Source organism: Rhodospirillaceae bacterium (assembly GCA_018660465.1).
Classification (GTDB): domain Bacteria; phylum Pseudomonadota; class Alphaproteobacteria; order Rhodospirillales; family JABJKH01; genus JABJKH01.
In genome coordinates, this window is record JABJKH010000079.1 from 1 (window position 1) to 51,617 (window position 51,617).

General features: G+C 50.0%; 57 protein-coding genes and 1 tRNA gene. 37 read left to right on the forward strand and 21 right to left on the reverse strand.

Going from position 1 to position 51,617, the window contains the following annotated elements; translation table 11 throughout:
- Positions 1–1,546 (reverse strand): hypothetical protein (locus tag HOM51_12310; GenBank protein ID MBT5035291.1); only part of this gene is annotated, 1,546 nt, incomplete at its 3' end.
- Between the two features lie 161 nt (positions 1,547–1,707).
- On the opposite strand from HOM51_12310, the gene HOM51_12315 reads away from it, so the two are divergent.
- Positions 1,708–2,583, forward strand: a complete 876-nt coding sequence (locus HOM51_12315) for a 4-hydroxy-tetrahydrodipicolinate synthase (protein ID MBT5035292.1) — start codon at positions 1,708–1,710, stop codon at positions 2,581–2,583.
- 20 nt (positions 2,584–2,603) lie between these two features.
- Positions 2,604–3,080 carry an SsrA-binding protein SmpB gene (smpB, locus tag HOM51_12320; GenBank protein ID MBT5035293.1) on the forward strand — a complete coding sequence of 159 codons (477 nt, stop codon included), beginning with the start codon at positions 2,604–2,606 and terminating at the stop codon, positions 3,078–3,080.
- A 27-nt stretch (positions 3,081–3,107) separates the two neighbouring features.
- On the opposite strand, the gene HOM51_12325 is transcribed toward smpB, so the two are convergent.
- Together HOM51_12325 and HOM51_12330 are read right to left on the reverse strand one after the other, a co-directional pair.
- Positions 3,108–4,070: a lactonase family protein gene (locus HOM51_12325; protein MBT5035294.1), complete on the reverse strand. Its 963-nt coding sequence runs from the start codon at positions 4,068–4,070 to the stop codon at positions 3,108–3,110.
- Positions 4,071–4,133: 63 nt separating this feature from the next.
- The gene (locus HOM51_12330; protein ID MBT5035295.1) at positions 4,134–5,333 is read right to left on the reverse strand and encodes an alpha-hydroxy-acid oxidizing protein; all 1,200 of its coding nucleotides are present in this window, start codon (positions 5,331–5,333) and stop codon (positions 4,134–4,136) included.
- Between the two features lie 185 nt (positions 5,334–5,518).
- Here HOM51_12330 and HOM51_12335 point away from each other — a divergent pair, with 185 nt between their 5' ends.
- Genes HOM51_12335 through HOM51_12345 form a run of 3 tightly spaced genes read left to right on the forward strand, consistent with a single transcriptional unit; the run spans position 5,519 to position 7,360 of the window.
- On the forward strand, positions 5,519–5,896 hold the full coding sequence (locus tag HOM51_12335) for a hypothetical protein (protein ID MBT5035296.1): 378 nt from the start codon (positions 5,519–5,521) through the stop codon (positions 5,894–5,896).
- A gap of 39 nt (positions 5,897–5,935) precedes the next feature.
- Positions 5,936–6,901, forward strand: coding sequence for an SPFH/Band 7/PHB domain protein (locus tag HOM51_12340; protein ID MBT5035297.1), 966 nt, complete (start codon positions 5,936–5,938; stop codon positions 6,899–6,901).
- A gap of 12 nt (positions 6,902–6,913) precedes the next feature.
- On the forward strand, positions 6,914–7,360 hold the full coding sequence (locus tag HOM51_12345; protein ID MBT5035298.1) for an NfeD family protein: 447 nt from the start codon (positions 6,914–6,916) through the stop codon (positions 7,358–7,360).
- On the opposite strand, the gene HOM51_12350 is transcribed toward HOM51_12345, so the two are convergent.
- From HOM51_12350 to HOM51_12365, 4 genes are all read right to left on the reverse strand, one after another.
- Positions 7,357–8,265: a C-terminal binding protein gene (locus tag HOM51_12350; GenBank protein MBT5035299.1), complete on the reverse strand. Its 909-nt coding sequence runs from the start codon at positions 8,263–8,265 to the stop codon at positions 7,357–7,359. The genes HOM51_12345 and HOM51_12350 overlap by 4 nt on opposite strands.
- A 76-nt stretch (positions 8,266–8,341) precedes the next feature.
- Complete coding sequence (locus tag HOM51_12355; GenBank protein MBT5035300.1) at positions 8,342–9,121, reverse strand: SDR family oxidoreductase; 780 nt, start codon at positions 9,119–9,121, stop codon at positions 8,342–8,344.
- 9 nt (positions 9,122–9,130) lie between these two features.
- Positions 9,131–10,345 (reverse strand): MFS transporter, encoded by a 1,215-nt coding sequence (locus HOM51_12360; protein MBT5035301.1) that lies wholly within the window; start codon positions 10,343–10,345, stop codon positions 9,131–9,133.
- 33 nt (positions 10,346–10,378) lie between these two features.
- On the reverse strand, positions 10,379–11,074 hold the full coding sequence (locus HOM51_12365; protein ID MBT5035302.1) for a glutathione S-transferase family protein: 696 nt from the start codon (positions 11,072–11,074) through the stop codon (positions 10,379–10,381).
- Positions 11,075–11,161: 87 nt separating this feature from the next.
- Here HOM51_12365 and HOM51_12370 point away from each other — a divergent pair, with 87 nt between their 5' ends.
- Positions 11,162–11,398, forward strand: a complete 237-nt coding sequence (locus tag HOM51_12370) for a DUF4170 domain-containing protein (GenBank protein ID MBT5035303.1) — start codon at positions 11,162–11,164, stop codon at positions 11,396–11,398.
- A gap of 4 nt (positions 11,399–11,402) precedes the next feature.
- Here HOM51_12370 and sthA read toward each other — a convergent pair whose 3' ends face one another.
- Together sthA and HOM51_12380 are read right to left on the reverse strand one after the other, a co-directional pair.
- Positions 11,403–12,803, reverse strand: a complete 1,401-nt coding sequence (gene sthA / locus HOM51_12375; GenBank protein MBT5035304.1) for a Si-specific NAD(P)(+) transhydrogenase — start codon at positions 12,801–12,803, stop codon at positions 11,403–11,405.
- 116 nt (positions 12,804–12,919) lie between these two features.
- On the reverse strand, positions 12,920–13,324 hold the full coding sequence (locus tag HOM51_12380) for a hypothetical protein (GenBank protein MBT5035305.1): 405 nt from the start codon (positions 13,322–13,324) through the stop codon (positions 12,920–12,922).
- 302 nt (positions 13,325–13,626) lie between these two features.
- Here HOM51_12380 and HOM51_12385 point away from each other — a divergent pair, with 302 nt between their 5' ends.
- Complete coding sequence (locus HOM51_12385) at positions 13,627–14,103, forward strand: glycine zipper 2TM domain-containing protein (protein MBT5035306.1); 477 nt, start codon at positions 13,627–13,629, stop codon at positions 14,101–14,103.
- Here HOM51_12385 and HOM51_12390 read toward each other — a convergent pair.
- The 4 genes from HOM51_12390 to HOM51_12405 all read right to left on the reverse strand — a co-directional run bounded on the left by HOM51_12390 (position 14,100) and on the right by HOM51_12405 (position 16,334).
- Entirely contained in the window at positions 14,100–14,294 is a 195-nt protein-coding gene (locus HOM51_12390) for a DUF4169 family protein (protein MBT5035307.1), read from the reverse strand. The two genes, HOM51_12385 and HOM51_12390, sit on opposite strands and share 4 nt — an antisense overlap.
- Positions 14,295–14,298: 4 nt before the next feature.
- The gene (gene thrH / locus HOM51_12395) at positions 14,299–14,916 is read right to left on the reverse strand and encodes a bifunctional phosphoserine phosphatase/homoserine phosphotransferase ThrH (protein MBT5035308.1); all 618 of its coding nucleotides are present in this window, start codon (positions 14,914–14,916) and stop codon (positions 14,299–14,301) included.
- 82 nt (positions 14,917–14,998) lie between these two features.
- Complete coding sequence (locus HOM51_12400) at positions 14,999–15,652, reverse strand: uracil-DNA glycosylase (GenBank protein MBT5035309.1); 654 nt, start codon at positions 15,650–15,652, stop codon at positions 14,999–15,001.
- A 28-nt stretch (positions 15,653–15,680) separates the two neighbouring features.
- Positions 15,681–16,334: an NYN domain-containing protein gene (locus HOM51_12405; GenBank protein MBT5035310.1), complete on the reverse strand. Its 654-nt coding sequence runs from the start codon at positions 16,332–16,334 to the stop codon at positions 15,681–15,683.
- 178 nt (positions 16,335–16,512) lie between these two features.
- Here HOM51_12405 and folK point away from each other — a divergent pair, with 178 nt between their 5' ends.
- From folK to parC, 11 genes are all read left to right on the forward strand, one after another.
- A complete protein-coding gene (gene folK / locus HOM51_12410; GenBank protein MBT5035311.1) occupies positions 16,513–17,049 on the forward strand; it encodes a 2-amino-4-hydroxy-6-hydroxymethyldihydropteridine diphosphokinase in 537 nt (178 codons plus the stop codon).
- 145 nt (positions 17,050–17,194) lie between these two features.
- Positions 17,195–17,617: a DNA-directed RNA polymerase subunit omega gene (locus tag HOM51_12415; GenBank protein MBT5035312.1), complete on the forward strand. Its 423-nt coding sequence runs from the start codon at positions 17,195–17,197 to the stop codon at positions 17,615–17,617.
- A 76-nt stretch (positions 17,618–17,693) separates the two neighbouring features.
- Positions 17,694–19,838 (forward strand): bifunctional (p)ppGpp synthetase/guanosine-3',5'-bis(diphosphate) 3'-pyrophosphohydrolase, encoded by a 2,145-nt coding sequence (locus tag HOM51_12420; protein MBT5035313.1) that lies wholly within the window; start codon positions 17,694–17,696, stop codon positions 19,836–19,838.
- A 49-nt stretch (positions 19,839–19,887) separates the two neighbouring features.
- Positions 19,888–20,481, forward strand: coding sequence for a DUF2062 domain-containing protein (locus tag HOM51_12425; protein ID MBT5035314.1), 594 nt, complete (start codon positions 19,888–19,890; stop codon positions 20,479–20,481).
- A complete protein-coding gene (locus HOM51_12430; GenBank protein MBT5035315.1) occupies positions 20,478–21,218 on the forward strand; it encodes a pyridoxine 5'-phosphate synthase in 741 nt (246 codons plus the stop codon). The genes HOM51_12425 and HOM51_12430 overlap by 4 nt, the downstream gene beginning before the upstream one ends.
- Positions 21,219–21,240: 22 nt before the next feature.
- A complete protein-coding gene (locus HOM51_12435) occupies positions 21,241–21,639 on the forward strand; it encodes a holo-ACP synthase (GenBank protein ID MBT5035316.1) in 399 nt (132 codons plus the stop codon).
- Positions 21,640–21,709: 70 nt separating this feature from the next.
- The gene (gene lepB, locus HOM51_12440; GenBank protein ID MBT5035317.1) at positions 21,710–22,438 is read left to right on the forward strand and encodes a signal peptidase I; all 729 of its coding nucleotides are present in this window, start codon (positions 21,710–21,712) and stop codon (positions 22,436–22,438) included.
- A gap of 43 nt (positions 22,439–22,481) precedes the next feature.
- Positions 22,482–23,168, forward strand: a complete 687-nt coding sequence (gene rnc, locus HOM51_12445; protein ID MBT5035318.1) for a ribonuclease III — start codon at positions 22,482–22,484, stop codon at positions 23,166–23,168.
- Positions 23,158–24,069: a GTPase Era gene (era, locus tag HOM51_12450; GenBank protein MBT5035319.1), complete on the forward strand. Its 912-nt coding sequence runs from the start codon at positions 23,158–23,160 to the stop codon at positions 24,067–24,069. The genes rnc and era overlap by 11 nt, the downstream gene beginning before the upstream one ends.
- A gap of 85 nt (positions 24,070–24,154) precedes the next feature.
- Entirely contained in the window at positions 24,155–24,880 is a 726-nt protein-coding gene (gene recO / locus HOM51_12455) for a DNA repair protein RecO (protein MBT5035320.1), read from the forward strand.
- Between the two features lie 77 nt (positions 24,881–24,957).
- The gene (parC, locus tag HOM51_12460; protein MBT5035321.1) at positions 24,958–27,192 is read left to right on the forward strand and encodes a DNA topoisomerase IV subunit A; all 2,235 of its coding nucleotides are present in this window, start codon (positions 24,958–24,960) and stop codon (positions 27,190–27,192) included.
- Between the two features lie 39 nt (positions 27,193–27,231).
- Here parC and HOM51_12465 read toward each other — a convergent pair whose 3' ends face one another.
- The 3 genes from HOM51_12465 to motA form a co-directional block, all read right to left on the reverse strand.
- Positions 27,232–27,963, reverse strand: coding sequence for an arginyltransferase (locus HOM51_12465; GenBank protein MBT5035322.1), 732 nt, complete (start codon positions 27,961–27,963; stop codon positions 27,232–27,234).
- Positions 27,964–28,036: 73 nt separating this feature from the next.
- Positions 28,037–28,990 carry a flagellar motor protein MotB gene (gene motB, locus HOM51_12470; GenBank protein ID MBT5035323.1) on the reverse strand — a complete coding sequence of 318 codons (954 nt, stop codon included), beginning with the start codon at positions 28,988–28,990 and terminating at the stop codon, positions 28,037–28,039.
- 27 nt (positions 28,991–29,017) lie between these two features.
- Positions 29,018–29,887, reverse strand: coding sequence for a flagellar motor stator protein MotA (gene motA, locus HOM51_12475; protein MBT5035324.1), 870 nt, complete (start codon positions 29,885–29,887; stop codon positions 29,018–29,020).
- A gap of 315 nt (positions 29,888–30,202) precedes the next feature.
- Here motA and HOM51_12480 point away from each other — a divergent pair, with 315 nt between their 5' ends.
- Complete coding sequence (locus HOM51_12480; protein MBT5035325.1) at positions 30,203–31,000, forward strand: class I SAM-dependent methyltransferase; 798 nt, start codon at positions 30,203–30,205, stop codon at positions 30,998–31,000.
- Here the strand turns inward: HOM51_12480 and HOM51_12485 are convergent.
- From HOM51_12485 to HOM51_12500, 4 genes are all read right to left on the reverse strand, one after another.
- Positions 30,997–32,223 carry a threonine ammonia-lyase gene (locus HOM51_12485; protein MBT5035326.1) on the reverse strand — a complete coding sequence of 409 codons (1,227 nt, stop codon included), beginning with the start codon at positions 32,221–32,223 and terminating at the stop codon, positions 30,997–30,999. The two genes, HOM51_12480 and HOM51_12485, sit on opposite strands and share 4 nt — an antisense overlap.
- Positions 32,220–34,526 carry a penicillin acylase family protein gene (locus tag HOM51_12490; GenBank protein ID MBT5035327.1) on the reverse strand — a complete coding sequence of 769 codons (2,307 nt, stop codon included), beginning with the start codon at positions 34,524–34,526 and terminating at the stop codon, positions 32,220–32,222. Before HOM51_12490 ends, HOM51_12485 begins: the two co-directional genes overlap by 4 nt.
- 75 nt (positions 34,527–34,601) lie before the next feature.
- Positions 34,602–35,567 (reverse strand): porphobilinogen synthase, encoded by a 966-nt coding sequence (gene hemB, locus HOM51_12495; protein MBT5035328.1) that lies wholly within the window; start codon positions 35,565–35,567, stop codon positions 34,602–34,604.
- 379 nt (positions 35,568–35,946) lie between these two features.
- A complete protein-coding gene (locus tag HOM51_12500) occupies positions 35,947–36,366 on the reverse strand; it encodes a MucR family transcriptional regulator (protein ID MBT5035329.1) in 420 nt (139 codons plus the stop codon).
- 353 nt (positions 36,367–36,719) lie between these two features.
- On the opposite strand from HOM51_12500, the gene rpiB reads away from it, so the two are divergent.
- The 10 genes from rpiB (at position 36,720) to HOM51_12550 (ending at position 45,578) form a co-directional block, all read left to right on the forward strand.
- Positions 36,720–37,163: a ribose 5-phosphate isomerase B gene (rpiB, locus tag HOM51_12505; GenBank protein ID MBT5035330.1), complete on the forward strand. Its 444-nt coding sequence runs from the start codon at positions 36,720–36,722 to the stop codon at positions 37,161–37,163.
- A 19-nt stretch (positions 37,164–37,182) separates the two neighbouring features.
- A complete protein-coding gene (locus HOM51_12510) occupies positions 37,183–38,493 on the forward strand; it encodes a serine hydroxymethyltransferase (protein MBT5035331.1) in 1,311 nt (436 codons plus the stop codon).
- 42 nt (positions 38,494–38,535) lie between these two features.
- On the forward strand, positions 38,536–38,994 hold the full coding sequence (gene nrdR, locus HOM51_12515) for a transcriptional repressor NrdR (protein MBT5035332.1): 459 nt from the start codon (positions 38,536–38,538) through the stop codon (positions 38,992–38,994).
- Between the two features lie 24 nt (positions 38,995–39,018).
- A complete protein-coding gene (locus tag HOM51_12520; GenBank protein ID MBT5035333.1) occupies positions 39,019–39,603 on the forward strand; it encodes a riboflavin synthase in 585 nt (194 codons plus the stop codon).
- 16 nt (positions 39,604–39,619) lie between these two features.
- Complete coding sequence (ribB, locus tag HOM51_12525) at positions 39,620–40,741, forward strand: 3,4-dihydroxy-2-butanone-4-phosphate synthase (GenBank protein MBT5035334.1); 1,122 nt, start codon at positions 39,620–39,622, stop codon at positions 40,739–40,741.
- Between the two features lies 1 nt (position 40,742).
- The gene (locus HOM51_12530; protein MBT5035335.1) at positions 40,743–41,180 is read left to right on the forward strand and encodes a 6,7-dimethyl-8-ribityllumazine synthase; all 438 of its coding nucleotides are present in this window, start codon (positions 40,743–40,745) and stop codon (positions 41,178–41,180) included.
- A gap of 5 nt (positions 41,181–41,185) precedes the next feature.
- On the forward strand, positions 41,186–41,686 hold the full coding sequence (nusB, locus tag HOM51_12535; protein MBT5035336.1) for a transcription antitermination factor NusB: 501 nt from the start codon (positions 41,186–41,188) through the stop codon (positions 41,684–41,686).
- Positions 41,673–42,668 carry a thiamine-phosphate kinase gene (thiL, locus tag HOM51_12540; protein ID MBT5035337.1) on the forward strand — a complete coding sequence of 332 codons (996 nt, stop codon included), beginning with the start codon at positions 41,673–41,675 and terminating at the stop codon, positions 42,666–42,668. The genes nusB and thiL overlap by 14 nt, the downstream gene beginning before the upstream one ends.
- A gap of 77 nt (positions 42,669–42,745) precedes the next feature.
- Positions 42,746–43,204: a hypothetical protein gene (locus HOM51_12545; GenBank protein MBT5035338.1), complete on the forward strand. Its 459-nt coding sequence runs from the start codon at positions 42,746–42,748 to the stop codon at positions 43,202–43,204.
- A gap of 274 nt (positions 43,205–43,478) precedes the next feature.
- A complete protein-coding gene (locus tag HOM51_12550) occupies positions 43,479–45,578 on the forward strand; it encodes a sodium-translocating pyrophosphatase (protein ID MBT5035339.1) in 2,100 nt (699 codons plus the stop codon).
- Positions 45,579–45,667: 89 nt separating this feature from the next.
- Here HOM51_12550 and HOM51_12555 read toward each other — a convergent pair whose 3' ends face one another.
- The gene (locus tag HOM51_12555; protein ID MBT5035340.1) at positions 45,668–46,141 is read right to left on the reverse strand and encodes an outer membrane protein assembly factor BamE; all 474 of its coding nucleotides are present in this window, start codon (positions 46,139–46,141) and stop codon (positions 45,668–45,670) included.
- Positions 46,142–46,321: 180 nt separating this feature from the next.
- On the opposite strand from HOM51_12555, the gene HOM51_12560 reads away from it, so the two are divergent.
- From HOM51_12560 to HOM51_12595, 8 genes are all read left to right on the forward strand, one after another.
- Positions 46,322–46,879 carry a hypothetical protein gene (locus HOM51_12560; protein ID MBT5035341.1) on the forward strand — a complete coding sequence of 186 codons (558 nt, stop codon included), beginning with the start codon at positions 46,322–46,324 and terminating at the stop codon, positions 46,877–46,879.
- Positions 46,872–47,432: a DUF177 domain-containing protein gene (locus tag HOM51_12565; protein MBT5035342.1), complete on the forward strand. Its 561-nt coding sequence runs from the start codon at positions 46,872–46,874 to the stop codon at positions 47,430–47,432. Before HOM51_12560 ends, HOM51_12565 begins: the two co-directional genes overlap by 8 nt.
- Positions 47,433–47,553: 121 nt before the next feature.
- The gene (rpmF, locus tag HOM51_12570; protein ID MBT5035343.1) at positions 47,554–47,739 is read left to right on the forward strand and encodes a 50S ribosomal protein L32; all 186 of its coding nucleotides are present in this window, start codon (positions 47,554–47,556) and stop codon (positions 47,737–47,739) included.
- A gap of 49 nt (positions 47,740–47,788) precedes the next feature.
- Complete coding sequence (plsX, locus tag HOM51_12575; protein MBT5035344.1) at positions 47,789–48,838, forward strand: phosphate acyltransferase PlsX; 1,050 nt, start codon at positions 47,789–47,791, stop codon at positions 48,836–48,838.
- Complete coding sequence (locus HOM51_12580; GenBank protein ID MBT5035345.1) at positions 48,838–49,833, forward strand: ketoacyl-ACP synthase III; 996 nt, start codon at positions 48,838–48,840, stop codon at positions 49,831–49,833. The genes plsX and HOM51_12580 overlap by 1 nt, the downstream gene beginning before the upstream one ends.
- A gap of 193 nt (positions 49,834–50,026) precedes the next feature.
- On the forward strand, positions 50,027–50,335 hold the full coding sequence (locus tag HOM51_12585) for an integration host factor subunit alpha (protein MBT5035346.1): 309 nt from the start codon (positions 50,027–50,029) through the stop codon (positions 50,333–50,335).
- Positions 50,336–50,337: 2 nt separating this feature from the next.
- On the forward strand, positions 50,338–50,787 hold the full coding sequence (locus HOM51_12590) for a MerR family transcriptional regulator (GenBank protein MBT5035347.1): 450 nt from the start codon (positions 50,338–50,340) through the stop codon (positions 50,785–50,787).
- An 83-nt stretch (positions 50,788–50,870) separates the two neighbouring features.
- Positions 50,871–50,947 (forward strand) — tRNA-Pro (locus tag HOM51_12595).
- Positions 50,948–51,617 lie beyond the last annotated feature (670 nt).

The following is a 51,617-nucleotide window of genomic DNA, read 5'->3' on the forward strand; positions in this document are numbered from 1 at the left end:
CGGCAAGACGCCCCTGTCGGTTAATGGATGTCTTTGGCAGTCGGATAATCGGATAGCCGATGTCTGGCAAAAGGATGCCCTTCTGCCGTGCTTTCTTAGCGATGCTAATGGTTTGATCCAACCGACCAAGTTGACGAGAGAGATTGCCCGTCAGAACCTGCCATTCAGGGGCCGGGTCAAGGGCAGCCAAGCGACGAACAAAGGGTTTTAGTCGTTTGCGTTCACCAATTTCATCCAATATCCGTATCGCACGGGTCAGGTCGTGTTTCTTGAAATTAGCGAGGATTTTCTTCGATATTTTTGGTTGGGGTGGCAATTCAAGCCCTTGAACTGACGAAAGCCGCGCAATGGCGAGCTGTCCATAGTATGTTGTGGGAAACCCAGACGCCGTTTTATACCAAGCCTCGGCGTTTGATTTATTCTTCAGGGCATCATACGCACGGCCAACCCAATAAGCGCCTCTGGCACGGCTAACTGGGTATTTCACTTTCTTATACAGGTTTGTAAAATGTCGCCTTGCCACATTTTTATCTTTTAAAAATCTCAGCGAAATCCACCCAGACATCCATTCCGCATCAGCGAAGGCAGCACCCTTGGCAGCACCATGATTTTTTGTGATCCGATAGGCTTCTGAAACATGGCCCTTCTGAAGTTCCTTCCGGGCCAGATAAGCGAACTCTTTCCACCAGCGTTCCGCATGGGGGAGGGTCGGTGGCAGTCCCTTTAGGAGTTCCAGGGCCCCATCAATCTTACCCTTACGACGCCGCCAGCGTAGGCGTTCGTAAACGAGCCCCAAGTCCTTTTTAAGGTGCGCTGGCACCTGAGCGATACTCTTATCGACATTGCCACGGCGGTGGCGAAGTAGAAGTCGGGCAACAGCGAGGGCTCTGTACCCCTTCTTCACTTTCCATAGCATACGTCGTACGGGCCAGTAGCGCCCCAACCACAATAGACGATCAAGCCGTGCCCGATGGTCGGCTCGGCTCAGATGACGGCGATAGCGCCGATAAAATCCACGTTCCTGGTGCTTGCCAAAATTGCCATTGATCCAAGTATCACGAATGAGCGGGATCGCTTGCTTTTTGCGCCCTGTATCCATGAGCGCCCTTATATACTTAACTTTTCCAGTGGTGCTGACGGGGGGACGCTTTTTAAATAACTTTACGACATTCGCGGGATCAACGCCTCTTGGAAGGGATTCTTCGGCAGAGAGTTGAAGCTTCTTCTGCTGCGGCCAGTCAGGTTCACGTGCAATAAAGCTCAAGACCTCGGTAAACGGTCTCTTGAAGGCAGGGTTCTTGTACACATGCCAAGCGATGACCTTAGCCGCAACGGGATTGCTCAGTCGGGCCGCCAGATTGAGGGCTCGTTTCGGACGTTTGGCCTCAATTGCTTTGAATGCGGCCTTTGCGATCCGTGCGTCTGCCTTAGAGAGGATATCGGCGCTGGTCGGTGTTGAGATTGGTACAGCAAGAACCAGCGCGACCAGCACAGAGACACTGCCGCCAGATCGAATTACACCCCAAAACCGGTCCCGAAAAATCATTATCAGCCGCCTTTGATGTTGAATCTACGCTGCCTTGATAGGCGTCTCAACCCCGATACTTTGCGAAGGTGGCTAGATAGGCGCATTGCAGCGCTTGCCGTTGCCCTCATTAAAGGAGTATGTTCCCGGCTCTTAATGAGCCTAAACCTAAGGAGGAAGCCATGTTTGAAGGATCCATTACCGCCTTGATTACGCCGTTCAAGAACGGTGAGTTGGATAAACCGGCTTTCCAGTCTTTTGTCGAATGGCAGATCGCGGAAGGCACAAATGCGCTGGTTCCGTGCGGAACAACGGGCGAATCGCCGACGTTGAGCCACGATGAACATCGCGAAGTGGTCGAAACCTGCATCGATGTTGCAGATGGCAGAGTGCCTGTTATCGCGGGCACGGGGTCAAACTCGACCCGTGAGGCGGTAGAACTGACCCATCATGCCAAGCAGGCCGGTGCAACGGCAGCCCTGGTGGTGACGCCTTATTATAATAAGCCGACTCAAGCAGGATTGATTGCGCACTACACGACGATCCATGACGAATGCGACCTGCCAATCATTATCTACAATATTCCAGGGCGCAGCATTGTTGATATGTCTGTCGATACCATGGCAAAGTTGGCTGAATTGCCTAATATCGTCGGTGTTAAGGACGCGACGTCTGATTTGGCGCGACCCTTGGAGACTCGGATCGCTTGTGGTCCTGATTTCTGCCAACTTTCCGGCGAAGATGGTACTGCCGTGCCATTCTTAGCTGCTGGTGGTGTGGGGTGTATATCGGTGACTGCAAACATCGCCCCAAAGATGTGTTCTGACATGCATTCTGCATGGCGGGGCGGGGATTTGGATACGGTGATGTCGCTTCAGGACAAGTTGATGCCCATTCACATGGCGATGTTTGGCGAGACCAGCCCAGGGCCGGTGAAGCATGCGGCCAGTCTTTTGGGTAAATGTTCGGCTGAGACACGCCTGCCACTTGTTGAAATCGCTGAGTCCAACAAAGAAGCGGTGCGAAGCGCGCTAGTGGGGGCGGGGCTGCTTAACTAGCAGCCCGCCGGGGCACTCTCATGGCCAAGAAAAAGAAAGCGGCTCCCAGCAACATTGCTGCGCAAAACCGCAAGGCACGCCATAACTACAGCATCGAAGAAAATTTTGAAGCCGGTATCCAATTGTTCGGGACCGAGGTGAAATCGCTTCGCCTCGGCCGAGGGACAATTACTGAAGCCTTCGCCGGTGAGAAAGACGGTGCGCTGTACCTGTTCAATGCATTTATCCCGCCGTATGAATCCGCCGGACATTTCAGTCATGAGCCGAAGCGCCCGCGGAAACTTCTAATGCATAAACGCGAAATTTTTAAGTTAATTTCTGCGGTGAATAGGGAAGGGATGACCCTGGTCCCACTGTCAATTTATTGGAACCCGCGCGGGCTTGCAAAGGTTGATCTTGCCCTCGGTAAAGGCAAACAGAAAGCTGACAAAAGAGCCTCCATTAAAGAGCGTGATTGGAAGCGACAAAAGGCGCGTGTGCTGCGGGATAAGGGGTAGGGTATTTGGTCGGTTGTATATAGTTAATTACTGACTATTAAGTATCATGACCCACATTGGCTCTTCGCCAACATCATAGACTTCTATTTTCTTCAATCGACCATTTTTTGCAATTCTAAATACACCTACTTTCCCATCATATAGACCTGCTGATAGAATAAACTTTCCTTTCGGATCAATATCAAATACTCGGGGGAACTCTTGTGACGGAGTGTGGCCGAGGGGGGTGAGTAAACCGGAAGCAGGGTCTACTTCATATTCTGCGATTGTGTCGTTTCCTCGGTTCGGAGCGTATAAATACCGACCATTCGGTATAATACGAATTTGTGAGCATTTACTGAAAGTTGTCCATCCCAATGGCAAGTTATTGACGGTCTGTTTGTGACTTAATAGCCCTGATCGTCTATCAAAGCTATAGGCACTAACGCTGCTTCCTTGCTCATTTGAAAAATACAAAATATCCAATGATGGGTGAAAACAGAAATGTCTCGGCCCCACACTTTTATCTTGCGGAACGCGAGCGGGGGAATTGGATTCAAGCTTCCCAGTTACCTCATCAAATTTGAATTGAAATATTGCATTCGCCCCGCCTCGATTATCAATATGGGGGATAAACGCAAAATTATTTGTCGGATCCGTTTGAAAACAATGTGAGCCAATTGAGGTGTGAAAATCCTCTGCCGGTTCGGTTTCCAAAGCGCCTCCATAACCGACTCGATGGACCATCGCTCGGGCTCCCATATAGTGCGCGGATAACAGGAATTTCCCGGTCCGATCCATTGCCATATGACAGGGATCTGTGGGGATGGAAATACTGCCAGTTTCAGTCAGATCGCCGTCAGAAGAATTGATTCGATAACTATTAATTCGGAGATCATCACGACGCGCCACATACATGAATTTTTGTTGCGGATCGACGGCAATTGGAGCCGGGCGTCCGGGTGCCGATATGTCGCCTTGATGGATTAATGCGCCGGTCTCTTCATCCATCGAGTAGCGGGCAATTCTGCCTTCTTTAGAAATCGTAATATAGACGTGATAGGCGATCTTTGATCACTCCGCTGCAGCCGCAGTATGAAGTTGGGGAGGGGCCTCTGGTTGCCAGAGACATTCACGGGTGATTTCATCGACGGAGTGCAGACCCATCTGGGCCATGTTCCGATCAATTTCTTCACGAAAAATTTCAAGAGCACGATATGCGCCAGGTTCGCCAGCGGCACCGATGCCATAGAGCGTCGGCCGACCCGCCATAACGAAGTCGGCACCTAAGGCCAAGGCCTTAATCACATCACTGCCACGCCGGACGCCACTGTCGACGATTACCGCAATTCTACCACCAACACGTTTGGCGACTTCGGGTAGAATCTGGATGGGGGCGACAGAGGCATCCAGATAGCGTCCGCCATGATTTGATATAATCACACCATCGGCACCACTATCCGCCGCACTGATGGCATCGTCAGGGTGTACAAGGCCTTTCACGATTAGCTTGCCAGGCCACATATCGCGCAGGCGTTTCACATCATCCCAATCCAGCGAGTCACTCTTCAGGATCGAGCGCTTGAAAGTTTTAGACGTAACCTTATCCATCAACTCCGGCGGATAATTCTCAAACTTCGGCGTGCCGCGCCGGATATACTGTTGCAGCAAGCAACTCGCCAGCCAGCTTGGCTTGGCCAATAACTGGGCTAGTAGTTTGGGGGTGTACTTGATCGGCATGCTGAAGCCGTTCTTCTTATTATATTCGCGATTGGGTCCGACGGGGCCATCAACAGTCACGATCAGGGTGCCGAAGCCAGCGGCCTTGACCCGTTCCACCAGTTTTTTGCTAAGTTCTTTGTCGGACCAGATATAAAGCTGGTACCAAAGTTCACCCCCCGCCTTCTCCAATATCTCTTCCATCGCGGTCTGGGCGTTGGTGCCGACGGAGCAGGGGATTCCGGCCCGTGCAGCCGCCTTGGCGACACCAATCTCCCCACCGTAGGCCAACAGCCCCGCGGTTCCCGTGGGCGAAATGCCATAGGGCATTTTGAATGTCTTGCCGAACAGCTTCGTTTCCAGGCTGCGGGTTGATACGTTCTGCAGGACACGGGCTTTAAGTTTGATGTCTTCATAGGCTTGGCGATTGTTGCGGAGCGCGACTTCATCCTCAGCCCCGCGATCAAGCCATTCAAATACAAAACGTGGCAGACGGCGTTGCGCCATTTCACGTAGATCAGCAATGTTAAGAGCCTCAGATGAAATATCGGACATGACGTACCCCCGTTGATTAAGACAGGTATGTTAGCGACGATTTCCGTTGATTGAAAAGTTAAATTCGGGCGATCAAAGAGGAACTGTAGAGATATGGCCTCGTTGCAGGTTTCCTGTTATCTTACGGATAAGAGACTGCCGTTGTTTGGTAGTCTGGATTGAAACCATAGGAAACTGAGGCGAAAATGTCGGTACTCTCCCTTGAACACTACAATCTATCCCCGAGCGATTTGGATAAGACGGTTGATTTCTACACCAACATTGTTGGCTTTGAGCAAGGTTTTCGACCAGATTTTGATCTTCCAGGGGTTTGGCTCTATGCCGGGAAAGTCCCTGTAATCCACGTAACGGTACGGGAATGCGAGGATGTAGGGTCTGCGCGCGTTCATCATGTAGCGTTTCGGGTAAGTGATATGGATGGCCACGTTGAACGGCTGGACAAGGCTGGAATTCCTTACCGCGGGCAAAAGGTTCCGGGTATGCCGATGAGCCAAATCTTCTTCGATGATCCAGATGGCGTGACCATTGAGTTGAACCATGCGGACGAGGCACTACCTTACTAACGTCACTATTTAATGTTTTAGATTAAGGAGATCATGTAAATGGCTGAATTTTCAATATTTGCCATCAGTGTTGTCTTCGTCGGCGCGTTTTTGGTGTTCCTGGGGGTTAAATCTGTTTCACAGGGAACTGTCTATACGGTCGAGCGATTCGGAAAGTACACCCATACCCTCCAACCTGGACTCCACTTCATCATACCGCTGGTCGATCGCATCGGTGCCAGGATGAATATGATGGAACAGGTGCTGGATGTTCCATCCCAGGAAGTCATCACCCGCGACAACGCCATGGTTACCGCAGACGGTGTCGTGTTCTTTCAGGTGTTGGACGCAGCCCAGGCGGCGTATGAGGTTAATGACCTGATGCGCGCGATCTTGAACCTGACCATGACAAACTTGCGGACGGTGATGGGGTCATTGGACCTCGATGAATTGCTGTCTCAACGGGATCGAATTAATACTCAGCTATTGGCGGTTGTAGATGCGGCGACAAATCCTTGGGGCGTAAAAGTCACCCGAATTGATATTAAAGACATTTCTCCACCGCGCGATTTAGTAGACGCCATGGCTCGGCAAATGAAGGCTGAACGGGACAAACGTGCCAATATTTTGGACGCGGAAGGGTTTCGCCAGGCTGAGATTCTTAAAGCAGAAGGCGAGAAGCAGGCGGCGATCTTGGAAGCAGAAGGGCGCCGGGAAGCTGCCTTTCGTGATGCAGAGGCCCGCGAGCGCGAAGCCGAGGCTGAAGCCAAGGCAACAAGCATGGTATCAGACGCAATTGCGAAGGGTGATGTCCAAGCCATTAATTATTTTGTGGCTCAAAAGTACGTCGAATCATTGAAAGAGGTTGCCACGTCGCGGAATTCCAAATTGATCCTTATGCCATTGGAGGCCTCTGGGGTTATTGGTGCAATTGGCGGAATTGCAGAATTAGCCAAAGAAGTCCTGAATACAAAGGATGACGGGTCGAACACCAGTGACTCGGGTAGCCACCCAAGGGCGGGATAGCGGAATAGGTAAATGGTAGAATTTCTCGACGGTATAACATTTTGGTATTGGCTGATCCTTGGTGTTGGCATGCTGTTGCTGGAGATGCTCGCCCCTGGCGTGGTGTTCCTGTGGCTCGGGATTGCCGCCGGCATTACAGGTGTAATCGCGTTCAGTATCGATACGCTGGCTTGGCAAAACCAAGCGATTATTTTCGCAGTCTTGTCTGTGGTTGCAGTGATCGCGGGGCGGGCCTGGATTAAAAAGCGACCTGTGGCGACAGATCATCCAACCCTAAACCAGCGCGGTGCACAGTATGTCGGTAAATCATTTGTATTGAAGGAAGCGATTGTTGATGGCGAAGGACTTATTGTCGTCGATGATACAACCTGGAAAGTACGAGGCACAGATGCGCCCGCCGGTACACGCATTAAAATTATAGAAACTGACGGCAGTGCCTTTCTGACCGAACCCGCCTAAATTTTAATAGAATTTACAAGGCTGTAAGGACGCTCGCCTTTCAGAGCCATAACGACTTGTTCGCAGGTTTTATGCTGTAACGTGGCTCTGGCATCTTCGCTATACCAAGCGGTATGGGCTGTTACCACTGCCTTTGGATGATTAACCAGCGCTCTGCGGGTGGGAGTTACGGCACCTTCTGATGCCAAGACATCCAATCCTGCGCCGTTTAGAGTCTTGTTGTTTAGGGCCTCAATCAGGGCTTCCTCATCAATCATGCCACCGCGAGATGTATTGATGATCGTCGCCGTCGATTTCATCTCTTTTAATGCTTCCTTGTTGATAAGGTGGTGGGTGGTCTCATTTAGCGGTGCATGAAGCGAAATGTAGTCAGATTGGCGAAAGAGAGTTTCAAGCGAGGTGGGCGTGATGCCGGTGCCCTCAAGCGCGCGTTCATTTACGTTAGGACTATACCCCAAAACCCCCATGCCTAGGGCCTGCGCCTTGGCGGCTACGGCAACGCCGATCTTACCCAACCCCACCAGCCCACATATACGGCCCCGCAAGGATTGGAGGTTAGGTAGGCCTTCGAGTGTCCACGTGTCCGACCTTGCGATTTCGCCAGATGGGACAATGCCGCGCGCGAACATCAGGATCATTGCGATAGTGTGGTCGGAAACTTCATCGGTGCAGTAATCTGGAACGTTCGTCACCATGATCCCGTTCCGACTGGCAGCGTCTACGTCGATGCGGTCATAGCCGATGCCATAGCGGGAGATGATTTTACAGCGCTCCAGTCGGTCTATCACACCGGCTGTCATCGGCGCGCGATTGGCTAAAATGCCATCCGCATCCCAACACAGTTCAATAAGGCCGTTTTCATCTAGCGCCTGGCCGATCACCAACTCCCAGCCTTCGCCCTCCACGAGGGAGCGTTCTGGATCAAGATTGGGAAATCGATGATCTGTGATGACGACTTTGATGGTCTTAGGCTCCTAAACCTTAAACAAATCCGCCATCGACATATAAGGTCTGGCCGGAGATGAAGTCTGAGGCCTCACTCGCTAGAAATACGGCCGCGCCCAGCAGGTCACTCGTTTCAACGAAACGACCCAGCATGATCCGTTTCCGAATGCCTTCGAAGCGTGCGGGATCTGCAGCCATGGTGACTGCTGTGAACGGCGTTTTCGTTGCGGTCGGCCCGATTGAGTTAACACGAATGCCGTCCGGCAGCCATTCGGTTGATAAATTGACCGTCAGTCGTTCGATGGCGGCCTTTGAAGACGAATAGGCGCTTTTCCCGCGACCCGATGTTTTTCCCCACGCTGAGCCAAGATTAATAATCTTCCCGTATCCTCGTTCTAACATATAAGGCGCGATCTTTTGACAGCAGAAGAATGTTCCTTTGACGTTGAGGTCATAGAGGTTGTCCCAGTCATCTTCGGTAATTTCCAACATCGGTTTGGTGAATCCCAATCCGGCATTGTTGACCAAAACCAAAGTTGTATCTTCGTCACCTTTCAACAGGTCACCAACATGGTCTGCGAGCCGGGAAATTTCATCGAGATTGGTGACGTCTGTTTGGACTACGTCTGCCTGTCCGCCTGCGTCTACGATGCCAGCCTGAACATCTTTCAATTTATCCATACTTCGAGCTGCTAAAACGACCCGTGCGCCCAAGGCGGCGTAGGTTTCTGCCATGGATTGGCCAATGCCTTGGCTGGCACCGGTTATAACAATCAAATGATTGTCGAGTGAAAATGATGGGAGAGGATCAGGCATGGGGGCTCCTTAAATTTTGGATACGTTAAGGGTAGTATCGCTTTTACGCGCCATAAACATGAAAACGACAGCCGTCGCGGCGGCAAGTGAAACCAGACCGAAAGTTAAAGTATAGCTTCCGATCCAGAAATAAACTGTCGCGAAAATTGCTGGGCCGAATGATACACCACCGAAAACAAACGCCAGAGAACCGCCGGTAATAGAGCCAACTTCGTCCGCCTTACATTTCGATGCGATTTCCGCGTAATAAATTCCATTCCAGCCAATGGCAGTGATGGAGAATACAATACAGAGCAGATACGTCAGATACAGGGGCCATTCAGGTGTTAACTGGGTGACGATCAGGCAAATCACGGTGCTCAGAATACCCATGATGGTCAGAATCCCCGTTGCTCCCCCAACCAGGTCAGCCACCCACCCCCATCCAAGTCGGGCGAAAACACCTGCGGCGTGCACAGCGGCGAGCAACAATCCTGCATCGATCAGTTCAAATCCTGCATCCGTCACCAGCATGGTCACCAAAAACGTCATGAGGCATAGCTGAACCAGGGCCAGACAAAATCCGGCGATGGAGAGCCATCTGATGGAGACAGAGCGCCACACCATTCCAATTCCTGTAAATGGATTGATATCGATTGGACTGTCGGATTGGCGGTCACTATCGAATTCTTTGCGAAATAACTGCAACATGAGGAACAGGAGAAAGCTGGCGAATGCTCCGGCAATTACCGCTGCCTCCCACCCGTATGTCAGGGCGAGGGGAGGTCCGATAAAACCTGCTGCTATTCCCCCCAGCGGCACACCAGTTTGTTTAATTGAAAACACTAGGTTCCGGTGTTTGTTATCGGCCATTCGAATGAGGAGATGAGACGCCGCTGGATGAATCACCCCGTTAGAGAGTCCAAGCACCACAGATCCCAATATAAACGTAGGTGGCCATCCCGTGATCAGCAATAACACCCCAATGACCGTCCCAAACATGGATCCTTGGCTTGTTCGGCAGGGGCCCCATTTTCGCACGATGGTACCTCCGTAAAGACCGGAAAGCCCTGCGGCCGCGTAAACCAAGCTAATTTGGTACCCAATCAGGGAGCGTGGCATGCCAAGGTCAGCTGCCAATTCCGGGCCAATGGCCGTGATGGACAGGACGGTATAAGCCGAAAAAGTCAGCACAAGCGTCGTCGCTACTACCGCCGCCCAGCCGAGCATTGCTTGCCTGTCCATTAAAACGATCTCTCAGCCTGTATCCAAGTTGACCTAGTTACGTTGGAACTGTTTCGCACCAAAGAAATTTTCCCGTGCTTCGTCTGTGATGGGGCCACTGCTGACATGCTCAGAAAGGACAGCAAGTCCTGCTTGGACTGCAGGGCGGGCCTCTATCGTGTCCATCCATCGTTTCAAATCGGGGAATTTTTCCAACAGGTTATCGCCATATTTTTCGTAACTTCGAACCCACGGGAAGCAGGCCATATCAGCAATGGAATAGGTTCCAGCCAGAAATTCAGCGTCTGCTAATCTGCGATCCATCACCCCGTATAGCCGCTCGGCCTCGTTCGAATAACGTTCGACGGCATAGTCAATTTTGTCTGGCGCATATTTGCGGAAGTGGTTGGCTTGACCAAACATGGGGCCAACTCCACCCATTTGGAACATCAGCCATTGAATGACGGCGTAGCGATCTTGCGGTTCTGTTGGCATGAACTTGCCGGTTCTTTCGGCTAGGTACATCAGGATCGCGCCAGACTCAAACAATGAAAGCGTCTCTCCACCCGGACCATCTGGATCAACAATTGCTGGAATTCTGTTGTTGGGGCTGATTTCCAAAAAATCAGATTCGAATTGATCACCCGCGAGGATGTTTATCGCGTGCACATTGTAGGGCAGGTCGACTTCTTCCAACATAATTGACGCTTTAAAGCCATTGGGAGTCGGCCACGTATACAGATCAATCATTCGTTTATTCCTTATTCTTGAACCTAATCTTCTTGTTCATCACACGCCTGGGTCTTAGAACCTCATCTCAGAAATGGAGACAAGAAAATGGCCGAACAACTACTGCACCTGGTTTTTGGTGGCGAGGTAAACGATACCCAGGGGGGTGAGTTCTCCGACTTAGACAAGCTCGATATTGTTGGAATTTACCCGAATTACAAGGCCGCATTTGCGGCATGGCAGGGTAAGAGCCAAGCAAACGTGGACAATGCGTCTATGAAATATGTGGTTGTGCACATGCACCGTCTGCTAGATCCAGAAACCGGTAAAGAATACAATAGCTGACGCGCTACCCTAAGCGGTTAATTCCGTCGAACGCAGCTGTTTTGTAACATTCGGCAAGGGTTGGGTAGTTAAAGACGGTGTTAATGAAGAATTCCATGGTTCCCCCCAAAGCCATAACCGCTTGGCCGATGTGGATGAGATCACAGGCACCTTCTCCCAAGATATGGACACCGAGTATCTTGTGGGTTTCCGGATCAAATAAAATTTTCAACAGGCCCGTAGAATCGCCGGTAATCTGGCCACGGGCGATTTCATTGAATGCCGCCCTGCCGACTTCATAAGCGATCCCCGCTTCTGTCAGTTCCTCTTCGTTCCTTCCGACAGTTGAGATTTCAGGAACTGTATAAATTCCGTAGGGGAAGATTTCTTGGACGCTTTCTGTCCCTTCGCCAAAGGCATGAAGAACAGCCATCCTACCTTGCTCCATCGACGTGGACGCGAGGCTAGGGAAGCCGATCACATCACCAACCGCATAAATTTTGGGATCCTCAGTCTGGTAAAATTCGTTCACTTTAATTTTGCCCCGGGGGTCTGGAGTAATACTGGTGTTTTCCAGTCCCAGATTGGCCGTCGCACCAACGCGTCCAACACTGTACAGGGCGGCCTCGGTAACGATCTGCTTGCCGCTCTTGAGACTGATGCGAACATGTTCACCGCGGTCATCCTCGAACGGTTCAATTCCACTGACTTCTTCGCCAAGGCGCATGGTTCCGCGGTTTTGGCGCAATTGATAAATTAGGGCGTCGGTAATTTCGCTATCAACAAAGCTCAAAAGTTTTGTCCGCAGATCGATCAATGTCACCCGAACCCCAAGAATGGCAAAAATGGTCGCGTATTCACTGCCGATGACCCCGGCACCAACAACGGCCATAGATTTTGGAATCTTTTTCAGGGTCAGAATGTCATCACTGGTGAAGATTCGTTGACCATCAAAAGGGATGTGTTCGTCTTTAGCAGTATCGGTGCCAACAGCAATGATAACATTTTCGGCCGTTACTTCCTGACGGTGACCGGTTCCATCCATCAGACGAATGGTGTGCGGGTCCGCGAAAGTGCCCATGCAGGACAACATTTCAACGCCATTTCGTTGCAACTGATGGCGAACAACATCGATCTCATTTCTAATGACGTGATTGGTTCGAAAATGCAAATCGCGCATGGTGATGTTCTGTTGCACGGTGTAGGACGCACCATAGACATTTCGCTCTCCATAACCGGATAAATGCATGGCCGCTTCGCGCATGGTTTTTGAAGGGATGGTACCCGTGTTTATACACACGCCGCCGACAACGTCCTGGTATTCAGCTAAGGCACACCGTTTTCCCAGCTTGGCGGCTTGGATTGCGGCACGTTGCCCACCGGGGCCAGAACCAATAACAAACAGGTCGTAGTCGAAATCACTCATCTGTCGCAACCCTTTATAGAAGATACGATGGCACGATAACCATTTGTGGCTATGGAACGCGATCTAGGTAAAGAATTCATTACCAGGTGCTATATGGGGGCAATGATAAATAATGCTCAGAGGTCTTCAGGGGAGGGGCCTTTAATATCAATTGTCCGGTTAGCTTTGCGAACTTCATTCACCGCATTGTCAAAGAAATTATCCAGCTTGCCCCGCATATCATCCGATAGAGTCAGGAGTTTGGACCGCGCATCCTCTGGATTATCCATTTCAACCAGCAACTCATACGACAAAGCCGACTCGACATATTTACCTGCGGTGTGGGCGCTCTTAATCGCTTTCATAAACCCTAATGCATCGGTTTTCCGGACCGGCCCCTTTTGGCGCCAAATACCTGTGAGCAAGTCCCAATAAGCCGCAGAATAAAATTCGGTATTACCTTCAAATATCTCAACCCACCCCATGCCGATCTTATCGGTCATGATCAGATACTCGCGGCGTTGCTCATCATTATATTTCACTGTCATCGGTTCCGGCTGTTAAGGCTGATGATGGTTAAGAACATGCATTATTCAATTCTAATTTACAATTAAAATCCTAATTAAATATGACTTTGTCTCGTTTATAACATTAAGATTATGGGCCAGACCTCTTCAATTATGTGTCAAAACGTCAATAAAATAGCCAATTATCGGCATTGGTGAATAAAAACAAAATTCGATATTGACATTAAAATTATATGTAATTATAAATATAAAAATAATCAATGAGCAAAGCTCAAGCGGTCGGGGGAGACCAAAATTGTTCGATAGGAGAATCGCCCATGAAGTCCCCTAAACTTGCTCTTATTGTTATCACCACTCTTTTTCTTTCGGCCTGCCAAACAAATGGCGTAGGTCCAAAGCAACAATTTGGAACCCTTGCCGGGGCTGGTTTGGGAGCATTGGCCGGTGCCAATATGGGCAAAGGCCGAGGCCGGCTTGCAACTGTCGCCCTAGGTGCTTTAGGTGGCGCTTATCTTGGCAGTGAAATCGGCCGTTCTCTTGATAGAGCTGATCGTAGGCGGGCCCGACGGGCGTATGCACGGGCCATGTCTGCGCCTGTAGGACAGCGGATCGCTTGGAACAATCCTAATTCACGAAATTTTGGATCCTATGAAACGACCCGCGAAGGTCGCGACCGCGCATCTGGTGCTTACTGCCGGGAGTACAAATCCACAATTAATGTTGGTGGATGGGATGAATACAGTGTGGGAACAGCCTGCCGTCAGCCTGACGGAACGTGGAGAATCATTTCTTAGTCGTCTTTGGAAGGGGTGTTTTTGAGTGCCTTTCCATCGAGTTCCCGCTGGTCCCGACGAACCGATTTTTCAGCAATTTGCTTGTTCGCTTTGGATTGGCCGTGAGTAATTCGATTGCGAGAAGCCCGAGCCTTTTTTTCTACTCGGGACTTTTGCTTCCGGACTTTGTTGAGATTTACGATCTGTCCCACAGGATTATTCCCCGGTGACTGCCTCACCAGCTTTAATAAACGCACTTTCTAAATCACTGTACTCTGTAAGTACCGGGAATTGGGGAAATTCGTCGACGACGTTCTCTGGGGCCCGGAACAGGAACCCGTGATTGGCTTCACCCAACATGGCCGTGTCGTTATAGGAATCCCCCGCCGCAAACACCGTGTAGTTCAGGTTATGAAAGGCGATAACCGCTTGGCGTTTATGGTCGCGAAGGCGAAGGTTGTAGTCGCTCACATTTCCCGTTTCATCAATGGTCAAACGATGACAGAACAGCGTTGGCCACCCAAGCTTGCGCATTAAAGGCTGGGCGAATTCGTAAAAGGTGTCAGACAAGATCACCAATTGAAATTTAGAGCGAATTGAATTGAGGAACTCATGGGCACCGTCCATCGGTGACATATCGTCGATGACCTTTTGAATGTCGGCCATTTTGAGGTTGTTGCGCTGGAGAATATCCAACCGTCCACGCATCAGTTCGTCGTAATCTGGGATATCGCGTGTCGTCGCTTTTAATTCATCAATGCCGGTGAGTTCGGCAAATTCAATCCAGATTTCCGGGACCAGAACTCCTTCGAGATCAAGGCAGACCATTTGCATAGATAGCTTCTCCGCAGTTGTGCTTAGTTGTTTCGCGCAAGGAAACTACCGTCCGTTCCCAAAAACGGCAATCCACAAGTTTTTAAAGGTCTATATATTTTCGGATTTCGATGAAGACGTCTTGGAACATTTGTTCCGTCAGGCGATTTGTATTCGTGTTGTAACGCGAACAGTGATAGCTGTCGAACAACATGACCCCATCTGGCAAGACATGACGCGCCCCATGGCCGAAAGGGTAATCCTTTTTACGCACATCTAGGTTTCTTAAAACCGCACCATGGGCAACAGTGCCAAGAGCAAGGATTGCTTTTAAATTTGTCAGCGCCGTGATTTCGGCACTTAAGAATTTTCCGCAGGCGCCGATTTCTTGCGCGACGACCTTATTTTGAGGAGGTGCACACCGCACCGCATTGGTGATTTGGGTGCTGTTCAAAACCAACCCATCGTCTGCGTGGGCACCGTAGGTCCCCGTTGCAAAACCCAAGGAGGTGAGGGTGCTATAAAGCAGATCTCCCGCATAATCACCGGTGAAGGGTCGACCGGACCAATTAGCTCCCTTTAATCCCGGCGCTAATCCAACAATTAAAAACACTGCATTGGGGCTACCAAAAGAAGGCACAGGTGCGTTAAAAAAGTCGGGGTATTTTTCTTTGTTGCCAGACCGGTACGCGACAAGCCTTGGGCACAAGACACAGCCAGAAGCAGGCTCGGAAAAACCGTCGAGAGAGTCGTTCAAGGGTCCCGTTGTCCTGATAATTAGATAACTAAGCGGTCTCTAAATAGGCCTGAGGATCGCTAATTGCGGAATTCTCATCATCGTCCTCGTCAATTTCATCGAGGTCTTCAGCAACAATTTGTTCCGGAGGTTGTTGAACGTGAGATTGCTGCCCGCCGACACGCGTAATCTCATCTTTTAAATCGGTCAGCTCAATAAAGTTATCCGCCTGACGCCGCAGTTCATCGGCCGCCATTGGTGGCTGAGACTTCAAAGTGCTGACAATTGACACGCGTACACCCCGCGATTGAACGGCTTCAACAAGCCGTCTGAAATCGCCATCACCGGAAAATATTACGACGTGATCCAGGCTGGCGCTCAATTCAAGGACATCGACAGCAAGTTCGATATCCATGTTTCCTTTGATCTTGCGTCGGCCCGTCGCATCGGTGAATTCTTTGGCTGGCTTGGTAACCACGTTGTAGCCATTGTAATCCAACCAATCCACAAGCGGTCGAATTGGCGAATATTCCTGCTCGTCCAACAAGGCGGTGTAATAGTAGGCTCGAACCAAATTAGCTTGATTGGAAAAATACTGATGAAGCCGTTTGTAATCGATATCAAAGCCCAATGCCCGGGCTGACGCGTAAAGGTTAGATCCATCAATAAAAAGTCCAACGCGTTCTGCGGGATAAAAAGGCATAATAGTGTCCTCAAAATTTCAATGTGTTAAAATGGTGTCGAGTAGTTTTTTTTACTATAGTAATAAGATAAATAATGTGCCCGGTTCCCCTCAAAACCTTGCATCACCTAATCACTACGCAGCTGTATAGTTAGCCCTCATTATACATATATTCAAGTAAACTGGGTAATTATTTCGAATGATTATAATTGGACTGGGAACTAATTTAAAGGTTCAGAACTTTAGTTCGCTTCGCGAGACCTGTGGCGCCGCTATGGTAGAAATGGAACATAGAGGTCTGAAAATAAACAGGTATTCCTCATGGTATCAGTCCCCACCTTGGCCACCTTCTGACCAACCATGGTACGTAAACGGTGTTTGCGCCATCACCACGGAATTGAATCCAATAGAACTTTTGGAACAACTTTTTGTGATTGAACAGAAATTTGGTCGGAAGAGATCGGTAAAAAACGCACCTAGAACTTTAGATTTAGATATATTGGCATACAATGGTGTGGTAACGGACGCCGAATCGGATCCAATTCTTCCCCATCCGAGGCTTTTCGAGAGAGCCTTCGTTTTATATCCAATTCGCGATATCGCGCCTGACTGGCGTCACCCAGAGACGGGTAATTCTGTATCTCGAATGATAAAGAACTTACCTCAGCCAATAGAGATAAAAAAAATGACCGATGGGGAAGGGGCCTTTAAGACGGAATGGGTGCCGCCATCTTAATAAATTTCTGGGTATGATAAGGAGCGAAATTCGTTCATTTGCCTTGATTTAAGGTAATGTGCAAAATATATAAACGGCTCGCTTACCAGCTTTGTTGGTGGGCACCTATTTTTAATTACCGTTTCCCCAGTGGAGAATTAAAGTTATGGCACGGGTTACCGTTGAAGATTGTATCGACAAAATTCCCAACCGGTTTGAGCTTGTTATGATCGCTGCTCAGCGGGCGCGAAACATTTCAGCAGGGTCGCAATTGGAATTGGAACGCGATAACGATAAAAATCCCGTCGTTGCATTGCGTGAAATTGCTGACGATTTGGTTGAACTCGATACCTTGGAAGAGACCTTGGTAAAAGGCATGCAGAAGTTTGTTGAAGTCGATGAACCCGTTGACGAGGATATGGACATGGACGCTCTTCAAGATGAAGTCATTGGGGATTCATTCGGTGCGCCAGCTAAAAAAGAATCATTGGAGATTCATATCGGTGGTGAAGTTGAGGCTCCGCTAGACGAAGTTGCTCTCGAAATGCCAGCAGCTGATGATTCTGACTCGGACGAGATCGCTAAATAGAAAATAGGTATAACCCACGGCTCTAAATTTGGGCGCTATCAGCGGCCCAATATAAAAATGTTAGGACGCGCGCACCATGATCCGTCAGTTCGAATTGGTGGAACGGGTTAAGGCGTACGATCCAGGGGCCGATGAGGATGCTCTAAACCGAGCCTACGTTTATTCGATGAAGGCCCATGGTAAGCAAAAGCGAGCCTCCGGTGATCCTTACTTCTCCCATCCCCTCGAAGTTGCCGGTATATTGACCGAGTTTAAGCTCGACGGCGCGTCAATAATTACCGCCCTGCTTCACGATACAATCGAAGATACCCTGGCAACTGCCGACGATATCCAACGTCAGTTCGGTGACGAGGTCGCTGGCTTAGTCGATGGTGTGACCAAGCTTACCCGCATAGAACTCCAGTCCGAAGATTCCAAGCAGGCGGAAAATTTTCGGAAATTTCTCCTCGCCATGTCGGAAGACATTCGGGTGTTGCTGGTTAAACTCGCCGACCGACTGCATAACATGCGGACCTTGCACCACATTAAAGGCGCAGAGAAACGCCGCCGCATCGCCATTGAGACCATGGAGATCTACGCGCCCTTGGCCGAACGCATCGGCATTCAGGAAATGAAGTCGGAGCTAGAGGACCTATCGTTCGCTGAAATTAACGCTGATGCGCGGGCGTCGATTCTGGCGAGATTAAACTTCTTGAAGGAAGAGGGCGAAGACCTGGTTCCAGGGATCATCAACGAGCTAACCGACACTCTTAAGAAGAGCGGTATCAAGGCGACAATCGTTGGACGAGAGAAAACGCCATATTCGATCTGGCGAAAAATGCGTCATAAGAATATAAGCTTCGAACAACTTTCTGATATAATCGCGTTCCGCGTCATCTTAGATTTTCCAGAAGATTGCTACCGGGCGTTGGGATCCTTGCACGGCGCATACCCCGTCGTTCCAGGGCGGTTTAAAGATTATATCAGCACCCCGAAACCGAACGGCTATAAATCCCTGCACACAAGTGTCATCGGCCCGGCCCGGCACCGCATTGAAGTCCAAATTAGAACCCGCGACATGAACGAGGTCGCCGAATTTGGTGTCGCCGCCCACTGGACCTACAAACAAAACTCAGAAAAGACAGATGGCCGGCGGTACCGTTGGCTGCGGGAGCTTCTGGAAATTCTTGATAACGCCGCTGGTCCAGATGATTTCCTAGAACACACCAAGTTGGAGATGTTCCAAGACCAGGTGTTTTGCTTCACGCCGAAGGGCGACATCATCAATCTTCCATTAGGTGCAACAGCGGTTGATTTCGCCTATGCGGTGCACACCGAAATCGGCGACCGGTGTGTCGGGGCAAAGATCAATGGCCGCATTGTTCCCTTGGATGCCCAGCTGGAAAATGGCGACCAGGTCGATATCATCACCTCCAAAGCCCAGACCCCGTCACCGACTTGGGAACGCTTTATCGTCACAGGTAAGGCACGGTCGCGCATTCGCCGATTTGTGCACGCACAAGAAAGGGATGAATACATCAAACTAGGCCGTGCAATTTTGGAACGGGCCTATGCGGGGGAGGGATATGAGTTTACAGAGAAAACGTTGGAATCAGTTCTTACAACGTTTAAAGCCGAAACCCCCGATGATATTTTTCAATCGGTTGGCGATGGCCATCGCACTGGACGAGAAATCCTGGAAGCCGTCTTCCCGGGCTTAAAGCCTGACGCCAAGGTCGAAAAGAATGTCGTCGACTTGACCGCTAGGAGGGATCAACAAGGCGGCGAAAGTTCAATTCCAATTAAAGGATTGATCCCTGGTATGGCCGTTCACTTTGCAGACTGCTGCCATCCGTTGCCAGGCGATAGAATTGTCGGCGTCGCTTTTCCAGGCAAGGGATTGGATATTCACACAATAGATTGCGAAGCACTGGAACAATCAGAGATCGAAGAGGACCTTTGGTTGGATGTTGCTTGGGATCAGGAAAGTGATGAACTTGTTGAGGCCGTCGGACGGGTCAACGTAACAGTGCTGCACGAACCTGGGTCCTTGGGGAAACTGTCGACCGTGATTGCAAACAATGGTGGCAACATCAGCAATCTTAAAACTGTCGGTCGATCACCGCAATTTTTTGAATTAGTTATTGATATTGAAGTGAGAGACGTGAAACATCTGACCAATATCATTGCTGCTCTCAGGGGAATTCCATCGATCAATTCTGTGGAACGGGCGAGAAGTTAAAATTATTTCTTTAAATTAGATACTTAGACGTATTTTTCTTGGGTGTGTCATGTTCCGTCGCCGACAAAAACCATCGCTTCCTTCTAAATTACGCGGCTTTGTCTGGCCGCAATCTGGTTGGCGACGGTCCTTTAGTTACATCTTTCACAGGCTCGCACGATTGCCGGGGACGCCCTATACCCTGGCAGGTGGCTTTGCCTGTGGTGCTGCGATATCGTTTACGCCATTTGTTGGACTGCATTTTATCTTGGGTGGCATCTGGGCGTGGATCATGCGCGCTAACATCTTGTCATCGGCGATTGGTACCGCCGTTGGAAATCCATGGACATTTCCGTTTATTTGGGTTTGGATTTACGAAACCGGTAAAATTCTCGATCCATTTCACCATAGCAATGGGACTGTCGACCCGGATTTTGCCCATCTTTTCAGTCAGATGATAGAGGCCACTTTAAAATTTAATTTTGCTGTGGTGGCCGAATCTGGCTGGCCGATTTTTCGATCCATGCTGATTGGCAGTGTGCCGACCGTTATTGTCACGTGGTTTGCATTTTATTGGGCCTTGAGGCCTTTGATTAAAAATTACCAACACAACCGCATTCAGCGCCGTACCGCATCATTAAAAAAGGAGGAGGAAGCAAAATGACATTGGTTCCCCGCCTCGGTGTTAACATTGATCATGTCGCTACTGTGCGAAATGCCAGAGGCGGTGCATATCCTGATCCTGCGCGGGCGGCGATCATGGCAGCGGAGGCGGGTGCAGATGGCATTACCGCGCACCTCCGCGAAGACCGCCGTCACATCGTTGATGAAGACATTGCCCGGATCATGGACAAAATCGACGTACCCCTGAATTTGGAAATGGCGGCAACGACTGAAATGACGGCAATCGCCGTTCGCCACCGCCCCCATGCCGCCTGTATCGTGCCGGAAAAGCGCGAGGAACGTACGACAGAAGGCGGATTAGACGTGGCTGGGGGTGGCGCGAAGCTGGCGGATACTGTTGCTGAGCTAAAGGACGCGGGTATTCGAGTTTCGTTGTTTATTGCGCCTGAAACCGCGCAGTTGGAAGCCGCCCAGGATTTGGGTGTTCCCGTCGTTGAACTCCACACCGGCACCTATTGCGATCTAACAGGTGAGGCGCGCCTAGCAGAGTTGGAGAAAATTCGGGCCGCGGTTGAATTGGCCGACCGCATGGGCATCGAATGTCACGCGGGGCATGGTCTCACGTTCAACTCGGTAAAACTAATCGCCGGGATCCCCAACATTCGTGAACTCAATATTGGTCACTTTCTTATTGCCGAGGCGATCTTTACTGGACTGCCGGACGCCATCAAGGAAATGAAGAAATTGATCCGAGAAGCACGCTTGACAGTATATTAGGAAAGTCTTTTAAGGCATTGGTATGATTATCGGAATAGGAACTGACTTGTGCGATATTCGGCGGATTGAGAAAACCCTGGAACGGTTTGGCGACCGCTTTACGGATCGAATTTATACCGACTTAGAACGTACAAAAGCTATCCGCCGAGATGCCCCTGCCAATCGCTACGCCATGTTTTATGCCGCAAAGGAGGCGTGTGCAAAGGCGCTCGGGACCGGATTTCGGGAAGGCGTCTTTTGGCGAGATTTGGGTGTAGAAAATTTGCCGTCCGGGAAACCCTACATGGTTCTGACGGGCGGTGCTTTGGCCAAACTCAACTCCTTGACCCCCATTGGTATGACAGCACAAATCGACATCAGCCTGACCGATGAATACCCAATGGCCCATGCCATGGTCGTGATATCCGCTGAACCCGCTTGAACACCCTCCATTCGTGCTGTATTGATCGCCGCAATATTACTTATTCCTCAAAGAGATAGTTAGTTCCTGGATGTCGAAGAATAGCCAAAGCGGCACACGCGAGACCGTCACCACTGTCATATATGCCATCTTGATAGCCTTGGTTATTAGAACCTTCGCCTACGAGCCCTTTAACATCCCAAGTGGATCTATGTTTCCAACACTGCTGGTCGGGGATTACCTTTTTGTTTCAAAGTCTTCTTATGGGTATAGTAAATATTCCCTGCCGTTTTCCCTGCCTCTGATTAGCGATCGTATTCTCGTAGATGAGCCGGAAAGGGGAGACGTCGCCGTATTTAAAACGCCCAGCGATAATGCAACCGACTATATCAAGCGCATCGTTGGCCTTCCTGGTGACAAAATCCAAGTCGTCGGTGGAATTTTAAATATCAATGACAAGCCGGTAGATCGGCAATTTGTTGATCTGCATATCTCATATGACCGCGGACGGCCGATTCAGCAATCCCGGTTTTTGGAAACTTTACCAAATGGCGTCAAACATTACATCTTGGAATCTGGTGATGATTTTCCCGCCGACAACACCTCTGTATACACAGTGCCGAAGGGCCATTACTTTATGATGGGTGATAACCGGGACCATTCCAACGACAGCCGATTTCCTGATGTTGGTTTCGTTCCCCAGGTTAACTTGGTCGGTCGTGCTGAAGTTCTGTTCTTTTCAGTTGATGGAAACGGGTGGCTCTTTTGGGAATGGCCGAAGAGCCTAAGGTTTGGGCGGTTCTTCACCGGAATTAACTAGCGCGAAGAACGTTGTATTCGCGCATATTGGCCACGAAAATTAAATGAAACAGCTTGAAAACAAGCTCGAATATACTTTTAAGCGTCAGGACTTGCTCGAGCTTGCCTTGACTCATTCGAGTGTCGCGGGCGGTCGCGGCCAACAAAATGAATCAAATGAACGCCTTGAATTTTTAGGGGATCGAGTTCTTGGGCTTACAATTGCAGATCTGGTTTACAGCACCTTTCCAGATGAGCCTGAGGGACATCTGGCACGACGATTTACGGCCTTGGTGCGCCGGGAAGCCTTGGCGGTAGTTGGTGGAAAGCTAGGCATTATAGAGCATTTAAATCTGTCTCAATCGGAACGTGACGCGGCTACTGAGAAAGCCAAGGATAGCATTGTTGCAGACGCGTGCGAGGCGCTTATCGCGGCGATCTATCTGGATGGCGGCTATGAACCCGCCTCTGAATTCATCCTGCGCCATTGGACGGCGTTGATGGACGCTGATCTGAGACCGCCGATGGATGCAAAGACGGCATTGCAGGAATGGGGGCAGGGCCGCGGTATGCCGCTTCCAATTTATGTCGAGACAGGTCGCGAGGGTCCCGCACATGCCCCCATTTTTACAGTTCAAGTGTCGTTGAATGATGGACGTGAGGCGACAGGCCAAGGGAAATCCAAACGCTCTGCCGAACAAGAAGCCGCGAAACATTTGCTCGAACAACTGGATCCAACCAATGACCGATGATCAAGCATCCCCGCGTTGCGGCTATATCGCCGTTGTTGGTGCGCCCAACGTCGGTAAGTCGACCTTGGTCAATCGGCTTGTCGGATCGAAGGTGTCTATCGTCAGTCACAAAGTTCAGACCACCCGAACACGGGTACTGGGAATCTGCTTAAGCGAAAATAGTCAAATAGTTCTGATGGATACGCCGGGAATTTTTGAGCCGCGACGGCGCCTGGATCGTGCGATGGTTGCTTCCGCTTGGTCGGGAAGTGCAGAAGCGGACAGAACCATCGTCCTAATCGATAGCAGTAAAGGCGGCGTCGACAAGAACTCCCGCGCAATTTTAAAGAAGCTTAACGAATTGAAAATAAAACCGGATTTGGTTTTGAACAAAATTGACTTGGTCAAGAAGCCTAACCTCTTACAGCTTGCATCCGACATAAACCAGACTTGGGAAATTGGCGAGACCTTCATGGTCTCAGCCGAAAACGGAGACGGGGTAGAGGAACTATTGACGTTCTTCGCAGGCCAAGTCCCAGAGGGTCCGTGGATGTTCCCGGAAGATCAAATTTCCGACATGCCGCTTCGTTTGCTCAGCGCTGAGATCACAAGAGAAAAACTCTACGAACAGCTACACGAAGAACTGCCCTATGCTTCAACTGTGGAGACAGAGAGTTGGGAAGAGTTTGAAGATGGATCGGTTAAGGTCCGGCAGATCATCTATATAGAGCGCGATAGCCAAAAGGGAATCGTGCTTGGCAAAAAGGGCTCAAGAATCAAAGCACTTGGCGAAGCATCTCGACTCGAACTCGAAGACATTATCGGAACAAAAGTTCATCTGTTCCTGTTTATTAAAGTTAAAGGCAAATGGGGCGACGACCCAGATCGCTATCGAGAATGGAATTTGGACTTTAATGCCTAGGCTTAAGGACAAGTCCTAAACCTTTGCGAATCGCCAGAAAACCTTATGGTTTAACCTTATGGGTTGGCCGAATGGATTGGCCAAAATGGACTGGACTGACCACGGGATCGTAATTAACGTTCACAAGCACGGCGAATCGTCGGCGATCGTCACCCTATTAACCGAATCCCATGGGCGGCATGCGGGCCTTGTTCGGGGTGGTTCTGGAAAACGAAAAAGCCCGTTACTCCAACCGGGCAATTTACTTCAAGTGACATGGCGTGCGCGGCTAGAAGAACAACTCGGGTCCTTCACCTGTGAGATGGAACGCGCATATTCGTCGGCGGTACTGGATGACCCGGCTCGACTGGCCGCCTTGAGTTCGTACTGCGCGGTTGCCAATTCAACCTTGCCAGAACGTGTCGATGAGCCCGGTATATTTTCAGCCTTAGTCGAAATGATGGAAACGCTGCCGGGTCAGGATTGGCAAGAAAACTACGTTAAATGGGAGTTGTACCTATTGTCAGAGTTAGGTTACGGCCTGGATTTATCTAGCTGTGCCGCAACCGAACAAACAGAAGACCTCATTTACGTTTCACCTAAGTCAGGCCGAGCGGTTTCAGCAGGGGCAGGGGCACCCTATAAATCAAAGCTGCTGCCTCTCCCCGAATTCTTAATTGAAGACAGCAAATCGGCCAGTCCGGACGATATCTTGAAAGGTCTTGAACTGACGGGCTATTTCCTGTCCCGGTTTCTTGACGACCATCGTGGCGGGACCTTTCCTGGTGCCCGAGACCGTTTAATTGAATCCCTTCGCAAGAAACCTCGCTGAGAAGGATAGACACGAGGGGTTGAGGGTTTTATGTTGAAGGCCGCTATATATAGAGATACCACAAGGTAATACATGCCATGACGACAGCCAACGAACCGACAGGTGATATACGCAACGCGCCGCTCGCGGAGGCCTTGGGCGAGCGCTATCTATCCTATGCCTTGTCGACGATCATGTCGCGGTCCCTGCCGGATGTGCGCGATGGATTGAAGCCGGTCCATCGGCGCCTTCTGTATGCCATGCTGAAACTCAAGTTGGACCCGAAATCGGGCTTCAAAAAATGTGCGCGCGTGGTCGGTGATGTTATTGGCAAATACCACCCCCACGGCGATGTCGCGGTCTATGACGCGATGGTCCGTTTGGCTCAGTACTTCGCAGTGCGTTATCCGCTCGTGGACGGGCAAGGCAACTTTGGCAGCATCGACGGTGATAACGCAGCGGCCATGCGATATACCGAAGCGCGCCTGACAGAGGTCGCTTTGGCCTTAATGGAAGGCATCGACGAAGACACCGTTGATTTTGTCGAGACCTACGACGGCGAAGAATCAGAACCCGCCGTTCTCCCTGCCAGTTATCCCAATTTGTTGGCCAATGGTGCCGCTGGCATTGCCGTTGGCATGGCGACAAACATTCCACCGCACAACATAGCCGAGCTCTGCCGTGCAGCATTGCACCTGATCAAGTTCCCGAATGCCGGCTTTGAAAAGCTGATGGAATTCATCCCGGGTCCTGATTTCCCCACGGGCGGTGTCTTGGTAGAGGCCCCAGACGCTATTTTAGAAGCCTACAAGACAGGTAAAGGTGGGTTCCGGCTGCGCGCCAAGTGGGAAGTTGAGAAGCTGCCTCGGGGGCTTTATCAGATCGTCGTCACGGAAATTCCGTATCAAGTTCAAAAATCAAAGCTCATTGAGAAGATCGCCGAACTGTTGAACGCCAAGAAGCTGCCAATATTGGCCGATGTCCGCGATGAATCGACGACTGAAGTGCGTTTAATCTTGGAACCCAAGACGCGATCGATTGATCCAGATATGTTGATGGAGCAATTGTTCCGTCAGTCTGACCTTGAAACCCGGGTCAGCTTGAACATGAATGTTCTGGACGCCGGGCAGACCCCTCGGGTCATGAAACTGCGGGAGGTTTTGAACGCGTTTTTAGCGCATCGCATGGATGTGCTGGAACGCCGCAGCCGCAATCGATTGCAGAAAATAGAGCATCGGTTGGAAATTCTTGGCGGCATGCTGATCGCGTTTTTGAACTTGGATGAGGTCATTCGCATCATTCGCGAGACCGACGAGCCCAAGGCAGAACTGATAAAAGCGTTCAAGCTCAGCGACGTGCAGGCGGAAGCCATTCTGAATATGCGCCTGCGTCAGTTACGTAAGCTCGAAGAAATAGAAATTCAGCAAGAAAATGACCGCCTTAACGAGGAAATGTCAGGACTTAAGTCTCTGTTAGGAGACGAGAAAAAACGTTGGTCCGTTATTTCTGATGAAATCTCTGCAACCGGAAAACAATTTAGTACCAAGACAGAACTTGGAAAGCGGCGAACTGTTATTGGTGATGCTCCCACAGCCGTTGTGGTTCCCTTGGAAGCGATGATTGAACGTGAACCCATCACTGTTGTTTGTTCGGAGAAGGGATGGATTCGTGCCGTGCGCGGCCATGTCGGCGACCCGTCGGACATGAAATACAAAGACGGCGACAAAGAGAAATTCATATTCCACGCGCAGACGACAGACAAGCTTATCGTCTTTGCCACCAACGGGAGATTCTACACCGTCGGCTGCGATAAGCTGCCGGGTGGACGCGGCCATGGTGAACCCTTGCGGCTTTCCATTGATCTGCAGAATGACGCGGAGTTCATAAACATTTTTGTTCATGATTCAGAACGGCGTCTGGTCGTTGCATCAGATCGCGGGCGCGGATTCATCGTCGAAGAAAAAGAGATCATCGCGCAGACGAAAAACGGCAAACAGGTTCTAAATTTGGGCGGTGATGAAGAAGCAGCTATTTGTAAGTTCGTTAGCCCTGATGCTGATTCTATTGCGATCATTGGTGAGAACCGAAAGCTTTTGATATTTAGGCTCGATGATCTGCCGGTGATGAGCCGTGGGCGCGGGGTCATTTTGCAACGTTACAAAGATGGCGGTCTGAGCGATGTTCAAACATTTAAATTGGAAGACGGGTTAACCTGGCAGGCTGGCGTCGGACGGATGCGGACTGAAACCGATCTCCTGCGTTGGACAGGTAAGCGTGCACAGGCTGGATACATGCCACCGACCGGATTTGCCCGCACGAATAAGTTTTCGTGACACCTTAAGGTAATAATTCAAGTAATTGAATTAAGTGAGTTATTCCGGCGATTCGCTTAATAATTTCCAGCCAGATGGGGAGTAGTGTTCCAGCGGTTGGAATTTCGCTTTGTAGGACATCTTATCGCATTCATCGACCCAGAATCCTAAATAGACATAGGGTAATTCTTGCTTTTTGGCATGCTCTATCAGCCACAGAATAATGTACGTTCCCAAACTCTGCGAACTTAAATCCGGATCGAAAAAGCTGTAGACAGCAGAAAGGCCATTCGCAACCCGATCAATCAAGCAAGCCCCGACCAGACATCCCTCAAAATCCCGGAATTCCAAAACTGTTGATTCAACTGGGGTTTCTTCGATCAATGCCCGGTAATCAACAAAGTCCATACGCGCCATGTCGCCAGATGCATGGCGCGATTGTTGGTAAAGCCGAAACAGGGCGTATTGCTCTTCTGTCGCAATTGGCTCGCGCTCATTTACGGTTAAACCAGCATTCGCTTTAGAAACCCGCTTCATCGAGCGCGTCGCGACGAATTTGTCACTGACAATCCGCACGGCGACGCAGGCATCGCAATCTGGGCAGGCCGGCGTATAAGCAACCGAATGACTGCGACGATAACCCGCGTTAGAGAGAACATCGTGGAAGTGTGCAGCCTCGCGACCCACCAATTCCGTAACCACCCGGCGTTCAACACGGTCAGGCAGGTACGGACACGGCAACGGGGCCGTTGCAAAAAAGAACCGAGACCCGTGAAGCGGTTGGTGTTTCATCGCCCCCTCAAATACCCGCGTAAATAAAATAAGTCGAGAGGAGGAAACCGTAACATGGAAAATAGCGCGCGATCTACTGTTGCAACTGTTTTTTCTGAATGTCGTCAAGCCCGGGAAGGGCCTCGGACTTTGCCGGAGCAGCCTTTTTGGCTTTGGCTCCAGTTCCAGTCCCCCGCAGCAGAATAATGCTGAGACGCCTATTCCGGGCCGCCTTGGGATTGTCCTTAAGCAATGGATCTGTTGCTGCCTTGCCGACGACACGACCGAGTCGTGTTGGGTCCAAGCCGAATTCCAATAAGGCCCGACGGGCAGCATTAGCCCGATCCGCAGATAACTCCCAGTTGGTATAACCGGCACCGGATCCAAACTTCACCGAGTCAGTATGGCCAGAAATCGCAAGCTTCTGCGTCATTTTTTCGATGACGCCCACAACCATTTCCACGACTCGTTTGGTATGTAGGTACATGGTTGCCTTGCCGCTGGGGAACATGGCGAGACCGTCTTGGTCAACGATTTGAATTCGAAGGCCCTCAGGGGTGTTGTCGATCAATAAACTCTTGGCCAAACGTCGGAAGGAGGGGTTGCTCTTAATCTTTTCTTCGAGTTCTTTTTTGGCTTCCTCGAACTGCTTTTCTTCCTTTGCCTTAGCAACTTCTTCGGCTTCTTCAGTGCTGGACTGGGTGTTCGGGCCGCCGCTACCTTCTCCTGCCTTGGGAGGAGGGAGATCCTGGGCAATACTCGAACGTGATGACTCGGCGGTCTGTGCACCTTCTTCGGAAAGAACCTTGCCGCCCAAGACGTCGCCAGCACCACTATTCGATTGAGAAACCGCTGTCGGCGCGAAGTGGTTGGCAATGCCTTCTAACTGTTCTTGGGTAACTGAATTCAACAGCCACATCAGCAGAAAGAATGCCATCATGGCGGTCACGAAGTCGGCGTAGGCTAGTTTCCAGGCACCGCCATGGGCACCACCATGGCCCTTTTTAACCTTCTTGATGATGATTGAGGCTTCAGAGCCTTCAGTCATACCTTATCAACCCAATAAGTGGCAAAATTAACCCGCATCTGACGGTAGATTCTGGACCATATCTTCAACCTCAGCAAAGGTCGGGCGCATATTTCCAGGAATTATCTTACGAGCGAATTCAACAGAAACCTGTGGCGCATACCCTTGCATATGAGCAATGACCGCGGCCTTGATGACCTCCAAATATTTTGCATCAGAGGCATGGCTGGTAGCAACTGATTTAGCCATCGGCCCAAGGTAGCCGTAGGACATTAAGATACCGGCGAACGTTCCAACCAAGGCGCCACCAATCAGGTGGCCTAATACTTCGGGGGGCTCGGTAATCGAACCCATTGTGTGAATAACGCCAAGAACAGCGGCAACAATCCCGAATGCCGGGGCCGCTTGTCCCATGTCGTCGATTGCCCCCGAGATTGCATGCATTTCCTCATGATGGCTTTCGAGTTCCATGTCCATGACGGCTTCGACTTCGTAAGCGTTGCTGGTGCCAAGGGTCAACATTCGGAGATAGTCACAGAGAAATTCAAGTGCATGGTGGTCTTTTGCGAATTTCGGAAAATTGCCAAAGAGCGTGCTGTCTTCAGGTTTTTCAACATGCGATTCCAATGCCAGATCGCCCTTTGATTTGGCAACACGAAAGACCGCATAAAGACAACCAATAAGTTCTAGATAACTTGCCTTGGTATATGACGGTCCCTTGATCAGCGTACCACCTAAAGCCTTGCCGACCCCACCGAGAACTTGTTTGGGCGAGGCAATAATGAAGCCTCCGATCATGGCTCCGAAAATAATAACGAATTCCAAGGGCTGCCATAGAACGTCTAGGTGACCGCCTGCGGCCGCGTAGCCGCCGATAACCGACGCTGAAACCAATACAAATCCGATGATGAAAAACATTTAGCGCCCCGACACTCTTAAATTACTTACACCACAACTTTTGAGTCTTTACGTTTCTGAAATGAAGATACGGGTTGCTCCGTATTTCATCAAGCTTTCCTGTCTAAAAATTGTCAAAGCGGAATCAATTTATTGCCCTGCAACTGCAAATAACATTTTTATAACTTAGGTGCGTGAAAACTTTAGACGCATAGTCTGCGATACTCCAAGTGCTATTTAATAAATTTAATTCAGAATCCAACAAGTTTGTACATTTAATCAGGTCGTGATTATCTTTCAGTTCAGCGGTACTTAAGCCGATTGAGAGGATCATCCGTGCCAACCTTTCCTGCCACCCTTAGAGACCTTGCACGGCGAACCCGTCGGTTTCCTGTCGTCCAGGCAATCGTCGCGCAAGTGATCGGCAGTATCGGTGTCGTGATTGCCGCAGGTGTCCTGCCCGATGGGGTTATCGCGATGGTTCACCCCTTCGCTTGGACCGCAGTAGCTGGGGGTATTGCCGCAATATCTGGAGCGGCTATGGGGATGGCCTCATGGTGGAAAATCATAAATTTAATATTCCCGCCATCGGTCTACGCAGCGATGACACTGGCAATTCCTGGATGGATATTTTTGGCCCTGTTTGCTGTCTTGGTGGCGGTTTACTGGAACAGTATTCGAGGGGTGCCTTTGTACCTGACCAATCCAATCACCTGGGCAGGATTGGCAGATTTACTCCCAAAAAATCAATCGGTGACGTTCGCTGATTTAGGGTGCGGAATTGGCGGGACGCTAGGGTATTTAGCCAAATCTCGCGAAGATTGTGTGTTTACAGGCATCGAGTCGGCCCCGATTCCCTTCTCAATAGCGAAGCTACGGACGTTATTTGGGAGTAAGAGAAACATCCATCTACGCTATGGCAATATGTGGAACATTGATTTATCTGAATTCGATGTCGTATACGCTTTTCTCTCGCCAGCGCCAATGGAGCGATTGTTCGAAAAGGTACGCCGTGAGATGAAACCCGGATCAATATTTATCAGTAATTCGTTTATGGTTCCGGGCGAATCGCCGACCGAGACAGTGGAGATTTCTGACCGCCGGCAAACCAAACTGCTTATTTGGCGATTTTAAGAATCGTCTTCTGACGTGCTGCTGAGCAATCTGGTTTGATGGCCGAGTTCTTGAAGAGTCTCAATTAGTTCGTCGACATGCTCTTTGTTGACGGTCTCAATCACGAAGTCCAATTCTGTCCCTTTTACGGGCATGTCATAGAACATCCGTTGGTGCATGACTTCGATGATATTGCCGCGTTTTTTGCCGATCTCATTGGCGATTGTTGCCAGGGCACCAGGCTCATCAGCGATGCTAACGCGCAACCGAACCACGCGACCTTCCCGCGCCAAGCCACGAACCAGGATTGATGACAACAGACGCGAATCTATATTCCCGCCGGACACAATCAAGCCAACCTTACGCCCAGCAAACCTTTCTTTGTTTTGCAGCAGGGCCGCTAAAGGCGCTGCTCCCGCACCTTCAACGACTATTTTTTGCTCGGTGAGATAGTTTTTTACGGCGAGTTCAAGCTCGCTTTCGCCGACGGTGAAGATTTCTGACATCAAGGCTTCGACGATGGGACGGGTAAGCTTGCCAGGGCGCTTAACGGCGATGCCTTCGGCTACAGTCGCGCCGCCAGAAGGCTTATCGCCGCCGGATACGGCTTCAGACATGGAAGGATAGGCCGCCGCTTCCACACCAAAAATTTCTATCCCTGGGATTAAAGCTTTCAAGGCCGTCCCGGCACCGGCAAATAATCCACCACCGCCGATTGGAATGATGATGGCGTCTAAGTCCGGGACATCGGTTCCAAATTCCAGACCGACAGTACCTTGGCCGCGAATAATATCCTCATCATCGTAAGGATGAATAAAGGTTCGGTTTTCCTGCGCAGCGATTTCAATCGCCCGATTTTCGGATTCAGATAAGTCTGTGCCATCTAAAACCACCTTTGCGCCCCACTTTTCCGTCCGCAGGATTTTTGTAAAAGGTGTTTCTTGGGGCATGACGATGGTGGCGTTTATGCCGAGGGCCTGGGCGTGATAGGCAACCCCTTGGGCGTGATTGCCAGCAGAGGCAGCGACGACACCGTTTTGGCACGCTGTTTCATCCAGGACCAAAAGCCGAATCAGGGCACCGCGCGGCTTGAACGAGGACGTATGCTGTAGGTTTTCAAGTTTCAGCCAGACATCGGCACCACTTGCTTCCGAAAACACAGGTGACGGAATGCTCGGCGTGCGAAGGACTTTCCCTTCAAGCAGCTTTGCCGCGTCCCTTATTCCCTTGATGTCGATGCTCACTTGTTTTTCTCCTGGGATTTCTTCTGGGGCAATAACGTCAACAACTTAGCACCCATGCGCCGTAATTCCATCTTATCGGTGGCAAATTTAATCGATCTATTGTCGCGCCAATCTTTTAGAAAGTCGCGGTAATGGGGTGAGAGGATATTTCCAGACTGACCCGTTGCAATGACGAACCGTGAATTATTGAGGTTGGCGAGATCGTAAACCGCGCGAATTCCCGCACCGTGGGTGTGACGGAAGGGATTAGCTTCTCGGTTGAGTCTAAAGTTTCCTCGGTTGACGGTAAATGCACCACCGTCTGAGGGAATGGATAAGTTAGCCCACTTATTCAGTAGTGGAATTGCTGAAAACACAGGGTGACGGAAGTGGGCTCGATGGAACTTGCCCCAGGTCCGATCCGAATAATCGTGAACATAGAGTTTGAAGCGCGCCTTTTTTAAAGCGTCAGTGACAACCGTCGCGCATGTTTCGGTTGGTAGTGTCTGAATATTATCACACCAATCTTGATCTGTGGTCAGGGCCCTTTCCACAAACAGGGGTCTCAGTCGCAGAAACTGGGGTGTCAGCGTCCCTAATTCGTCACCATAAAGACCGATGTTCAACTCACGTAGCCAATTCATGAACAGGGTGGGTGCGACCTTGTCGCGGTCCATGGCACCATTCCAGGATTTTAGGATGCTAGATTTATAGGTCTTTCCGGTGACAAAACTTTGCATCAACGGCAACAACCGTTTGGCCAAGGGAGAAACGTTGTCAGTCATAATCTCCCATGATTGAGCCGGGGTATGATTAGTCCCAGATTTCAAGAGCGATGTAATCCGATCAGTACGATACCCCGGCGCCCAAAATCCCGAAATAAAATGCGGGTAAGTATCTGAAACTGTATTGCTATTTGCTTCGACTATGTATCCCTCTCCTGGCTGAGGCGGGGCATCTAGTTCTTGGGAAAGAGATGCAACAGGCGTTGTCCCAATTTGAGGAAATTGGCCCCGGCCATTCTCTCGCTTAGGCAGCAACCCGGGAAGAAACCGCGCGATGTTCCCAGATGTATCAGCGTAGGTCACACTCAGATGAGGGGCCTGGAGAAGCCGTAAAGACTTCTTGAATTCAGCCAAGGTCCGTGCGGTATTAATTCCGAAATACGCATCAGGCGATCTATCAATGGGTCTTAAAAATGTTGCTGAGAGGGCCAGGACTTGGTTCCCCTTCAGGGCGTTTTTCAACTTCGGAAGGGCATCAGATATGATCGGCCCATGCACGGTTTCACGCACCGTAATTTCGATATCATCGTCCCCCTTAACGTGAATGATTTCTTTTCGTTCAACGAAGGCTTTTGGGCCATTGGGTGAATCGTATCCGCCGCCTACCAAGGTCTCTATAAATAAGTCCTGTAAATCAGGGTGGGTGCTGGTGACACCCCAAGCGATCTGTTTGTTGTGGCCGAGAACGATGAAGGGCACGCCCGGAACGGTTCCGCCTGATAGTCGGTGCTCCGGCGTGTTCAAGTCCGCCAAATACCACATGATCGGGGCCAAGAATTCTAAATGAGGATCGTTCGCCAGAATTGGCTTGCCTGACTTAGTCTTTGATCCAGCAATCACCCAGCTATTTGAAGCACCACTGTCTGAAATTTGAGGAAGGTCATTCAAGAACGCCGCTGATTTGGCAGGAAGGAGGGCGCCGAGGTTTCGTTCTATCTCATCTTTAAAATCAATTTGTGGCCAAAGCGCGTTAATTTTTTCAGGAGAAAGCTTGCTAACTAATTGCAACCGCAGGAATTCCGTCCGCCAGTTTCCACTCAACCACATTGCCATGACCCGACCCCAGATTAGAGAATCCTCTGGTTTCCAAGGTTCGGGGGTATAGCCCATCAGCTGCATTTCAAGCGGCAATGATGCTCGACGGTTTTTGAGCCAGCCATTTACACCGTCTGCATAGGCAATGAGTGCAGCCTGAGACGATGCGGAAAGCCCCCGCAATTGAACCTGAACCAGTCGATTAAAACCTAATGTCCGCATGAAACGATCTGACGGGACACCGCGCATACCTATGACCTCAGCAAGACTTCCACTGCCATGGCGGCGCATCAGTTCCATTTGCGCAAAGCGGTCTTGGGCATGGACGAAACCTAGGGCGCGGTAGGCCTCGTTCAATGTTGTTGCATATATATGGGGAATAGCACGGGCGTCGCGAAAGATTTGAACTGGCCCCAGAATGCCTTCAAAATGCACGCTCCCTTTGGTCTTGGGAAGCGTGGTGGCAAGCCACGTAACACCGATGCCAGCGCCAATAATCAGCACAACAAGTACGCTGGCCAGCCCCTTTTTTAATCTTCTGATAAAGATTTAATTAATTCCCATAACTAATTGGAAATATTAAATTTCTGACATAAGTCTTGCAGCATCAAATGCGCTATAGGTTAAGATGCCATCGGCACCTGCGCGTTTGAACGCTGTCAGGACCTCCATCACCGTTTTGTCGTAATCCAACCAGCCATTGCCCGAGGCCGCGCGCAGCATCGCGTACTCGCCACTGATGTTATAAACATAGGTCGGCATGCCGAATGTTTGTTTAATTCGGTATAGGACATCGAGATACGGCAGGCCCGGCTTGACCATCACCATGTCAGCCCCTTCTTGAATATCCATTGCCGTTTCGCGCAGTGCCTCATCAGAATTCGCGTGGCTCATCTGATAGGTTTTTTTGTCACCTTTGAGCAAACCCTTGGATCCAACAGCGTCGCGGAATGGATCGTAGAATCCAGATGAATACTTGGCTGAGTATGACATGATCGATACTCGATCATGTCCCGCATCATCGAGAGCCTTCCTGATCGCACCAATGCGACCATCCATCATGTCGGAAGGGGCGATGATGTGACATCCGGCATCTGCCTGAACAAGGGCTTGCTTACACAACACCTCAATCGTTTCGTCATTCAGGATAATACCGTCTTCAACAATCCCGTCATGACCATCGCTGTTGAACGGGTCCAGGGCCACATCGCAGATTATACCAATATCCAGGTCTGCGTCGTTGATTGCCCTGATCGCACGGCACACAAGATTTTCTGGGTTATAAGCTTCTTGGGCATCGGGTGTTTTTATTTCTTCGTCTATGTAAGGAAACAGCGCCAGGGCAGGGATACCCTCATCTGCGGCACGTGCGGCTGTATCCACGAGCAAGTCGACCGATACCCGGTCCACTTCCGGCAATGACTCGATGGCTTCACGCTTGTTATCGCCTTCAATTACGAACACGGGCAATATCAAATCATCAGCACTCAGACGATTTTCTGTCGTCATCCGCCGAGACCAGTCATATTGGCGGTTCCGCCTCATGCGTGTCGCGGGATATGTCCCTAGTCCCAAGGCATTCGAATCAGTCACCAATTTTCTCCCCTAAATTTCTAGGTTGCAGCAACGGTCTCTTAAGGAGTTATGTAAGATATAGGCTCATCATACAAAGCTAAACCTTTATCGCTTGGGACGTCCGTGGAATACAAGAACGTAAAATTAAGGAAGGTCTATTTTGAGTTCCATCAGGTTGGGCGGGCTCGAAAGTGTGTGGCCATTGATCCGATTACAGGTAGAGAAATCACAATGGTGTGCGCACCGGGGTACAGTGTTAGCGCCTTGAAGAAAATGGCAGCCCGAAAACTGGCCTACGTCATTTGGAAAGATAGAGAAAAGCGCCGCCAAACTTGATAATGACCCAGCGTTATTTTTTACCCAACTTAGAATTTTTAGCGAATTGAGATCGCTTCTTGGCGTAGTTGGGGGCGACCATTGGGTAATCGGGTGATAACCCCCATTTTGCTCGGTAGGCTTCCGGCGTTAGATTAAAATAGGTTCTTAAATGGCGTTTCAACATTTTCAGCTTTTTCCCGTCCTCCAGGCAAATGATGTAATCGGGAGTTACTGATTTCCGAATCGAAACAGGTGGGGGCTGCGTAGACCTAACATCAACAGTGGAACCGCCAGCCACGCTTGTAAGAGCCTGTACGACATTCAGAATAAGATCTTTTAGGTCCTCACGAGCGACCTGATTTTTCGATACATACGACGAAACAATCTCAGTCGATAGTCGCAAGACATCACCAGGATCTATCTCAGCCGATTTTTCCGGTTTAAGTCCCATCTCATTTCTCCAAGCAACAAAATTTTAATCGGCAAAGTATTATTTATTCCTCTCAGAATATTAAACGCGAGAAGAAAATCGATAATTTGTCATTCGAATAAAAAAAAATCACCTGGTAAATCAAAATCAGCTTTTAAACTTGTTTGTATACTTAATAATCTGGCGAATAAAAAAAAATATGCAATGATTATTATACTAACTTGGAAATTTGATGCATACCGGTAGCTGGCTAAGTACTCAAAAAAAAGTGGTGGCGATAGGTTGTGCCCTGTTGGCATAAAGGCGCGATATATGGTACTTACTCCTAGCCCTAGGGGTTTGGGACCCGTAATTCATTATAGTTGCTGATACTTATGCCAACCGAAACAATTGCCATTGCGTGTGATCACGGGGGATACGAGCTGAAATTGTTGTTACGGGGTACCCTTGAAGATAAAGGGTACCAAGTGCTCGACCTTGGTACCGATGGACCGGAGTCCGTCGACTATCCTGATTTCGGGTTTAAACTCGCTGAAGCCATTCGGGATGGAAAAGTTTCAAAGGGCGTGTTGATTTGCGGCAGCGGGATTGGCATCAGCATTTCGGCCAATCGCTATACTGATGTGCGTGCAGCGCTTGTTCATGATGCGTTGGGGGCAAAGCTCAGTCGGCAGCATAACGATGCCAATGTTATTTGTTTTGGCGGACGCATGATCGGGCCAGAGCTGGCGCTCGATTGTTTAAACATTTTTCTTTCCACCGAATTCGAAGGCGGACGTCATGCGCGCCGTGTCGATAAGCTATCAAATCCCAGTTAACCTTGAGGAATCACAATAAATGACTGTGGCGAAGATTGAGTACCCGACCGAACATCACAATGGTTTTTTTGAAGCATCCCTAAGCCAAGCTGATCCAGAATTAGCCGCTGCGGTGGGCAAAGAACTCGGTCGCCAGCAAGACCAGATCGAACTCATCGCGTCTGAAAACATCGTATCCAGGGCTGTGTTGGAAGCTCAAGGAACAGTGCTGACCAATAAATACGCCGAAGGGTACCCTGGTCGGCGTTATTATGGCGGCTGCAAATTCGTTGATATCGCAGAAGAAATTGCTATTGACCGGGCAAAAAAGCTGTTCTGTTGTGAGTACGCAAACGTTCAGCCCCATTCAGGCGCTCAAGCCAATGGTGCCGCCATGATGGCGGTGGTGAAGCCTGGTGATACGATCATGGGGATGTCCCTCGCGGCTGGTGGACATTTGACCCACGGCGCGCCGCCGGCTCAGTCTGGCAAGTGGTTTAATGCGGTTCAGTACGGGGTCCGTCGGCAAGATGGCCAGATAGATTTCGACGAAGTTGAAAGCATTGCTAAGGAATATAATCCATCGCTGATCATCGCCGGTGGGTCGGCTTATCCAAGAGTTATTGAATTTGCTCGTTTCCGCAAAATTGCCGATGAGGTCGGCGCGATGCTTCTCGTCGACATGGCGCATTTCGCCGGACTTGTCGCTGCTGGCGTTCATCCATCACCTGTCCCCATTGCCGACATCACAACGACAACAACCCACAAAACCTTGCGCGGTCCGCGGGGTGGCATGGTGCTTACAAATGATGAGGGGCTGGCCAAGAAAATAAATTCAGCGGTATTTCCGGGGCTTCAGGGTGGGCCATTGATGCATGTCATCGCTGCCAAGGCTGTGGCGTTAGGCGAAGCACTAACTCCTGAATTTAAAACGTACGCCGCAAACGTTGCTGAAAACGCAAAGGTTCTGGCTGGAACGTTACTTGAAAAAGGCTTTGATATCGTTTCAGGCGGAACCGATACCCACTTGATGCTGGTCGATCTTCGGCCTAAGGGCCTGACCGGACGGGACGCGGAACAGAGCCTCGAACGGGCGTCCATGACATGCAACAAAAACGGCATTCCATTTGACCCGGAAAAACCAATGGTGACGTCAGGCATTCGTCTCGGCACACCAGCGGCGACCACCCGAGGTTTCGGGCCTGCTGAATTCCAACGGGTCGGGGAACTGATTTCTGAGGTGTTAGATGGATTGGCGGATAATCCTGAAGATAATTCTGCGGCTGAGAATGCTGCGAAGGCTAAGGTTGCGGAACTCTGTAGTTCCTTTCCTATTTATCAAGATTTATGAGGTAAATAGAATGCGCGCTGCCAAAAACGGGGGAATTTAAATATGCGCTGTCCTTTTTGTCACCACGACGATACTCAGGTTAAAGATTCGCGCCCGACCGAAGATAATTCGGCCATTCGGCGGCGGCGGTTCTGCTTGGCGTGCGGGTCCAGATTTACCACGTTCGAACGGGTACAACTGCGTGAACTGACCGTGGTTAAGAGTAATGGCGAGAAGGTCCCCTTTGATCGAGATAAAGTCGCGCGCTCGTTGAGTATCGCGCTTCGCAAACGCCCCGTAGATGAAGACCGAATTGAACGGATCGTCAACAGCATCCAGCGACGTCTGGAAACCTTGGGTGAAAGTGAAATTGCCACCCGCGTCGTCGGGGAAATGATTATGGATCAACTGGCCGATCTTGATCAGGTTGCCTATGTCCGCTTTGCCTCGGTTTATCGTAACTTCCGTGAAGCCAAAGATTTTGGTGAGTTCGTGGGTAAGCTGGACGGCGATGAAGATTGAACCAATCTGCCCTAATGGCAAATTATGTTTACAGGAATAATTTCTGATCTAGGTACCGTACGCACCGTTGTCGATGGCGGCGATATGCGGCTGGAAATATTGACGACGTATAACACCGATTCCATAGAAATGGGGGCCTCTATCTGTTGCTCAGGCTGTTGCCTGACAGTGATTGAGAAAGGCCAGGACTGGTTTGCGGTTCAGGTCTCAGGTGAAAGCCTCGCCAAAACAGTGCTTGGCGCATGGGCCGAGGGGACACGGGTTAACTTGGAACGAGCCCTAAAAATGGGTGATGAACTGGGGGGGCATATCGTGTCTGGCCATATCGATGGAGTTGGAGAGGTGTTATCTGTTACGGAAGATGGCGAGTCACAGCGTATCTCATTTAAAGCACCTGACCCGTTGAAGCGATTTATCGCTGAAAAAGGTTCGATAACAGTTGATGGGGTTTCGTTAACCGTCAACGACGTGCGTGACGCAGAATTCGATGTGAACGTAATTCCTCACACCCAACAAGTAACGACGCTAGGTGGGCTTGGCACGGGCGACAATGTAAACCTGGAAATAGATATGCTCTCCAGGTATGTTGCGCGCCAACTTGAAAAATGAATAAAAGGATCGCCGGGTGCCGTATAAGGATCAACTCTCGTCCATCGAAGACATTATAGAAGACGCCCGAAACGGCCGCATGTTCATCCTCGTCGATGATGAGGAACGTGAAAACGAAGGCGACCTCGTAATTCCGGGTCAAATGGCGACACCCGACGCGATCAATTTCATGGCTAAATATGGCCGCGGATTGATTTGTTTGTCTTTGGATAATAAGCGGGTCGAAGAATTAAATCTGCCTCTGATGGCCAGAGCCAACGAATCCCGTCACCAAACAGCGTTCACCGTTTCCATCGAAGCACGCGAGGGTGTTTCCACCGGAATTTCAGCATCGGATCGGGCACGAACGATCTCTGTCGCGATTGATCCTGATAAAGGGATTGATGATATCGTGACGCCGGGGCACGTGTTTCCCTTGGCAGCTCGGGATGGCGGTGTCCTGGTACGCGCCGGTCACACGGAAGCTGCGATTGATATCTCAAGGCTGGCGGGGCTAAACCCAACGGGTGTGATCTGCGAAATCATGAACGAAGATGGCACCATGGCGCGGATGCCGGATTTGGTCGCCTTTGCACAATTGCACGGACTTAAAATCGCCACCATCGCCGATCTGATCGCCTATCGCTTACGTCATGATCGGGTGGTCGAACGGAAGTTGGAAACTGAGTTCGACAGTGTCTATGGCGGTACCTTCAAAATGTACGTTTACGTCAACGAGAGCCCTTATGCCGAACACATCGCCCTGGTTAAAGGAGATGTCGGAAACGGTGGAAACCCAACCCTTGTACGGATGCATGGGGTGAACATTCTGCCGGATATCCTAGGCGAAAGCGGTTCCCACCGGGCCGACGAACTCCACACCGCCATGAAGATGATTGATGAAGAAGGCTGCGGCGTCATTGTTCTGCTGCGTGAACCGTCACCGACAAACTTGTCTGACAGAGTCCAGGCGAGCATTGATAATGGTGGTAAGCGCCCGTCAGATCTCCGCGATTATGGGGTTGGCGCGCAGATATTGTTGGACCTTGGCGTTAAGGAGATGATTTTACTGTCTAACATTAAAAGAACCATCGTTGGGTTAGACGGCTATGGCCTGAGTGTTATTGATCAGCGTTCCATTCCAACGGAAAAAAAATAGCATGGCGGAAACCTCCAAAATTCTGATTGTTGATTCGCCGTATTATCAGGATATCACCGACCATTTGGTATCAGGTGCAGCAGATGCGCTAAAAGACGAAGGATATGCCTGGGATCGGATTTCTGTCCCTGGTGTTTTTGAAGTTCCCGCGGCCATCGCCTTGGCCGCAAAGTCTCGCGAAAACTTTTCTGGGTTTGTCGCCCTGGGCTGCGTGATCCGGGGCGAGACCGACCATTACGACCATATCTGCCGAGAAGCGAGCCGCGCCTTAATGAATCTTTCAGTTCAGACGGGACTGGCGATTGGATTTGGAATTTTGACCTGTGAGAATATGGATCAAGCCCTTGCCAGAGCCGACGTAAATCAAGGCAACAAGGGCCGAGATGCGGCCGAAGCATGTCTTCGAATGGTTGATCTTAAATCTCGGTTCAGAGGGTAGGGGGTATGTCGGATGATGCCCCCAACCGAAGTTCTTCACGTCTTGTTGCGGTGCAGCTTCTCTATGAAATGGATGTCTCCGGCGTAGGCCCGAACCAGGTTTTAAAAGAGTTCCTACTCGACCGTTGGAAGCCACCCGTCGCCGATATTGAAGAAGATGGCGAGTTGGCCCCAGTTGATGAGGAATATCTAAGCAAGCTGGTTGCTGGAATCTGGGACACGACAGAAGAACTCAATCAACTGCTAGAACCCATTCTTTCTCCTGCTCATAGCATGGACCGGGTGGAAACTTTGGTGAAGTTGATCTTACAATTAGGGGCCTACGAGCTTCAAAATTGTAAATTTGTGCCGGCACGAGTGGTAATTAATGAATACATGAACGTAGCGAATGCCTTTTTTGCTGAAAATGAACCGAAGTTAATCAACGGCGTACTTGATAAGTTGGCGCAGGAACTGCGCACAAAGGAAATGGCAGCGGGGGGAACCGCGCCCGATGACACAGAGTGACCGACCGACAGAATTTGATCTAATTCGTACCTATTTCGCACCTCTCGCCGAATCGGAAGCCGGCGCTTTCGGTCTGACCGACGATGCCGCAGTCCTGCCGATCGAACAGGGCCGGGAATTGGTAGCCACAACGGACACCATTGTTGCTGGGGTTCATTTCTTTGAGAAAACACCGGCCGACGCGGTCGCGGCTAAGTTGCTGCGTGTCAGCTTATCGGACCTAGCTGCCATGGGGGCGACACCGCACAGCTATACGTTATCTTTGGCGCTCACCGACGTTATATCTAGCGACTGGTTAGGTGCCTTTAGTGCTTCATTAGGTCGTGATCAGGATACATATGGCATCACCCTTGTTGGCGGAGACACCGTCACCACGCCAGGGCCATTAACCCTTACGCTTACGGCGATGGGCACCGTTTTAAAAGGCGAAGCCCTGCGGCGAAATGGGGCCGAAGTGGGAGATGATGTCTATGTGTCCGGGACAATTGGCGACGGCGCTTTGGGACTTTTGGTCGCGCTTGATAAATTAACCCAGCTTTCAAAAAGTGAGGCTGATTTTCTGTTGGATCGCTATCATTACCCGCGGTCTCGGGGGAATTTAGGCGAGAGACTATTTGGCCTGGCTCATGCAGTAGCCGATGTATCAGATGGACTGGCGGCCGATTTGGGCCAAATTTGCCAACCGTCCAGAGTTTCAGCCGTTATCCAATCTCATTTGGTTCCGCTTTCCGACGCTGCCAAGTCGGTTTTGAGCCTAGACACCCAGCATATTCAACAAATTCTGGGAGGCGGCGATGACTATGAGTTGATATTCACGGCCGCACCATCCGTTGCAGAAAAACTAAATAATATCTCAGAAGAAATTGGCATTCCGGTGACCCGAATCGGCTCAATAGTTCCTGAAACCGGAGAAGATGTTGTGATTAATGACGAGAGAGGAGAGGCAATTCTTCTTCTACATAACGGATTTCAGCACTTTTAATTGATACTAGGTCTTTTCAGGGTCGCATCATCTCTGGATAATGCAATAAATTGGATACTTCCTTGGGATAGGAAATAATGCAGAAACTCATAATTGCTGTCGTACTCGTCATGATGATTGCCGGAGGAGCGATCAGCGCTCTCAAGTTTCTTGAAATCGGCCCCTTCGCGCCGGAGGAATCGGCCGCTGTAGATCCGAAAGCACCCGTCGCCAATCCGGATGAGCCTCCTAAATATGTAGAAATGAAGCCGATTCTTATACCGGTAATTGCTCAGGATAAGGTCGTTGTCACGTATCGAATTGTCGTTCAACTGGAAACTTATGGATACGATAACAAGCAAATGTTGCTGAAATTAAAACCCAAGTTGAGTGATATCTTCATCCGTGACTTACATGCATTCATCCCGCGTTTATTCCGTAATAAAAAAGAATTGGATGTGGCAATTGTAAAGCAACGGTTGGAATTGATCGCCAGTCGGTCAACAAAACCGGGGGTAATTACAGGCGTTTTAGTCCAGTCCGTCACAAATAATTAAAGTGATCGGCCCTCTCAGGTTCCGTTATTTTTTGTTATTCCCTTAATTATTTGAGTTAACCAACTGAATTTAAATGGGTTTATCTATTGCGGCATTCCCGTTCGGGTTGTTATGGAAATAATCTAAAACCAGCACATGGGCTATTGCCTTCACAGGTTCTGTCTGGCATTTTCCCCGGCAGCTAATTCAAAACTTTAGGACCTCGGGGCATTTGCTTAACGACAGCCGGATTGTCGGTGTCGACACGCCCCAACGTACAAGGGATCAATCTCAAATGTCAGATATGGAATTATTCACCATTGCTTGTGGTGTCATAGCGCTCGTTTACGGGGCTTTCGCAACCAAGTCGGTGGTGGATGCCCCCGCTGGAAATGAAAAAATGCAAGAAATTGCCTTGGCCATTCAAGAAGGTGCCAAGGCATACCTCAACCGTCAGTACAGCACCATCGCGATGGTCGGTGTTGTTATCGGTATTCTCCTGGGTATGACCCTCGGGATGTCGGTGGCAATCGGCTACTTCATCGGTGGTATTCTTTCCGGTGCTGCGGGGTATGTTGGGATGAACGTCTCTGTACGTGCGAACGTGCGCACCGCAGCAGCGGCTCAAACAGAAGGTCTGCAAGGTGGTTTGGATGTCGCATTTAAATCAGGCGCCGTGACCGGCCTTCTTGTTGTTGGCTTGGCTCTTCTTGGCGTTACCGGGTACTACATTGCGCTACGTCAAACATTTGATCCAAACAGCGCCGCTGGCCTTCGTCATATTCTTGAAGCACTGGTTGCTCTTGGATTTGGTTCCTCACTTATTTCCATCTTCGCTCGATTAGGTGGCGGTATCTTTACCAAAGGCGCAGACGTCGGTGGTGATTTGGTCGGTAAAATCGAAGCCGGTATCCCGGAAGACGACCCACGCAACCCTGCTACCATCGCTGATAACGTTGGTGATAACGTTGGCGACTGTGCGGGCATGGCAGCGGATTTGTTTGAGACCTATGCGGTTACCGTGGTCGCAACCATGTTGTTGGGGGCCATATTCTTCACTGGTGCTCAACAAGAAGCGACGATGATCTTCCCGCTTGTTATTGGTGCGGCATGTATCGTTTCGTCTATCATCGGCACGTTCTTTGTAAAATTAGGCGCGAACAACAGTGTGATGGGTGCCCTTTATAAAGGCTTCCTCGTTTGCGCGATTATTTCTGTTGGCCTTGTTGCTTTGGTTACGGATTGGGTCATCGGTTTTGACACGGTGCTGAAAACAAGCAGCGGCAACATCACCGGAATGCAGCTTTACGTTTGTGCCGTTACGGGACTAGTAGTTACAGCACTGATCATCTGGATCACCGAGTATTATACCGGTACCGAACACCGCCCAGTCAAAAGCGTTGCCCAAGCTTCAACGACGGGACACGGGACCAATGTAATTCAAGGTCTGGCGGTTTCCATGGAAGCAACCGCAATGCCGGTTCTGGTCATTTGTGCGGGTATCCTAGTTTCCTACGTGAGTGCGGGTCTTTACGGCTTGTCGATTGCTGCAACGACCATGCTGGCCTTGGCTGGATTTGTTGTTGCGTTGGATGCCTTCGGCCCTGTGACGGATAACGCCGGTGGAATTGCTGAAATGGCAGGCCTGCCGGAAGATGTCCGTAAGACAACTGACACACTGGACGCCGTAGGTAACACCACAAAGGCTGTGACCAAAGGGTATGCCATTGGCTCAGCAGGTTTGGCAGCCTTGGTTTTGTTTGCTGCTTACACTGAGGATTTGAAGCACTACTTCCCGAACTTAAAAGTCGAGTTCTTGCTTCAGGACCCCTTCATTGTCGTTGGCTTGTTCATCGGCGGCATGTTGCCGTTCCTGTTCGGTTCCATGGGCATGATGGCTGTGGGGCGTGCAGGTGGCCAAGTGGTGGTTGAAGTTCGCCGCCAGTTCAAAGAAATCCCGGGCATCATGGAAGGCACAAACAAGCCTGACTATGCAAAGTGCGTCGATCTCCTGACCAAGACAGCGATTAAAGAAATGATTGTTCCGTCGATGTTGCCTGTTTTGGCACCGGTAGTGATGTACGCGGCAATCAATATGATTGCAGGTCAAGCGGCTGCATTTGCTTCCTTGGGTGCCATGTTACTGGGAACCATCGTGACAGGCTTGTTTGTGGCTCTGTCGATGACCTCCGGCGGTGGTGCTTGGGATAACGCCAAGAAATACATCGAAGACGGTAACCACGGTGGCAAAGGCTCAGACGCTCACCATGCGGCTATTACCGGTGACACGGTCGGTGATCCTTATAAGGACACGGCTGGCCCTGCGGTAAACCCGATGATCAAGATCATCAACATCGTTGCAATCTTGATGTTGGCAATTATCGCCGGCGCCTAAGTTCAATACTGCAAATACAACAACGCCCCGGAGTTTCGACTTCGGGGCGTTTGTTTGTCTGGGACATAGTTTTTTAACGGAGAGCCACTTTATTCAGGCGGCAACATTTTTTGGAAGTTTGCGATGATTTGATCAATTACGGTCAATTCAGCCCCTGCACTTGGTGTCTTACGACCAACGGGATCAACTTCCGCCGACTCGTTCATACCTATGGTCCGAACTTTGCTAACCACGCCTTTCGCATCGAATTGAATAATTACAACCTTACGATCAATAACCTTTGGTTCCAAAAAAGCGTAGGTTTCGGTTTTTTCGCTAAAGTAGACCCAAGTCTCTTTTTTTTCATAGTTGCCAACAGTTGACGGAGATCCTAATGCGTCACGTACTTCGCCGCGAGAAATTTCACCCGGTTGAATTTCAACCAGCCGCTCAGGATCTGGAACGTTTCCACGGACAGCGATTCGACCAGAGCAGGCGGTCAGAATCCCAACGGCGACAACACCAATCAGGGCGTGGCGAAGAACAGACTTGGAAATCGACTCGTATCGTAAAAGGTGCGACATGTGCATTGCCATTCGAAGTTTCACTGCTAAGCTGCAGCAGCAATTAAATGGGGGGAAACCGTTTGTTTCATCGGCTCTCTCCGTCAATTCACGGAAGTTGCACCCGGTACAAAAAATTGTCAATGATCCGAATGCGCCGTGATGGCGTAATCCAGAGACCTTTCCAGGACACCCAAAGTCATGTTTGACGGATTGTTTAAAAACCGACGTGTAAAACAGACCGCCTTCAAACTCTATACAACGGCCGTTAATCAGGCTCGGTTGCCGGTATTTTACACCGACCTTAGCGTGCCAGATACGTTAGAAGGCCGCTTTGATATGATCAGTCTTCACGTGTTTCTTGTCCTTCGACGCCTCAAAAGAGAAGGGGCACCCATGGTCGATCTTGGACAGGCTGTATTCGATGCAATGTTTGCAGATTTTGATCGCAATTTTCGTGAGATGGGGATCGGTGACATTGGCGTCGGTACTCGGGTCAAGAAGCTGGCACGGAGCTTCTATGGTCGCGTAGCAGCCTATGACGAGGGGTTGGAGGGAGATAACACCACCTTGATGGCGGCGCTCAGCCGTAACGTTTATCGTCAGGCTGCCCCCTCGGCTGAGGAAGTGTCCCAATTAGCTACGTATTTCCGAAATCAATCGGCGGCCGTTGAGCAACAACCTCTCGCCGCTTTAACCGGTGGCGATCCCGGGTTTATCAAATTAGAGGCACCATTGGAGGGCCCCCCCGATGATTGATGGCTCTCAACCCGAATTTAGCCATCCGATCCCTGTTGATAGACTGAGCGAAACTGGGACATTCCTTAAAATTTCGGCCAACAAAAGCGAGCGTCATGCACTGGCCAAACGGCTCAGTATTCCTGCGATTAACTCCCTGAATGCGGAAGTTCGCATAAAACCCGAATCCAAAGGCCGTAAAATTTTGGTCGACGCAGATGTCACGGCACAGGTCACCCAAACCTGCGTGGTCACTCTTGGTCCGATCAAAAATGATTTGCACACCACAGCAAAAGTCCGATTTGGCAACGATTCACGATCTTCTCAAGATGATGATGTTGAGATTTGGGCTGAAGACGAAGATCCTCCAGACCCCATCATTGACGGAATCATTGACGTTGGGGAATTTGTCACTGAGCAATTAGCTTTGGCACTTGATCCGTTTCCGCGTAGCCCAGATGCCAAATTCGAATCGCCGAAAGACATGGATAATTCCGATGATATAGCGGCTAATAAGCCGCACCCGTTCGCCGTTCTTGAAAAACTTAAGGGTAAACTGGAAGATAACACCTGATACCAAGTCTCAATGGGTGCTTATTAGTGAGACTTGGTATTACCTGCTTGCTCCTTGGCTGTTTATTGGGTATGAGTTCTGCCGCCCTAGAGCAGGGTATTTCCAATCAAGAGTAGAAATTATGGCTGTTCCAAAAAGTAAAATTACGAAATCCAAAAGAAACATGCGCCGTGCCCATGATCGGTTGCCTTCTGGGGTTTATGAAGAATGCGCAAATTGTGGGGAATTGAAACGTCCGCACCATGTGTGTAATGCTTGTGGTAACTATAATGACCGTGAAGTCGTCAAAGCCGAAGATGCGGCTTAGCGGCGCGGCTTAAACGACGATTTCAATCACAGACACAAGGACACCCCCTTTGTCGGAGCGTTTGACGCTGTCTCTGGATGCTATGGGAGGAGATAACTCACCACGAATTGTCGTGGAAGGAGTTAATCTTGTCCTTAAGGAACTTCCTAACGTTGACTATCTGCTGTTCGGTGACGAAGCGCAGATAACACCGTTATTGGAAGAGTTTCCGCGCGTCCGCGAGCGTTGCCAAGTGCGCCATACGACTGATGTGGTTGATAATGACATGAAGCCGGCGGTGGCCTTGCGCTCTGCACGCCAATCCAGCATGCGCCTGGCAATCAATGCCGTGCACGATGGCGAAGCAGACGGCGTTGTGTCCGCTGGCAATACAGGGGCCTTAATGGCCATTGCCAAGTTTGTGTTGAAGACACTTCCGGGAATTAAGCGCCCGGCAATCGCCGGGTATTTTCCAACCCGAAACGGCGACACCGTTATGCTCGACCTAGGTGCGAATATCGAGTGCGACGCGGATAACCTGGTTCAGTTTGCCGTTATGGGCGAAGTTTTCTCACGCAACGTGCTGGGTATAGTGGAACCCTCAATCGGGATTCTAAACGTTGGCGCAGAAGGCCTTAAAGGCAACGAAGCGGTTAAAAAAGCTGCAGCCATCTTAGAAAATACTGACTTGCCGGTTAAATTTTATGGCTTCATTGAGGGAAATGATATTCCCATCGGCACGGTTGATGTCGTCGTTACCGACGGGTTTACGGGTAACGTCGCGCTAAAAACGGCGGAAGGAACCATCAAAATGGTGGGCTTTTACCTTCGTCAGGCCTTGATGAGTTCTTTGTTGTCTCGGATCGGTGCCATTCTTGCCAGTTTTGCCCTTAAAAAATTGAAATTCCAATTTAATCCCAGCCGATATAACGGTGCGATGTTCCTAGGGCTCAATGGAATTTGTGTTAAAAGCCATGGCGGAACTGACGCTTATGGATTTTCTCACGCGATTAAGGTTGCCGTGGAAATGATTTCCGATGGACTTAATGACGCGATCAAAGAAGACTTTGCCCATCTCAGTGAACATACAGAAAAAGAATTACGGGCAGCTTCTGGATAATGACCATACGTTCCGAAATTATCGGATGTGGATCCTACTTACCGGAACGCATCGTAACCAATAGTGAACTTGCGACGACGGTTGATACAACGGACGAGTGGATTGTCACCCGCACCGGTATTCAACAACGCCACATCGCAGCCGATAATGAAAAGACCTCCGACCTGGCTTATAAGGCAGGGCTTAAAGCCCTAGAGCACGCTGGAATGGAAGCATCTGATCTAGATTTGGTCATTGTCGCGACGACAACGCCGGATAACACCTTCCCAGCCACCGCGACAAAGGTGCAGGCTAAACTGGGTATGACGACGGGGGCCGCATTTGATGTTCAGGCGGTTTGTTCAGGCTTTATTTTTGGATTATCGACTGCGGACTCATTTATCAAAGCTGGAAATGCAAAAAATATCCTGCTCATTGGGGCCGAGGCCTTCTCAAGAATTCTAGACTGGGAAGATCGTACAACCTGTGTGCTGTTTGGCGATGGGGCGGGGGCAGTTGTCTTGCGCGCCAACACGGACAATGCACCAAACCCAGGGGATCCAGTTTACACTCAGGCCAAAGGGATTTTATCGACCCACCTTCATTCCGATGGCAGATATTCAGATATACTCTATGTCGATGGCGGGGCCTCTAGCACAACCAACGTCGGCAAGGTCCGCATGTCGGGTAAGGAAGTATTTCGCCACGCGGTTAAAAATCTAACCGACGTTGTGACAGAGACATTAGAAGCCAACAACCTCACTCAAGAAGATTTGGATTGGCTGGTCCCGCATCAGGCCAACCAACGAATTTTAGCCAGCACGGCTAAAAAACTGAATTTATCTCCTGACCAAGTGGTGGTTACTGTAGACCATCACGCGAATACATCGGCGGCATCTATCCCTCTGGCGCTGGATGAGGCCGTCAAAGACGGGCGCATTAAAGAAGGCGATCTGTTGCTGATGGAAGCTATGGGCGGTGGGTTAACCTGGGGTGCCGGTCTCGTCCGCTGGTAATTCAGCGATTTCTACGTTCAATTCAATAATTCTGCGTTATTAGGAACTTCTGGTATCTCTTTGATATTGACGGATTTCTTCCGTGGCGATAGGCTTTGTCCTTCGACAGATAAAACTTAATAATCCGCCAGTTATTTCCTGATACTAAAAATTGTCAGTGGTAATACTGGGGAAGCACGGGGAGGACGGCTAAATGGACTCTAATACGATTACCCGCGCACAGCTTGGGGAAGCTGTATATCAAGAGGTCGGGCTCTCTAGAAATGAATCAGCGGAACTTTTAGAATCAGTTCTGGATTACGTTTCGGAAGCGTTGGCCAAAGGTGAATCGGTAAAAATATCATCGTTCGGCAGCTTTTCTGTCCGCCAAAAAGGCCAGCGAATTGGCCGTAATCCAAAAACCGGCGAAGAAGTTCCTATTATGCCACGTAAGGTTCTCGTCTTTCGCCCCTCTCAGGTTTTAAAATCGCAAATTAATGAAACCCGGCGTCCGGGAGACTGAGTATGGAACCGGCCCCCGCGCCAGAAACCACGGCTTCGACCACGCCTCAGCCTCGCCGCAACGGGAAGTCGGCATCTGCCTTTCGTACCATCAGTGAAGTCGCTGGTGAATTAGAACTGCCTCAGCACGTCCTTCGGTTTTGGGAAACAAAATTTCAAAATGTTCGGCCGCTCAAACGGGGTGGCGGCAGGCGCTACTATCGCCCAGAAGATGTGACCCTGCTCAGACAAATTCGTGATCTGCTTTATAACGACGGATACACCATCAAAGGGGTGCAAAAATTATTCCGTGAAAGCGGCGGCAAGGTCTCAGCACTAGGCCAAGCCTCTCAAGCTAATGCTCAGACACCCGACGCTCCGCAAGCAGACGCATTAGGCAACAGTGCACGAACGGAACTTCGTGCAGTTTTGAATGAGTTAGAAGATCTTCGCACAGTCTTGAAGACGTCTTGATATTTAGCCCGTTTGGGCCGTTGCACCACAATCATAGCAGGTTTATATTGCGCCCATTCATCAAGCATCTTTGCTTGTTCTAACGGAGCGTGGCGCAGTCTGGTAGCGCACTACACTGGGGGTGTAGGGGTCGAAGGTTCAAATCCTTTCGCTCCGACCAACAATATCAAGGGGTTAGCCGTAATTGGCTGACCCTTTGATTTATCTGGGTAAGCAATAGGTAAGCAATAGACGCGATAAAATAGGACGTTATCGATTACACAATCCTACCGGGTCCTATACCGCCCCAACCCAACCGCATTCAGACACCCCCCACCCCCCTTCACAGGCATCCACTATATCATCTGCCTTACATTGAGTTTTCGTCTGTCTCAGAGCAAAATTTTCACAAAAATGAAAACGATCTCGGGAAAAATTATAAAATTTTTCTGCGGACGTATTAGGCCGAGCATGGACGGTTCGGGGGATTGATGGTCGTGGGCCTATGTGTGTGGGGGTGGGAACGTCCGCTTATAGAGGGTAATGCGGAAGTCATTTGGGGTTGGTGATTTGGTCTGAAAATGACCGTACGAAGCCTATTGGGCTTTACCCAAATCTGAACTTAATGCTCGTATTTTCACCCTATCAATCAACTCCAACCAATTATCCCTGTCACGCTTAATTAGATCGCCACCGACCCAACATTGTTTGCTATCAAAGTCCGCCACCTTTCGTTGAGAAGCGGTGGGGTCCTCAGCAATGCACATAAAGCAATATGCCTGTGCGCCATTTTTTATCAGTTTAATATGGTTAAGCCGTTCAGGCCAACCAAGACTGTGATCGCCTTTCTC

Excerpts from the sequence above, each read along its gene's own strand:
- HOM51_12315 (MBT5035292.1), top strand. The coding sequence starts at position 1,708 with ATGTTTGAAGGATCCATTACCGCCTTGATTACGCCGTTCAAGAACGGT.
- smpB (MBT5035293.1), top strand. The coding sequence starts at position 2,604 with ATGGCCAAGAAAAAGAAAGCGGCTCCCAGCAACATTGCTGCGCAAAAC.
- HOM51_12325 (MBT5035294.1), bottom strand. The coding sequence starts at position 4,070 with ATGGATGAAGAGACCGGCGCATTAATCCATCAAGGCGACATATCGGCA.
- HOM51_12330 (MBT5035295.1), bottom strand. The coding sequence starts at position 5,333 with ATGTCCGATATTTCATCTGAGGCTCTTAACATTGCTGATCTACGTGAA.
- HOM51_12335 (MBT5035296.1), top strand. The coding sequence starts at position 5,519 with ATGTCGGTACTCTCCCTTGAACACTACAATCTATCCCCGAGCGATTTG.
- HOM51_12340 (MBT5035297.1), top strand. The coding sequence starts at position 5,936 with ATGGCTGAATTTTCAATATTTGCCATCAGTGTTGTCTTCGTCGGCGCG.
- HOM51_12345 (MBT5035298.1), top strand. The coding sequence starts at position 6,914 with ATGGTAGAATTTCTCGACGGTATAACATTTTGGTATTGGCTGATCCTT.
- HOM51_12355 (MBT5035300.1), bottom strand. The coding sequence starts at position 9,121 with ATGCCTGATCCTCTCCCATCATTTTCACTCGACAATCATTTGATTGTT.
- HOM51_12360 (MBT5035301.1), bottom strand. The coding sequence starts at position 10,345 with ATGGACAGGCAAGCAATGCTCGGCTGGGCGGCGGTAGTAGCGACGACG.
- HOM51_12365 (MBT5035302.1), bottom strand. The coding sequence starts at position 11,074 with ATGATTGATCTGTATACGTGGCCGACTCCCAATGGCTTTAAAGCGTCA.
- HOM51_12370 (MBT5035303.1), top strand. The coding sequence starts at position 11,162 with ATGGCCGAACAACTACTGCACCTGGTTTTTGGTGGCGAGGTAAACGAT.
- sthA (MBT5035304.1), bottom strand. The coding sequence starts at position 12,803 with ATGAGTGATTTCGACTACGACCTGTTTGTTATTGGTTCTGGCCCCGGT.
- HOM51_12385 (MBT5035306.1), top strand. The coding sequence starts at position 13,627 with ATGAAGTCCCCTAAACTTGCTCTTATTGTTATCACCACTCTTTTTCTT.
- thrH (MBT5035308.1), bottom strand. The coding sequence starts at position 14,916 with ATGCAAATGGTCTGCCTTGATCTCGAAGGAGTTCTGGTCCCGGAAATC.
- HOM51_12405 (MBT5035310.1), bottom strand. The coding sequence starts at position 16,334 with ATGCCTTTTTATCCCGCAGAACGCGTTGGACTTTTTATTGATGGATCT.
- folK (MBT5035311.1), top strand. The coding sequence starts at position 16,513 with ATGATTATAATTGGACTGGGAACTAATTTAAAGGTTCAGAACTTTAGT.
- HOM51_12415 (MBT5035312.1), top strand. The coding sequence starts at position 17,195 with ATGGCACGGGTTACCGTTGAAGATTGTATCGACAAAATTCCCAACCGG.
- HOM51_12420 (MBT5035313.1), top strand. The coding sequence starts at position 17,694 with ATGATCCGTCAGTTCGAATTGGTGGAACGGGTTAAGGCGTACGATCCA.
- HOM51_12425 (MBT5035314.1), top strand. The coding sequence starts at position 19,888 with ATGTTCCGTCGCCGACAAAAACCATCGCTTCCTTCTAAATTACGCGGC.
- HOM51_12430 (MBT5035315.1), top strand. The coding sequence starts at position 20,478 with ATGACATTGGTTCCCCGCCTCGGTGTTAACATTGATCATGTCGCTACT.
- HOM51_12435 (MBT5035316.1), top strand. The coding sequence starts at position 21,241 with ATGATTATCGGAATAGGAACTGACTTGTGCGATATTCGGCGGATTGAG.
- lepB (MBT5035317.1), top strand. The coding sequence starts at position 21,710 with ATGTCGAAGAATAGCCAAAGCGGCACACGCGAGACCGTCACCACTGTC.
- rnc (MBT5035318.1), top strand. The coding sequence starts at position 22,482 with ATGAAACAGCTTGAAAACAAGCTCGAATATACTTTTAAGCGTCAGGAC.
- era (MBT5035319.1), top strand. The coding sequence starts at position 23,158 with ATGACCGATGATCAAGCATCCCCGCGTTGCGGCTATATCGCCGTTGTT.
- recO (MBT5035320.1), top strand. The coding sequence starts at position 24,155 with ATGGACTGGACTGACCACGGGATCGTAATTAACGTTCACAAGCACGGC.
- parC (MBT5035321.1), top strand. The coding sequence starts at position 24,958 with ATGACGACAGCCAACGAACCGACAGGTGATATACGCAACGCGCCGCTC.
- HOM51_12465 (MBT5035322.1), bottom strand. The coding sequence starts at position 27,963 with ATGAAACACCAACCGCTTCACGGGTCTCGGTTCTTTTTTGCAACGGCC.
- motB (MBT5035323.1), bottom strand. The coding sequence starts at position 28,990 with ATGACTGAAGGCTCTGAAGCCTCAATCATCATCAAGAAGGTTAAAAAG.
- motA (MBT5035324.1), bottom strand. The coding sequence starts at position 29,887 with ATGTTTTTCATCATCGGATTTGTATTGGTTTCAGCGTCGGTTATCGGC.
- hemB (MBT5035328.1), bottom strand. The coding sequence starts at position 35,567 with ATGAGGCGGAACCGCCAATATGACTGGTCTCGGCGGATGACGACAGAA.
- HOM51_12500 (MBT5035329.1), bottom strand. The coding sequence starts at position 36,366 with ATGGGACTTAAACCGGAAAAATCGGCTGAGATAGATCCTGGTGATGTC.
- rpiB (MBT5035330.1), top strand. The coding sequence starts at position 36,720 with ATGCCAACCGAAACAATTGCCATTGCGTGTGATCACGGGGGATACGAG.
- HOM51_12510 (MBT5035331.1), top strand. The coding sequence starts at position 37,183 with ATGACTGTGGCGAAGATTGAGTACCCGACCGAACATCACAATGGTTTT.
- nrdR (MBT5035332.1), top strand. The coding sequence starts at position 38,536 with ATGCGCTGTCCTTTTTGTCACCACGACGATACTCAGGTTAAAGATTCG.
- HOM51_12520 (MBT5035333.1), top strand. The coding sequence starts at position 39,019 with ATGTTTACAGGAATAATTTCTGATCTAGGTACCGTACGCACCGTTGTC.
- HOM51_12530 (MBT5035335.1), top strand. The coding sequence starts at position 40,743 with ATGGCGGAAACCTCCAAAATTCTGATTGTTGATTCGCCGTATTATCAG.
- nusB (MBT5035336.1), top strand. The coding sequence starts at position 41,186 with ATGTCGGATGATGCCCCCAACCGAAGTTCTTCACGTCTTGTTGCGGTG.
- thiL (MBT5035337.1), top strand. The coding sequence starts at position 41,673 with ATGACACAGAGTGACCGACCGACAGAATTTGATCTAATTCGTACCTAT.
- HOM51_12545 (MBT5035338.1), top strand. The coding sequence starts at position 42,746 with ATGCAGAAACTCATAATTGCTGTCGTACTCGTCATGATGATTGCCGGA.
- HOM51_12550 (MBT5035339.1), top strand. The coding sequence starts at position 43,479 with ATGTCAGATATGGAATTATTCACCATTGCTTGTGGTGTCATAGCGCTC.
- HOM51_12555 (MBT5035340.1), bottom strand. The coding sequence starts at position 46,141 with ATGTCGCACCTTTTACGATACGAGTCGATTTCCAAGTCTGTTCTTCGC.
- HOM51_12560 (MBT5035341.1), top strand. The coding sequence starts at position 46,322 with ATGTTTGACGGATTGTTTAAAAACCGACGTGTAAAACAGACCGCCTTC.
- HOM51_12565 (MBT5035342.1), top strand. The coding sequence starts at position 46,872 with ATGATTGATGGCTCTCAACCCGAATTTAGCCATCCGATCCCTGTTGAT.
- rpmF (MBT5035343.1), top strand. The coding sequence starts at position 47,554 with ATGGCTGTTCCAAAAAGTAAAATTACGAAATCCAAAAGAAACATGCGC.
- HOM51_12580 (MBT5035345.1), top strand. The coding sequence starts at position 48,838 with ATGACCATACGTTCCGAAATTATCGGATGTGGATCCTACTTACCGGAA.
- HOM51_12585 (MBT5035346.1), top strand. The coding sequence starts at position 50,027 with ATGGACTCTAATACGATTACCCGCGCACAGCTTGGGGAAGCTGTATAT.
- HOM51_12590 (MBT5035347.1), top strand. The coding sequence starts at position 50,338 with ATGGAACCGGCCCCCGCGCCAGAAACCACGGCTTCGACCACGCCTCAG.